The organism is Pseudomonas sp. KB_15 (assembly GCF_052114525.1).
Classification (GTDB): Bacteria; Pseudomonadota; Gammaproteobacteria; order Pseudomonadales; family Pseudomonadaceae; genus Aquipseudomonas.
On the sequence record NZ_JBFREX010000040.1, the window covers coordinates 1 to 57671 of the forward strand.

Consider the following 57671-nt stretch of genomic DNA (forward strand, 5'->3'; position numbering starts at 1 on the left):
GCCTGTCTGACGTACCGCAATGACTGATTTTACGACTGCTTCGCAGCCGAACGCAGCCTCGCGGGCTCGGCAGCTGCTACAGATTGCATTAGCGCTTAACTGATTGGCATCAGGCTGGTTGCCCGTCCTCCTGGCCTCGGTTTCTCCCCTTGAATCAACGGCGACAAGTTCGCCGTTGAGTTCAATCTCGTCGACAGCGTTAGTTTGCCGCTGTCTTCCCATGCAGGAGCAAAAGAAAATAATTCCCAGTAACCAGCTGATTACCCGCCCGCCCCCTCACTGCAAATTTTTCACATTCCTTTCACTGCTCCGACACCTGCGCAGATTTACTTTGTGCAGCAGTCAATTCGCTGAACTAAGCCTTGGCGGAAATTTTTTGTGTTGTTTCAGACTTTTTAACGGCACTTTCCCTGGCGCTCCAAATGGTGGACAAACTTGGTCAACTCCGTCTCGCGTAAACCGTCTTCGCGCCTCTTCAAATCGGTAGTGGCGGTGGGTGCCCTGACCGTCGCCGCAGTGGTCACCGGTTTTTTCCTGTGGCCGAGATCCCCGGCCAACCTGGCCCATGAAGGGGCGCAAGCCCGGGCACAACTGGTGCAACAATGGAGTGCCGGCGAGATCGCTGTGCTGGTTCGTCATGCCGAGCGTTGCGACCGTTCCAGCAATCCTTGCCTGGGCCCGGCCGACGGCATCACCCGTGTCGGCAGCGAAGCGGCTGCGGGCGTCGGGCAAGGCCTGGCACGCCTGGGTCTGACGCAAACCGACATCCTCACCAGCCCGGTGACGCGCACCGTGCAGACTGCCCATTACATGTTCAACAGCGACCCACGGACCCAGGAGTGGCTGGCGACCTGCGGCACGACCTTGCGTAACGATGTCGTGGCGCACAAGGTTGCCCATCGCAACCTTGTACTGGTGACCCACAGCGGTTGCATCGCGGACTTTGAAAAGCAGAGCGGCTTGAGGCATTCAGCGAAGGACGCCGAGTACGCCAGCTCGTTGTTTGTCCACATCGATGGTAATGGGCAACTGCAAGTGCTCGGTATTGTGAATGCCGAAGACTGGAACACTCTGTTACAAGAAAAAAACTGAAATTTTTACGGCTCGAAAACTTTGCTACTAAGTTATTTCAAGCCGGACTGAATGAAACCTGAACAAAACAGCGAGAAGTGTGATTCAACTTCTCGCCGTTCAATATCATTCCGACTTTCACTCTTACAAGTTGCAGATCACTCTTCAACCAGCCACCTCAGCGCCAAGGTCGAGACATGACGTCAAATCAGCCATTGCCAGATTTTGCTGGCCCTTCTTCCCGCCTGCACGCCCCAACGGCGCCTGCCAACGAACGCTGGATGCTATTCGCCCTGGTACTGGCGTTCTTCGCGTTCTACTTGCTACCGCTGATGAGCCACGGTCTGTGGATTCCCGATGAAACCCGTTATGCCCAGATCAGCCAGGAAATGCTGCAGAGCGGGAACTGGATCTCGCCGCACTTCATGGGCCTTCGTTACTTCGAGAAGCCGATTGCCGGGTACTGGATGATTGCCATCGGCCAGGCCGTGTTTGGCGACAACCTGTTCGGGGTGCGCATCGCGTCGGCACTGAGTACCGGACTGAGCGTGTGGCTAACCTACCTGATTGCCCGCCGGTTCTGGGGCGATCCGCGCAAAAGCTTTGCCTGCGCGCTGCTTTACATGAGCTTCGGGCTGATTGCCGGTCAGGCCGGGTACGCCAACCTCGACCCGCAATTCACCCTCTGGGTCAACCTGAGCCTGGTTTCCCTGTGGTTTGCCATCGACAGCCGCACCACGCGTGCCCGCCTGGGTGCCTGGGTGATCCTGGGCATCGCCTGCGGCATGGGCTTCATGACCAAGGGCTTTCTGGCCTGGCTGCTGCCGGCGGTGATCGCCCTGCCCTACCTGGTCTGGCAGCGTCGTTTTGGCGAGCTGTTGCGTTACGGGCCACTGGCTATTGTCGTCGCCGCAGCCGTCTGCTTGCCCTGGGCGCTGGCCGTTCATCATCAGGAACCGGATTTCTGGAATTTCTTTTTCTGGAACGAGCACGTCCGCCGCTTCGCCGCCGACAACGCGCAACACGCGCGTCCGTGGTGGTTCTACCTGCCGATGCTGGTGGTTTCTGTCCTGCCCTGGACCGCGTTGTTGCCAACCACATTCATCCAGGCCTGGAACAACAAGCGTCAGCCCGTCAGCGGTTTTCTCCTGCTCTGGTTGTTGTTGCCATTGGCGATTTTCAGCATAAGCAGCGGCAAGCTGCCGACCTACATCATGCCGTGCCTGTTGCCGCTGGCACTGCTGATGGGCGATGCACTGACCAACCTGTTGCAACAGGCACGGGGACGGACGATTCGCTTCAACGGATGGCTCAATGTCGTCATTGCCACGTCGGCCCTGATTGCCTTGCTGTACCTGCAATTGCGCAAAGAGATTTTCGAAAACACCGAGATGTTCAGCCTGTCCCTGGCGTTCATCGTGCTGTTGGGCTGGATCATCGCCAACGCCCTGCAAATCCTGCGGCCATTGACGTTATGGGCGATGCCGGCCCTTGGCATCTGGCTGCTGGTGGCGCTGCTACCCGCCGCCATGCCGAGCCAGATTGTCGACAGCAAGATGCCCGACCGGTTTATCGCCGAACACCTGGACAGTCTGAACCAGACCACCTCGCTACTGAGCAACGACCTGGGTGCTGCCTCGGCCTTGTCCTGGCTGACCAAGCGACCGGAGGTAGCGCTCTATAACGTCATCGGCGAATTGAAATACGGCCTCTCGGATCCCGCCGCGGCCTCGCGCAAGGTGACCCTGCAAGACGTCGGGCGATGGATGACCGAGGCGCGGAAAAAGGGCTCGGTCGGGGTGGTGATGAGGGTCAACAGCGTCGATGAGTTTCAGGAAGTCGAGGCGCTGCCCACCGACGGAAAACGCTATCAGCGCGGCAGCCTGCAGATCCTGATTTTCCCGCAAATCCAGCCCTGACAGCCAGGACTAAAAAAACCCGAGAAGTCGAACCGGCCTCTCGGGTTTTTTCGTTTGTCGAACCACAGTGGACGCAGCGCTGCTAATCTGAATGAAAATTACATGTATTAACGGTTTTTTTGACGTTATTTTCTCATTTGGATCTCTACATTCCGTGCCATTCAAAACATGCAAATCATTCGCATTGGTAAACAGGCGTTTAAATGCGTATGATTTTCATAAAAAATGCACCTGGAGCAGCCCGCAGAATGATTCCGAAAATCCCTTCGTTCTTGAAAAAAGCCCTGCTGGCCACCGCTTTGCTGAGCGCTGGCCAGGTTTATGCAGCTGACTCCGTCGGCATCGTGGTGTACAACGCGCAACACGAAGGCCTGACCAAGGCCTGGGTCGAGGGTTTTACCCAGGAGACGGGTATTCCGGTCACCTTGCGCAACGGCGATGACACCGAGATGGGCAACCAGATCGTGCAGGAAGGCGCGGCCTCTCCGGCTGACGTTTTCCTGACCGAAAACTCTCCGGCCATGGTCCTGGTCGACAACGCCGGGCTGTTTGCGCCAGTCGACAAAACCACCCTGGAACAGGTTGACTCCGCTTATCGCCCGGCCCACGGCAAATGGGTCGGGCTCGCCGCGCGCTCCACGGTGTTTGTGTACAACCCGAGCAAGCTCTCGGAAGCCAATCTGCCGAAATCGATCATGGACCTGGCCGATCCTTCCTGGAAAGGACGCTGGGCTGCGTCGCCAGGTGGTGCTGACTTCCAGGCCATTGTCGCGGCCATCCTGGAGCAAAAGGGTGAAGCGGCCACGCTGGAATGGCTGAAAGGGATGAAAACCAACTACGCCAACTATCGTGGCAACAGCTCGGTACTCAAAGCGGTGAATGCCGGGCAGATCGACAGCGGCGTGATCTACCACTATTACAGCCTGGTCGATCAGTCCAAGACGGGCGAAAACAGCAAGAACACCGCCCTGCACTACTTCAAGCACAAAGACCCGGGCGCTTTTGTTAGCATCTCCGGCGGCGGCGTCCTCGCCTCCAGCAAACACAAAGAACAAGCTCAGGCGTTTCTCAAATACATTACCGGCAAGGATGGCCAGGCCGTCCTGAAAAACGGCAAGTCGTTTGAGTACGCCGTGGGCAAAGGCGCTGAATCCAACCCTAAACTGGTGCCTCTGAATCAACTCGATGCGCCAACTGTCGATGCTTCGAAACTCGACAGCAAAAAAGCCGTGGAGCTGATGACACAGGCCGGACTGCTCTAATTGATACCTGAAACCCTGCCTGCGGATGTCGCCGAGGCGACACCCGCAAATTTGCGTCGACGTTCCCGTGGAGTCCTTGCGGGGCGTGGCGGTGCGTGGGTGATCGGTTTGTCGGTGCTGGTTTCATTACTGGCACTGCTACCGATCGCTTACGTTATTGGCGTGTCCCTGCAGACCGGCTGGTCAACCGTTGTGGCATTGGTGTTCCGGCCCCGGGTCGGGGAGCTGATGGTCAACACCGTGTTGCTGGTGCTGCTGACGATTCCGTTGTGCGTGGCCCTGGGGGTGACGCTGGCCTGGCTGACCGAACGCACGAATTTGCCCGGACGACGCTGGTGGTCGTTACTGGCAACCGCGCCTCTGGCGGTGCCCGCTTTCGTTCACAGCTACGCCTGGGTCAGCCTGGTGCCGCCCATTCACGGGTTGTTTGCCGGTGTCCTGGTCTCGGTCATCGCCTACTTCCCGTTCCTGTATTTGCCGGTGGCGGCCACCTTGCGCCGGCTCGACCCGGCCATTGAAGACGTCGCCGAGTCCATGGGGCTCAAGCCCTGGAAAGTGTTTTTCCGCGTAGTGTTGCCGCAATTGCGCCTGGCGATCTGCGGTGGCGCCTTGCTGGTCGGCCTGCACCTGCTGGCCGAATATGGCCTGTACGCCATGATCCGCTTCGACACTTTTACCACTGCGATCTTCGATCAGTTCAAATCGACCTTCAACGGCGCAGCGGCGCACATGCTGGCCAGTGTGCTGGCGCTGTGCTGCCTGGCGATGTTGACGGCCGAATCTGCCGCCCGCGGTTCCGCGCGCTACGCTCGCGTCGGTTCGGGAAGCGCCCGGGAGCAGCGGGTCGTCACCCTGAAAACGACTTCAACGCTGCTGTCGCTGACGCTGCAAATCGTCACCTGCGCCCTGGCCCTGGGCGTGCCCTTGATCACCCTGGGTAAATGGCTCATCGCCGGCGGTGTGGAAGTCTGGGATATGGCTGAATTGTTGCCCGCGCTGGAGCAAACCCTGTTGCTCGGTATCGCTGGCGCGGCGCTGACCACCTGCGCGGCGATCCCGATTGCCTGGCTGTCGATCCGCTACCCTGGCCGACTGCAACGGGTACTGGAAAGCTGCAACTACATCACCAGTTCCTTGCCCGGAATTATCGTTGCGCTGGCGCTGGTGACCGTCACGATCCATTTTGCCCGGCCGATTTACCAGACCACCTTCACCGTGCTGCTGGCATACCTGTTGATGTTCTTGCCCCGTGCCCTGGTGAGCCTGCGCGCAGGTATCGCCCAGGCCCCGGTGGAACTGGAAAACATCGCCCGCAGTCTTGGGCGCTCGCCAGCGCGGGCGCTGTGGCTGATCACCTTGCGCCTGGCCGCGCCGGGGGCGGCCGCCGGCGCGGCGCTGGTGTTCCTGGCGATCACCAACGAATTGACCGCGACCCTGTTGCTGGCCCCGAACGGCACGCGCACCCTGGCGACCGGATTCTGGGCCATGACCAGCGAAATCGATTATGCCGCTGCTGCGCCCTACGCCTTATTGATGGTTGTGCTGTCGCTTCCGTTGACCGGACTTCTTTATCACCAATCGAAAAAAACGGCTGGCCGATGAACACTCTTGAATTGAATGCCCTCTACAAGTCCTATGGCGCCCATTGTGCTCTGGACAACGTCAGCCTGTCGGTTCCCAGCGGCAGTCGTACGGTCATCGTCGGCCCTTCCGGCTCGGGTAAAACCACCTTGCTGCGGATGATTGCCGGGTTCGAATTCCCCGATTCCGGGCGTCTTTCGCTCAATGGCCAGACCCTGGTCGACGGCACCCACGAGGTGCCGGCGCATCAACGCCTGATCGGCTACGTGCCGCAGGACGGTGCGCTGTTCCCGCACATGACCGTGGCGGCGAACATCGGCTTCGGTTTGTCCACCAAGGGCAATGAAAAACAACAGCGAGTCGCCGAACTGATGGACAGCGTGGCGCTGGACGCGAAGATGGCCGAGCGCTGGCCTCACGAATTGTCCGGTGGCCAGCAACAACGAGTGGCCCTGGCCCGGGCGTTGGCGCAACAGCCACGGCTGATGTTGCTGGACGAGCCGTTCTCGGCGCTCGATACCGGATTGCGCGCCGCGATGCGCAAGATGGTTGCGCGGCTGCTGGAAGACGCGGGCGTCACCACCATTCTGGTCACCCATGACCAGAGTGAAGCCTTGTCGTTCGCCGACCAGTTGGCGGTGATGCGCCATGGCCGGCTGGTCCAGTCAGGGCACCCGCTGGACCTTTACCGCTATCCCGAAGACGAACAGACCGCGCTGTTTCTGGGGGATGCCGTGGTCATGCCCGCACGCATCGAGGCCGGCTGGGCCCATTGCGACCTGGGGCGTATCCCGGTCAACAACCACCGCAACAACAAGTCGGCGCAGATCATGCTGCGCCCCGAACAGCTGCAACTGGCCAGCATCCTCCCCAGTGAGCTGGAAGCCAGCGGTTGCCGGGCCGTGGTCACCGACCGGGATTTCAGCGGCAACACCTGCACGCTGACAGTGGAACTCCAGTCATTGACCCGCAGCGAGCAACCGGGCCGATCACTGCTGGTGCGCAGTTCAGGCATGTATGCACCACCCGCCGGCAGTGCGGTTCAGGTCTCGACCATCGGCCATGCCCATGTACTGAGCGAGATGTAATCGTTCACAGATCGAATCGATCCACCGCCCGACGCCGCTCGTTGTCATCGCGCACATCGTAGTTGGCCGTGGTCTGGATATTGCTGTGGTGCGCCAGCTTCTGCGCAATCGACAAGTCATGCTCTTCGATCACCCGGGTTATGAATGAACGCCGGAAGTCGTGGGGCATGATTTTCACCCCGACCTGCGCGCCCCGTTGCCGGGCGATGTAGTAGATCGCATGTTTGGTGATGCGCTCACGCGTGATGTGGCTGCCACGGCGGATGCGGTTGAACAGAAACGGGTCGTCCGATTCACCTTCCTTGAGCAATGAACGGCGCAGCTCAAGCCACGCCTCAAGTTTGGCGAACGCCCAGGCCGGGGCGTACTTGATCAATTGTTTGTTGCCCTTGGCGGTCACCCGAAGACTGCGCTCGGTGAAATCGACCTGGCTCAGCTCCAGGTTCACCGATTCGGACTTGCGCATCCCCGATCCGTACAGAATCCCGATGATCGCTGCATCCCGCAGGCCTTGCGGCCGCGGATCAGCCGCGCAGACCGCCATCAGTTCCTGGATCAGCGTCCGCCTGAGATTGCGCCCCTGGGACAGCCGTGTACCGGCAATACCCTTTACGGAACGCATCTTCAGCAGATGCTCCTGAGAGATCAGGCTCATGCGCCACGCTTCGTTCATCACCCCGCGCACGGCGTTGACATAGAGCGAAGACGTGTTGGGCGCGTAGCCGTCCGAACGCAAAGTGGCCACCAGCGCGATCACGTCCTCGGGCTGCAGGTTGTGCCAGGGTATCTCCTCGATATCGTGGTCTTCGAAGCCCAGGCGGTCGGCGGCATCCTGCAGCACATAGCGCATGGTCAGTTGACTGGATGGCGCCAGCCGCGCCAGATACAGGGTCAGCGGATTGGTGAGGGGTGTGCGTGTGTCAGTAACAGGTAAGTCAATCAAACGAAACGGCCTTGAATGAAAACAGTTCAATGAAACAACTAAGTAGTGAAATAACGATCATGTAAAAGACATTACTGCTGTAGGACTTTTCCTAAAAATCGCCATAAATGCAGGAAGTCTGAACAGCGGCTTAATGGCTTTCAGATAAACGATTCCCCAACCGTTTTTTCATGTTCCTTTCACAAAATCGGGCATAACCTTCCGTAAAGTCGGTGCAACCCAGATTGACGTCCAACCTGCCGGCCATGGCGAAAAAAGTCAACTGATGCAATTTTTTTACCTCCGCTCAGTAACTAGTTGATTTGATGCAGATTCTGATTTAGCGTCTATGCTGATTTTTGGATCCCTTTTAGCCTCAATGGCTATTTACGTTCTCAGCCCCTGAGGTGCCCATGAGTCAGGTGTTTCTCCCTTTTTCCCGCCCCAGTATCGGCGACGAAGAAATCGCTGCCGTAGAGCAAGTATTGCGCTCCGGGTGGATCACCACCGGACCGAAGAACCAGGCACTGGAAGAACACTTCGCCAACTACGTCGGTTGCCGGCATGCCGTGGCACTTTCCTCGGCCACCGGCGGGATGCATATCACCCTGCTGGCGTTGGGCGTCGGTCCCGGCGATGAAGTCATTACGCCGTCTCAGACCTGGGTTTCCACCGCCAACATGATCACCCTGCTGGGTGCCACGCCGGTGTTCGTCGACGTTGACCGCGACACGCTGATGACCGACGTGGCCACTATCGAAGCCGCGATCACGCCGCGCACCAAAGCCATCATCCCGGTGCATTACGCCGGTGCGGCATTCGATCTCGATCCGCTCTACGCCCTGGCCGACAAACACGGCATTGCCGTGATCGAGGACGCCGCCCACGCGGCAGGCACTTTCTACAAAGGTCGTCACGTTGGCTCCAAAGGCACGGCGATCTTTTCGTTCCATGCGATCAAGAACATGACCTGCGCCGAAGGCGCGATGTTCGTCAGCGACGATGAAGCCCTGGCCTCGCGGGTACGCATGCTCAAGTTTCACGGGCTGGGGGTTGATGCCTACGACCGCCTGACCCACGGCCGCAAGCCCCAGGCCCAAGTGGTCGAGCCCGGCTTCAAGTACAACCTGGCCGACATCAACGCGGCCATCGCACTGGTGCAACTGGAGCGTCTGGACGAAATCAACGCCAGGCGCACTCAACTGGCCCAGACCTACTTGCAGCGCCTGGAAGGCTTGCCGGTGCAACCGCTGGCCGTTCCAGCCTATTCGCAAAAGCACGCCTGGCACCTGTTCATCCTGCGTATCGATGCCGAACGCTGCGGGCTGGATCGCGAAGCGTTCATGAAAGCCCTCCAGGAGCAGAATGTCGGCACCGGCATTCACTTCATTGCAACGCACCTGCACACTTACTACCGCCAGCGTTACCCCAACCTGTACCTGCCCAACACCGAATGGAATTCGGCGCGGCTGTGTTCGATCCCGTTGTTCCCCGACATGACCACCGATGATGTCGAGCGCGTCGTCGCTGCCATCGAAAACTGTATGGACAGAAGCCTTTGAGACCTTACCCAATCAACTTCGTTTCGATCGTCATTCCGGTCTACAACGAACAGGACAGCCTGCCGGAGCTGCTTCGTCGCACCGAAGCGGCTTGCCAGCAATTGCACCAGGCCTACGAAATCGTGCTGGTCGACGACGGCAGCCGTGATGACTCCGCACAGATTCTCGAAGACGCCGCCTCCCGCGAAGGCAGCCCGGTGGTGGCGGTCATCCTCAACCGCAACTACGGCCAGCATGCGGCGATCATGGCCGGTTTCGAACAGTGCAAGGGCGATGTCGTCATCACCCTCGATGCCGACCTGCAAAACCCGCCCGAAGAAATCCCGCGGCTGGTGGCCCAGGCCGAGCTCGGCTATGACGTCGTCGCGACGGTACGCAACAACCGCCAGGACTCGGCCTTGCGCCGCTGGCCATCGAAGCTGATCAACCTCGCCGTGCAACGCTCCACCGGCGTGGCCATGAGCGACTACGGCTGCATGCTGCGCGCCTACCGACGCACCATCGTCGACGCCATGCTCGCCTGCCGTGAACGCAGCACCTTCATTCCGATCCTGGCCAACAGCTTTGCCCGCCATACCACGGAAATCCTCGTGACCCACGCCGAGCGTGAACACGGCGATTCCAAGTACAGCCCGATGCGCCTGATCAACCTGATGTTCGACCTGGTTACCTGCATGACCACCACGCCACTGCGACTGCTGAGCATCGTCGGTGTCGGCATGGCGGCCCTGGGCATGCTGTTCGCCATCGCGCTGGTCCTGTTGCGCCTGGTGTTCGGCGCCGGCTGGGCCGGTGGTGGTACCTTCGTACTGTTCGCCGTGCTGTTCGTCTTCACCGGTGGTCAATTCATCGGCATGGGCCTGTTGGGTGAATACCTGGGCCGCATGTACAGCGACGTGCGCGCACGTCCGCGCTTCTTCATTGAAAAGGTGCTGCGTAGCCAGCCCGCCTCCTCCGCTTCCGCTGTTACTGTCGACGGCCTTACTTCCACTTCTTCAGATCAGGTTCCTTCATGAGTGCAAAAGCTGTTGTCTTCGCCTACCACGATATTGGCTGTGCCGGCATCGAGTCCCTGCTCTCCTCCGGTTTTGAGATCGCTGCGGTGTTCACCCACGCCGACGACCCGAAGGAGAACGCGTTCTACGGCTCCGTTGCGCAGCTGTGCGCCCGCCACGGCATCGCCGTGCATGCACCGGAAGATGCCAACCATCCGTTGTGGATCGAGCGTATCGCCAAGCTCGATCCCGACTACATTTTCTCCTTCTACTACCGCAACCTGCTAAGCGAACCGCTGCTGGCCACAGCGCGCAAAGGCGCGTTCAACCTGCACGGTTCCCTGCTGCCACGCTACCGTGGTCGCGCACCGGCCAACTGGGTGCTGGTCAACGGCGAAACGGAAACCGGCGTGACCCTGCACCGCATGGTCAAGCGTGCCGATGCGGGCGCCATCGTTGCCCAGCAAAAGGTCGCGATCGAGCGCAGCGACACGGCGCTGAGCCTGCACGGCAAGCTGCGTGCGGCAGCCTCTGACCTGCTGCGCGACACCCTGCCGGCGCTGCTGCAAGGCAAAGTCAGCGAAACACCGCAAGACGAATCCAAAGCCACCGTATTCGGCCGTCGCACCCCGGCCGACGGCAAGCTGGTCTGGGCCAAACCGGCCGAAGAGCTGTTCAACCTGGTCCGCGCCGTGACCCAACCGTACCCGGGCGCCTTCTGCGCGGTGGGCGAGCACAAGCTGATTGTCTGGAGCGCCGAAGTTGCCAAGGGCAACGAAGGCCAGGCTCCGGGCCGTGTCATCAGCGTCGACCCGCTGCGCATCGCCTGCGGTGAAGATTCGCTGATCATCAACGCCGGCCAGCGCAACGACAACGGTCTGTACCTGAGCGGTCCGCAATTGGCCAACGAACTGGGCCTGGTGGATGGTTCCGTGCTGCGCGGTGCCGAATCCGGTCGTGCCCCGCGTCGCACCCGCGTGCTGATCCTCGGCGTCAACGGTTTCATCGGTAACCACTTGTCCGAGCGCCTGTTGCGCGACGACCGCTACGAAGTCTACGGTCTGGATATCGGTTCGGACGCCATCGAGCGCCTGCGCAGCCACCCGAACTTCCACTTCGTCGAAGGCGACATCAGCATCCACTCCGAGTGGATCGAGTACCACATCAAGAAGTGCGACGTGGTGCTGCCGCTGGTGGCCATCGCGACGCCAATCGAATACACCCGTAACCCGCTGCGCGTGTTCGAACTGGACTTCGAAGAGAACCTGAAACTGGTTCGCTACTGCGTCAAGTACAACAAGCGCGTGATCTTCCCGTCGACCTCGGAAGTCTATGGCATGTGCCAGGACAACAACTTCGACGAAGACAGCTCCAACCTGGTGGTCGGCCCGATCAACAAGCAGCGCTGGATCTACTCGGTCTCCAAGCAATTGCTCGACCGCGTGATCTGGGCTTACGGCCAGAAGGGCCTGAACTTCACCCTGTTCCGTCCGTTCAACTGGATGGGCCCACGTCTGGACCGCCTGGATTCGGCCCGTATCGGCAGCTCCCGCGCCATTACCCAGTTGATCCTGAACCTGGTGGAAGGCACACCGATTCGCCTGTTCGACGGTGGCGAGCAAAAACGCTGCTTCACCGACATCGCCGACGGCGTGGAAGCTCTGGCACGGATCATCGACAACGACAACGATGTCTGCAACGGCCAGATCATCAACATCGGCAACCCGGAAAACGAGGCCAGCATTCGCCAGTTGGGCGAAGAGCTGCTGCGTCAGTTCGAAGCTCACCCGCTGCGCGCCAACTTCCCTCCGTTCGCCGGTTTCCGCGATATCGAGAGCAAGGCGTTCTACGGCACCGGCTACCAGGATGTGTCCCATCGCAAGCCAAGCATCGCCAACGCCAAGCGTCTGCTGGACTGGACGCCAACCGTGGAGATGAGCGAAACCATCGGCAACACCCTGGACTTCTTCCTTCGTGAAGCCATGCTCGAAATCGCGGACAAGCGTTGATGCAGGCGGGACTGCGGATTGATGTCGACACCTACCGGGGTACCCGTGAAGGGGTGCCCCGGTTGCTGGAAATCCTTGATGAAGCTCAGGTCAAGGCGACGTTCTTCTTCAGTGTCGGGCCGGACAACATGGGGCGCCACTTGTGGCGCCTCATCCGTCCACAGTTTCTCTGGAAAATGCTCCGTTCCAACGCAGCCGGCCTGTATGGCTGGGACATTCTGCTGGCCGGCACCGCATGGCCTGGAAAACCGATCGGCCGCGACCTGGGGCACCTGATGCGCCAGGCCCGGGATGCCGGGCATGAAGTCGGCCTGCACGCCTGGGATCACCACGGCTGGCAAGCCAACGCCGGGCGCTGGAGCGACGCACAACTGGTCGAACAGATACGCCGCGGCGTGGACACGCTCAGCGACATTCTCGGGGAAAAGATCTCCTGCTCGGCGTCCGCCGGCTGGCGTGCCGACGAGCGTGTGATCGAAGCCAAGCAGGGTTTCGGCTTTCGCTATAACAGCGATTGTCGCGGCCAGGGCCTGTTCCAGCCGCTATTGGCCGATGGTCGCCTGGGTGCACCGCAAATCCCGGTGGACCTGCCGACGTTCGACGAAGTGGTCGGCCCGACGGTCGCCGCCAAGGACTTCAACACGTTCATCCTGGACCGGTTCACTCCGGAAAAACTCAACGTMTATACGATWCATGCSGAGGTAGAAGGGATTCTGATGGCCAATGATTTCCGTCAACTGCTGAGCGATGCGCATCAGCGTGACATCCATTTTCAACCCTTGGGCGACTTGCTGCCCGAGACCCCTGACAGTTTGCCGATAGGCCGTGTGGTACGTGGTGCACTCGAAGGTCGCGAAGGCTGGCTGGGAGTGCAAGGCGCATGAGCAAACGCTGGGCTGTGCCGTTATTGCTGGCCATGGTGGCGCTGGCGTACCTGCTGCCGCTGGGCAGTCATGGCTTATGGATTCCTGACGAAACCCGCTACGCCCAGATCGGCCAGAGCATGCTCCTGAGCGGTAACTGGGTGTCGCCACATTTCATGGACGTACGCTACTTCGAAAAACCGGCGGCCGGCTACTGGATGATTGCCATCGGTCAGGCGCTGTTCGGCCAGAACCTCTTCGGGGTGCGCTTCGCCTCGGCACTGAGCACCGGCTTGAGCGTGCTGCTGTGCTACCTGATCGCCCGCCGGATGTGGAACGATGCGCGCAAGAGCTTTGCCTGCGCCCTCCTGTACATGAGCTTCACGGTCATCGCCGGTCAGGCGGGTTACGCCAACCTCGATCCGCAATTCACGTTCTGGGTTAACCTGAGCCTGGTGGCCTTGTGGTTTGCGCTGGACAGCGTCGGTCGTGGCCAACGCCTGGTGGCGTGGGCGGTGCTGGGCCTGGCCTGCGGCATGGGTTTCATGACCAAGGGCTTCCTGGCCTGGCTGTTGCCGGTGCTGATCGCCCTGCCCTGGATGATCTGGCAAAAACGCTGGGGTGAACTGTTGGCCTACGGCCCGGTGGCGGTGGTCGTGGCCATCGCCGTCAGCCTGCCGTGGGTCCTCGCGGTGCATGCCCAGGAGCCCGATTACTGGCGGTTCTTCTTCTGGCACGAGCACATCCGTCGCTTCGCCGGCRAGGACGCGCAGCATAGTGCGCCGTGGTGGTACTACTTGCCGTTGCTGGTAGCGTTCAGCCTGCCGTGGGTGGCGTTGCTGCCACCAGCGCTGAAACAGGCATGGCAGACCCGACGCCAGGCCAATATCGCATTCCTGCTGCTGTGGCTGTGGATGCCGCTGATCTTCTTCAGCCTGAGCAAAGGCAAACTGCCGTCCTACATTCTGCCATGCCTGCTGCCCCTGGCCCTGTTGCTCGGCCATGCACTGGCTGACCGCTTGAAACTGGAACAAGGCCGCGTCCTGGGCATCAATGGCCTGCTGAACCTGGCCCTGGGTGTCGTTACCCTGCTGGCCCTGGTTTATCTGCAACTGAAAAAGCCGATTTACGATCATGAACTGCACAACCTGGTGTTGGTGTTCATCGGGTTGATCGGCTGGATCATGGCCAACCTGCTGCAAGCCTTCCGCCCGCTGCAATGCTGGGCTGCCCCGGCTTTCGGCAGCCTGCTGTTCATCGGCGTGCTGCCAGCAGGGCTGCCCAACTCGGTGGTCGCCAACAAAACGCCCGACCAGTTCATCCTCGATCACGCCCAGGAGCTCGGCCAGAGTGCCAAGCTGTTGAGCAACGATCTGGGTGCCGCATCGGCATTGTCCTGGCGGGTGAAACGTCCCGAAGTGGCTTTTTTCAACACGATAGGTGAATTGAAATACGGCCTTGCCTATCCTGATTCGCTTAAGCAGCGCGTCGACCCTGATCAGGTGCAGCAGTGGATGCACGACGCTCGCCAGCAAGGTTCGGTCGGCGTGGTCATGCGGGTCAAGGGCGAAGAAGAGCTGCGTGAACTTGAACAGTTGCCCAAAGAGGGCAAGCGGTATGAACAAGGCAATCTGGTGATTTTGATCATCCCTCAGGCGACACTATGAGCCTGCTATTGCTACTGGTCGCCTGCCTGCTGACCTGCCTGGGCCAGATCGCCCAGAAGTACGCGGTAGAAAGCTGGCGTGGCAAACCTTCCGGGTGGATGGACAAACTGCGTTCACCCTGGCTTTGGCTGGCCCTGGCCTCTATGGGGCTGGGCCTGCTGGTGTGGCTGCTGGTGCTGCAACGTCTGGAAGTCGGGATTGCCTATCCGATGCTGAGCCTGAACTTCGTGCTGATCACCCTGGTTGCGCGTTTCGTGTTTCACGAAGCCATCGACCGCCGCCACTGGCTGGGCGTGGCGCTGGTGATCGGCGGCGTGGCTCTGCTGGGGCAGCACACATGAACCCGAGTCGCGGTATCACCTTCGCACTGGGCAGTGTGCTGCTGGTCAGCGCGGCCCAATTGGGTATGCGCTGGAGCATGAGTCACCTGCCACAACCCGAACAATGGCTCATCGCTCCTGTCGACCTGACAGCCGTTGCCGTGGTGCTCGTTGCCATCTTCGCCTACGCGTTGTCGATGCTCTGCTGGCTCGCCGCCCTGCGGGACCTGCCCCTGGGCCGTGCCTACGCATTGCTGAGCATCAGCTACGCGCTGGTGTACCTGCTGGCCGCCAGCCTGCCACTGTTCAACGAAGCGTTCAGCCTTACAAAAAGCCTTGGCGTGGCATTGGTCATCCTCGGCGTCATTACCATCAATTCTCGACCTGCTCGTGCGCCCGAATTAAGGAGTGCTCCATGAAAATCAGTGTATTTGGTAGCGGTTATGTTGGCCTGGTGCAGGCAGCTGTGTTGGCGGAAGTCGGCCACGACGTGGTCTGCATGGACGTTGACGAGAAAAAAGTCGAACTGCTCAAGCAGGGCCACGTGAGTATTTTTGAACCCGGGTTGGCCAGCCTCGTGCGCGAGGGTCTTGACGCCAAGCGGTTGCAGTTCACCAGCGACGAAAAGTTCGCGGTCCAGCACGGACAGGTGCTGTTCATCGCGGTCGGTACTCCGTCCCGGGACGACGGCTCGGCGGACTTGCGCTACGTGATGTCGGTGGGCGAAGCGGTGGCACGGCATCGCGAACAACCGGCGATCCTGGTGGAAAAGTCCACCGTACCGGTCGGCACCGGCGACGCCTTGCGTGCACACATCGACAAATGCCTGCTCAACGCCGGGCGTGCATTGCAGTTCGATATCGTCTCCAACCCGGAGTTCTTGAAAGAAGGTTCGGCCGTGGCCGACTGCCGACGTCCGGACCGTATCGTCGTCGGCTGTGAACGCGACGAAGTGCGTGACGTGATGCGCGACCTGTACTCGCCATTCAACCGCAACCATGAACGCATCATGTTCATGGACCTGCGCAGCGCCGAGCTGACCAAGTACGCCGCCAACTGCATGCTGGCGACCAAGATCAGCTTCATCAACCAGATCGCCGAGCTGGCCGAACACCTGGGAGCCGACATCGAATCGGTACGCCTGGGCATCGGCGCCGACTCGCGTATCGGCTACCACTTCATCTACCCCGGCTGCGGCTACGGCGGCTCATGCTTCCCCAAGGACATGCGCGCCCTGATCCACAGTGCCGAGGAGGCCCATTGCTCCAGCGACCTGCTGCAAGCGGTGGAAGCCATCAACGAGCGGCAGAAACACAAGCTGTTCGAGCGCATCAATGCGTTCTACAAGGGCGACTTGCGTGGCAGGACCTTTGCCGTGTGGGGCCTGGCGTTCAAGCCAAACACCGACGACATGCGTGATGCACCGAGCCGGGTGTTGCTGGAGTCGTTGTGGGCCGCCGGGGCGAATGTCCGTGCGTTCGATCCGGAAGCCATGCAGGAAACCCAGAAGCTGTATCCCGATGAATCGAAACTGATGCTCATGGGTACGCCTGAGTCGGTCTTGTCCGGTGCCGACGCACTGATCATCTGTACCGAATGGCAACAGTTCAAGGCTCCGGACTTCGAGCTGATCCAGCAGCGGCTCAATGCACCGGTGATCTTCGACGGCCGCAACCTGTATGACGCAGACCGTCTGGCACGCATCGGTTTCACCTACTTCCCGATCGGCCGTGGCGAATCGCGCAATTTGCCGATTCCTTACCAGCAATGGTCAACCGAATCAGTGGTCGCCTGAACCTCATGATCCCTCACATCCGTCAACAGTCCCTCGCGCTGGGTCTGTTGGCGCTGTTGTTGTTCTGCGCCGGGATGTACCAGCAGGCGGCCATCGGTTTCGATTCGCGCTTCGTGCTGTTCGCCCAGGAGATGCTGCGCAATGGGCCGTCGTTTTTTCCGACGACCTATGGCCAGCCCTACGCAGACTATTCGGGACTTTCAACGATATTCATCTGGCTGCTTTCGCTGCCGTTCGGCCAGGTCACCAGCCTGACCGCATGGCTGCCGAGCGCCATCGCCGCAGCGGTCATCGTCACCTTGATGTACCGCTTGCTGGCGCCCTATTCCACGCGTTGGGCGCTGCTGAGCATCGCCCTGATGCTGTTGACCAACACCTTCATCACTGAAACCCGCGCCGTTTCCCTCGACCTGATGCTTGCGGCCGTCGCGTTCAGCGTGTTCTACCTGGGTTACGCCGCCGATCACTTCTCGGCGCCGCGCCGCTGGGGCCTGGTCTTTGCCTTGCTGATGCTGGGCTTCTGGATTCGTGGGCCAATCGGTCTGGTCATTCCTGCGGGGATGCTCTGCAGCTATTTTCTGGTTGGTCGCCAATGGCGGCGGCTGATCGCCTTCGGGTCGCTGGCAGCATTGCTGCTGGCGGTGTGCATCGGTCTGTTGTTGTGGCTGGCAGATGTCAGTGGCGGCCCGGCGTTTTTGCAAGATGTGATTCGCATGCAGTTCATGGGTCGCATGGACGGCACCGAGGGTTCCAACGATTTGCTGTATTACTTCACCAGTTCGCTGGGTAATTACGCACTGGCGTGGCCCTTGGCAGTGCTGGCGCTGATGGCGGTCGGAATCTCCGACCGCCGGGAAACCGGCCCGGTATTGCGCCTGTTGCAATACTGCGTCGCCGCCGGACTGATCGTGATGATTGGCCTCTCGATCCCCCAGGCGAAAAAAGCCCGCTACCTGCTGCCGATGCTGCCCATGGCGGCCATTGTGGCGGCGTATCCGTTCTACGCCACACAGGGTCGATTGTTTGGTTGGCTGCGGGGGTTGATGCAGGGCCTGTGGCTGCTGATCCCGGGCCTGCTGATCGTTGCATTGCTGGTAGTCCGGCGAAAATTCCCCGAGGAAGTGGCTCACCTCACTTCGTTGTTCATCATTCTCGGCGTGCTGCAAGTGATCGCCCTGGCAGTGCTCAAGCGCGCCCGCTGGCGAGCGCAAACACTGGCTCTTTGCGCGGTCCTGGCAATTTGGTCGTTCTACATCCTGCAATTCGAGCCTGTCCAACGACAACTCTACGACACCCGGACCTTCAGCCGCGCCACTGTCGACCTGATGCAAAAAGACCCCGCGCCGCTGGTGATGCACGCGATGGGCAAGGATGCCAAGGCCATCAAGTTCATGGTCAACATCAAACAGGACCTGCAACCGGTTTTCACCGAGTCGCCCCTGGAACTGGAAAACCTCAAAGGGTCTGCGTGGTTGATGATGGACCTGAACGCCTATAAAGCATTGCAAGGTACGGCTATTGGCGCCTTGCCACCCGTGCTGAGCGGGCGGTTCGACAAGAATGATTTTGTGTTGCTGCACCGCCAGTAAATCCTGTAGCAACGACCCAGTGTCCGACTGCTAGAGTAGCGTCCACGATTGGGCTGATGCCGGCCCAATCGAATAAGGACATTCACCCCGTGACCACCTACTCCCCCCTTATCCGCCGCCTGCTGATCTGCTCGCTGACCATCGTCGTCAGCCGTGCCATCACCAGTCCGCTGCTCACACTGTTCGTCAGCGACAAGCTTGGCCTCAATCAACAGGACGTTGGTCTGCTGCTCGGCATCGCCGTATTCGTCGCCACCCTGCTCTCCCTCTACGGTGGCTACATCATCGATCGCTTCGAAAAACGCCGATTGCTTGTTCTGTCGATGGCGTCCAGCGCTATCGGCCTGGTGTTGCTGACCTTTGCTGAAAACCTCTACCTGACCACGATCACCCTGATCGTCACCGAAACCGCCTCATCGCTGTTCCTGATCGGTTCGAAAGCGATTCTCAGCGACAACCTTGCGGTGGGCCAGCGCGCCAAGGCATTTTCCCTGAGCTATACGCTGACCAACATTGGCTACGCTGTCGGGCCGATGCTCGGCGTGCTGATTGCCGGTGCCTTTGCCAGCGCGCCATTCCTGATTGCGGCAGCCATCGCCTTTTTCAGTATTTTCCTGATGACCGGGATCGCGAAGGACCCGGCGCGCTCGTCTGTCACCGGTCAGACTCAGAGTTTTCTCAAAACCCTGATCACCCTGAAAAACGACCGCACCCTGATCCTGTTTACCGCTGGCTGCCTGCTCAGCACCGTGGTGCACGGGCGCTTCACGTTTTACCTGTCGCAATACCTGCTGGTGACCAGTAACCCCCAACACACCATGGAAATCATGGCCGCCCTGCTCGCGTGCAACGCCATCAGTGTGATCCTGTTGCAGTACCAGATCGGGCGCTTCCTCAAACGCGAGCAACTGCGCCAGTGGATTGTTGCCGGTACCTGCCTGTTCATCCTCGGGCTGATCGGCTTCAGCCTGGCAGACAGTCTGGTGAGCTGGTGCGTGGCAATGTTTATCTTCACCCTCGGTGAAATCATTATTTATCCGGCCGAATTTCTCTTCGTCGACACCCTGGCTCCGGAAGAGCTGCGCGGCAGCTACTATGGCGCGCAAAACCTTGCTGCGCTTGGCGGTGCGTTGAGCCCGGTGATTTGCGGCTTCATGTTGATGCACACCCCGGCACCGACGATGTTTTATGCCTTGAGTGCACTGGCTGCGTTGGGCGGTTTGCTGTGCTACATAAGCGGCCGACGGGGCAACTTAAAGCAAAATTAATGCACTGAAAGCTCATTAATATGAATTTGTCAGTGCCTTGATTGAACGGCACACTGTACCTGTTCCTCCCCCAATAGTTGGAACACCTTCAAGGGCTTTCTGGGTTTCCCAGCTAAGCCCTTTTTTTGCCTCAATTTTTTTTGCCGGAGTTTTTGTCAAAATGCTTGCTCGCTGGTTGCCCGCCGCCATCAATACCCGTCCCACCGAATGGAGCCGCGCCGCCATCGGCATGGCCTTGGGGACGCTGCTCAGCGTGTGGTGCTGTGGTCAGGTGTTCGGCATCGAAGTGGCCCAGCACCTGATCGGCCCACTGGGGGCGTCGGCGGTGCTGTTGTTTGCCGTGTCTTCCGGCGCGCTCGCCCAACCCTGGTCGATTCTCGGCGGTTACTTGAGCGCCGGGGTGATTGCGCTGCTGGTGGCCCATGTATTGGGCCGAACCCTCGGTAGCGCTTGTCTGGCGGCGGGCATGGCGTTGATCCTGATGTGCTGGTTGCGGTGCCTGCATCCACCGGCCGGTGCATTGGCCCTGACCCTGGTATTGGCCGATCCGGCGACCATTGCCATGGACTGGAAAGCCATTGAGCCGGTGATGCTCGGCGCTGCGACGCTGCTGCTCAGCGCCCTGGCCTACAACAACCTGACCCGCATTCGCTACCCCAAGGGTGCCAGCGAACCAGTGGTCACGATTCCTGCCGATCACCCGCCGGTGGACCGTCAGGCCATCACCGTCGAAGACCTGAAACTGGCGCTGGCTGACATGGAAGCGTTCTATGACGTCACGCCCGAGGACCTGGAACAGTTGATCCAGGCCAGCCAATTGCACGCTAAACGCCGCAGCGTCGGCGAGGTGTTGGCGCCACGACTGTAAGCCACTGATTTGGAGGTTCTTTTGCCGTGGCCCGGCGGTTCTGGCATCCTGCGCCTCCATTTTCTGACCCGGCCCGCCTTCTGGCACGCAAACCACCATGACCGCCTCCGAAAAAGCCCCTGCTCCACGCCACAGCGACCTGATTTACGGCCTCGATGACCGCCCGCATCTGACTGCCACCGTCTTCGCCGCCCTGCAACATGTGCTGGCGAGTTTCGTCGGCATCATCACCCCGACGCTGATCATGGGCAGCGCCCTGGGCCTGCAAAGCGAAATTCCTTATCTGATCAGCATGGCGCTGTTCGTCTCCGGCCTGGGCACCTTCGTCCAGGCGCGGCGCTTCGGCCCGGTGGGCTCCGGCCTGCTGTGCCTGCAAGGCACCAGTTTCTCGTTCATCAGTGTGATTCTCAGTGCCGGCTTCATGGTCAAGGCCCGGGGCGGCGGCACCGATGAGATTCTCTCGACCATCTTCGGTGTGTGCTTTTTTGCCGCGTTCATTGAAGTGGTATTGAGCCAGTTCATCGGCAAACTGCGCATGCTGATCACCCCGGTGGTGACCGGGACCATCATCACGCTGATGGGCTTGTCGCTGATCAAGGTCGCCATGACCGACATCGCCGGAGGCTTCGGTGCAACGGACCTGGGTGCTGCCAGTCACCTGGCCCTGGCGGCGCTGGTGCTGGGAACCATCGTGGTGTTGAACCGGGTGGACGTGCCGTTTCTGCGCCTGGGGGCGATTGTCATCGGTCTGACCCTGGGCTACGTGGTGGCATGGCTCATGGGCCAGGTGAATTTCAACAGCCTGCCCGAAGTCCCGCTGATGAGCGTACCGGTGCCGTTCAAGTACGGATTCTCCTTCGATTGGGTGGCGTTCATTCCGGTCGCGGTGATTTTCCTGGTGTCGCCGCTGGAGGCCGCCGGCGACCTCACGGCCAACTCGATGATCTCCCGGCAACCGGTCAAAGGCCCAGTGTACATTCGCCGGATCAAGTCCGGCCTGCTCGCCGATGGCCTCAACTCGGCCATGGCCGCGGTGTTCAACAGCATGCCGATGGTGACCTTCGCCCAGAACAACGGGGTGATCCAGCTCACGGGCGTGGCCAGTCGCTACGTAGCGTTTTTCATTGCCGGCCTGCTGGTGGTGCTTGGCTTGTTCCCGATGATCGGCGCGGTACTGCAACTGATGCCAAAACCGGTACTGGGCGGCGCGGAACTGGTGATGTTCGGCACCGTCGCCGTGGCCGGGATCAAGATTCTCGCCGAGGCCGGCCTGCATCGGCGCAACATGCTGATCGTGGCGATTTCTGTCGGCATGGGCCTGGGTGTAGCCGCCGTGCCGGAAGTCTTGCGTGAACTGCCCAAGGCACTGTACAACATTTTCGAATCGCCCATCACCGTCGGCGCACTGTGCGCTATCGTTCTTAATATCTTCCTGCCCGAGGAATTCATCGAACTGGAAGAGGACGAATTCGATCCGGAGGCCTCCGTGCTTCAGGTGATGCAGAACCCCGATGTGACCGCCAGGGATGAACCCGCAGCGGCTGCGAGGGTCCCACAATCAAACCGCTAGACGGGCTCCAGGGCTGAGCCGCTGGCGGTTCAGCCTTTTTCCAGATGAGAGCACGTCCATGCGCAGCGTCCACGCAGTCCTGATTTCCCTCCTGCTCTGCCTGAGCGCCTGTTCCTCTCTGCCCAATCGAGACCCGTTGAAAATCAACGTCGTGGGCATCGAGCCCCTGCAAGGCCAGGGCATGGAAGTGCGCTTTGCCGTGAAAATCCGTGTGCAGAACCCCAATGACACCACCATCACCTACAACGGCGTCGCGCTGGACCTGGACATCAACGGCCAGCCATTCGCCTCCGGCGTCAGCGATGAGAGTGGTTCGATCGGGCGTTTTTCCGACACCGTCGTGAGCGTACCGGTCAGCGTTTCGGCGTTTTCGGTGGTCCGCCAGACCTATGGCATCAGCCAAATGAAAAGGCTCAACAACATGCCTTATGTCCTGCGCGGCAAGCTCTCGGGTGGGGTGTTCAACACGATGCGCTTCGTGGACAGTGGTACGCTCAATTTGCCTGGATCGTCCACTGGCAACCGTTAACAGCCTGACTCAAGGAGCTACACCCCCATGGACGACACCCCCACGCTCTACACCGAGCGCCTGATCCTGCGCCCGCTGGAACTGGCGGACGCCGATGCCATCCAGCAACATTTCCCGCACTGGGAAGTGGTGCGCTACCTCAACGCCTTGGTGCCTTGGCCTTATCCGGCCGACGGTGCATTAACGTACCTGCGCGACAACGCCCTGCCAGCCATCGCCCGTGGCGAGGAATGGCACTGGTCGATCCGCCTGAAATCGGCCCCGGAGCAGTTGATCGGTAACATCAGCCTGATGAGCGAACAGGACAACAATCGCGGTTTCTGGCTCGGCCCGAAGTGGCAGGGTCAGGGATTGATGACAGAAGCCAGCGCTGCAGTCACCGAGTACTGGTTCAACACGCTGGGGCGCATCGTACTGCGGGTGCCAAAAGCGGTACCTAACATCGGCTCACGCAGACTCTCCGAGCGCACGGGAATGCGCTTGATCCGCACAGATGACGGCCGGTTTGTCGGCGGGTATTTCCCGTTGGAAATCTGGGAAATCACCCGCGAAGAATGGTCATTGCGCCGCTGAACTCACTCGGTGTCATTGAGAATCAGGCTGCGGTAGTGCCCCGGATTTGACCCCGACCATTTGCGAAACGCCTTGTAGAACGAACTGACGTCAGCGAACCCCAGCCGCGTGGCGATATCGCTGAAGCTGATCGCTGGCTCCGCCAGCCAGACAATCGCCAGTTCCTTGCGCACGCTGTCCTTGAGGCCTTGATAGGTTTGCCCTTCTTCGGCCAGCCGGCGGCGCAAGGTTGAAGCCGACATGCACAGGCGTTGCGCCAGGGCTTCGGTTTCCGGCCAGTGTTCTGCCGGCAGGTGGCGTAGATCGTGTTTGATGCGACTGGCCAGGCTCTGCGGGTCGCGGTATTTGACCAGGATGTTCGCCGGCGCATGAGCCAGGAATCGCTTGAGTTCCTCAGGGCTGCGCTTGATGGGCAGGTCCAGGCAATCGGCGGAGAAAATCATCCGCGTGCGCGGGCGGTTGAAGCGCAGGTTCTCGGAAAACATCACCTGATAGTCATCGCAGAAATCCGGCTTCGAACAGCGCAGTTCGATGGCAAGGATCGGAATCCGTCGTCCTGCCAGCCAGCAGGCAACGCCGTGCACGATCATCCAGTAGGTGAAATAGGTGAAGGCCYGGCGCGGGTATTTGTCGTCTTCCAGCAGGACAATTTCCGCCAGGCTTTGCTGGCGCACCAACTGCGCCGGCAAGTGTTCGAGGATCAACGACAGAAACGCCAGGCCGGCGACCAGTCCCGCTGCCACGTTGGGCTGGACCATGGCGCTGCGGCACAGAAACGCAAAGCTGCCGGATTTCAGTTTGCGTGGGTCCATGCCAAAAAACTCATCATCCCCGCGCCGTGCCAACAATCGCCACAGACGTGCATAAGCAGTGGCCGGAACGCGGGCATCGGTGCTATCCAACAACTGCGGATCGATGCCAACCTTGATCAACACCTCTTGCGTGGCAATTCCTGGCGCGCAGCTTTGCAACAGTGCTTCACGCACCAGTTGAATGGAGATGGTGTCTTTTTCCGACATGGATCGCGGCAAGCCCTGTTCTTGTTCGAGTGGGGGGCATATTAGCTGAAACCGCCCGTTCAACGCAGATCCCCTGTGGGAGCGAGCTTGCTCCGGGCGGCGTTCCGACGAAAGCAGTGTGTCAGTCGTTGATGTACTGAAAGTGAAAACGCCTTCGCGAGCAAGCCCGCTCCCACAGGTTTCTGAGTCGAAGCACAATTGCGTGATCGACATAAAACCTTGTGGGAGCGGGCTTGCCCGCGAAGGCGTCAGTCGCCGCAGGCTGCGATCTTTTTCAGAGGATGCGGTAGAGCAACCGCTCGATCCGCACCCGACTCACGCGTTTGAGGAACTTGGCCACGCCCATAGGGTATTCGGCCAGGGTTTCCAGGTTCTGGAAGTGCTCGATTCGCCGGGTGTGCTGGAAAATCTCTGCCAGCTCATTGCGACGCGGCTCCAGCAGTTCGCCATGGGGATCATCGATCAACAAGGCGTTTTCCAGATCGAGTCGAAACGCTCGCGGGTTGAGGTTGTTGCCGGTCAGCAAGGTATAGCGCTGATCGATCCACATGCCCTTGAGGTGATAGGTGTTGTCGCCATCACGCCACAGATGCAGGTTCAACTGGCCGCTGTCGATGTCGCGCTGATGACGCTTGGCAAATCGGCGCAGGCTGATTTCGTACAGGTACGGCAGCGCCGAAATGACCCGGAACGGTTCGCTCGGCGGAATGTAGAAGTCGTTGGCGGTCTTGTCGCCGACCACGATGTCGATCTTCACCCCGCGGGCCAGCGCGCGGTTGATCTCGCGGATGATCGCCAGCGGCAGGTTGAAGTACGGTGTGCATATGGTCAGTTGCTGCTGGGCGCTGGCGATCAGTTCGCAGATCACTCGGTTCAGCGGATTGTTCTTGCCGACGCCGAGCAACGGGCTGACGGACAAACCGGTCCTGTCAGTGGTGCCACGCGTGGTGTCGTACGCCGCGTGCTTGAGGCGGCTGCGCAAGTCACCGATGTCATTGCGCAGGCTGCGGGTGGTCGGCAGGTTCGGCAGATCGAGGCGGTGCACCGCTTTGGAGGGCAGTAGACCGTGCTGCACCAGGTGGTGCATCGAATCGGCCAGTTCGCGATTGTGCAGCAGGTGATAGCGGTCGTAGCGGTACTTGTCGAACTTGTGCAGATAGACGTTGTTCAGGCTCGCGCCGCTGTAGATCACGCAGTCATCGATCACGAAGCCTTTAAGGTGCAACACACCGAACAGTTCTCGGGTTTGCACCGGGACGCCGTAGACCGGCACAACACTTTCATGGGTGCGGGTCATTTCCTGATACCAGGCGGAGTTGCCCGCCTGCTTGCCGGCACCGATCAACCCGCGCTGGGCGCGCAGCCAGTCGACGACCACCACCACGTCCAGTTCCGGACGCGCCAGTTTGGCCGCGTGCAAGGCATCGAGAATTTCCTGGCCGGCTTCATCCTGTTGCAGGTACAGCGCAACGATGTAAATGCGCCGGGTCGCGCTGGCGATTTTCTCCAGCAGGCAACGACGGAATTCGGCAGCGCCGGAGAGGATGCCGACGGCATCGGCCGTCAGCGGAAAACTGCGCAGCTTGGGCAGCAGGGAGCGTTTGAAAAGCGACGGCATAGGGCTCGCAATGGGTCGAATCCGAAGAACCCGTGAGCTTACACCATGCAAAGGTTCGGGTCTTGTTACTGTCTGTAATGACGCCATCGTCGGAACGCCGCCCGGAGCAAGCTCGCTCCCACAGGGGAACGCATTCCAAATGTAGGAGCGAGCCTGCTCGCGAAGACCATTTATCAGGCACTACAAAAATATCGATTGACCAAGGAGAACGATCATTCTACTGTTAGCCACATGAACGAAATCACTAGCAATGACACACGCGACATCATTCTGGATGTCACCGAAAAGTTGATCTACAAGAGTGGCATCGCTGCTACTGGCATGGATCTCCTGGTGAAGACCGCCGGCGTCTCCAGAAAAAGCATTTACCGCTACTTTGCCAACAAGGACGAACTGGTCGTGGCCGCCCTGCAACGCCGCGATCAACGCTGGATGCACTGGTACCGAAGCGAAGTCAACCAGGCACAAACCCCGGCCGGGCGGCTGCTCAACCTGTTTACCGTACTTGAAACGTGGTTCGCCTCCGAAGGCTTCCGCGGCTGCGCCTTCATCAACACCAGTGGCGAAACCGGCGACCCGCAAGACCCGGTGCGCCTGGTCGCCAAGGAGCATAAACAGAAGCTGCTCGACTACGTGTGCGAGCTGTGTACCGAACATGGTGCCGAGGATCCGCAGATGCTGGCCAGACAGCTGCTGATCCTGATCGATGGTGCCATTACCGTGGCGCTTGTAACGGGTGATCACAGTGCCGCCGATAATGCGCAATGCATGGCGCGAAAGTTATTGGACCTGTAGCAATTCAATCAAGCTCGACAATATGTTTTAACATCAACTTGATACGGAGACTTTAAATGTCTAATGCCGAAATTCGTCCGCCATTGCCCCCATTCACCCGTGAATCGGCCATCGAGAAAGTTCGCCTGGCTGAAGACGGCTGGAACTCCCGCGACCCGGAGCGCGTGTCCCTGGCCTACACCCTGGACACCCAATGGCGCAATCGTGCCGAGTTCGCCCACAACCGCGAAGAAGCCAAAGGTTTCCTGACCCGCAAATGGGCCAGGGAGCTGGATTATCGGCTGATCAAGGAACTCTGGGCATTCACCGACAACCGCATCGCCGTGCGTTATGCCTATGAATGGCACGACGACTCGGGTAACTGGTTCCGCTCCTATGGCAACGAAAACTGGGAGTTCAACGAGGACGGCCTGATGGCCCGCCGCTTTGCTTGCATCAATGACATGCCGATCAAGGAAAGCGAGCGCAAGTTCCACTGGCCGCTGGGGCGTCGTCCTGACGATCATCCGAGCCTGTCGGATCTAGGCCTGTAATTTAAATCCACACTTATCCCTGTGGGAGCGACGGTGCGGCGATCCGACTTGCTCGCGATAGCAATCTATCATTCAACATCAATGTTGAATTTGAGGACGCCATCGCGAGCAAGTCGGATCGCCGCACCGTCGCTCCCACAGGTTTTTGTGTTGTTCACAAAGCATCATGCAAAGGTTACAGGTAACATACCGCCCCTTCCCCGCAGCCTCTTTCTGCTCCCGCCGAATAAGCCGATCCCATGCCTTTCGAACTCAGCGTTGACCCCTCCACCCTGGCCATCCTGGCCCTTGTCGCTTTTGTTGCCGGTTTCATCGATGCCATCGCCGGTGGCGGTGGTCTGTTGACCACCCCGGCCTTGTTGACTGCCGGCCTGCCGCCGCACCTGGTGCTGGGCACCAACAAACTCAGTTCGACCTTCGGTTCGGCCGTCGCCAGTTTCACCTTCTACCGACGCAAGCTGTTCCATCCAGCACAATGGATTCATGCCATCGTCGGCACCCTGGTCGGTGCACTGACCGGCGCCGTGGTCGCGCATTACCTGCCGGCGGAATGGCTGAACAAAATGCTGCCGGTGATCGTCTTCGCCTGCGGCGTTTATCTGTTGTTTGGCGGCACGCCGAAAGCGCCACTGGACAGCAACGCACCGATCAAGAAAACGTGGCAGTCGACCCAAGGCTTCAGCCTCGGCTTCTATGACGGCGTGGCCGGTCCCGGTACGGGCGCGTTCTGGACCGTGAGCAGCCTGCTGCTCTACCCCATCGACCTGGTGAAGGCCAGCGGTGTGGCGCGCAGCATGAACTTCGTCAGCAACGCAGCGGCGCTGTCGATCTTCATCTTTTCCGGTCAGGTGGACTGGATCATCGGCCTGTGCATGGGCTCGTCGTTGATGGTCGGCGCCTTCTTCGGCGCCCGCACCGCCATCAGCGGCGGCGCGAAATTCATTCGTCCGGTGTTCATCACCGTGGTGCTGGGCCTGACCGTGCGCCTAGCCTGGCAGCACTGGTTCAGCGTGGCCTAAACGCCGCGCCACATAGACGTCGATCAGGTAACGGGCAATCGAGCGTGACGCCGGCAACGGCGGCAAGTCGCGAACGTTGAACCACTGGGCGTCCTCGATCTCGTCCTCCTGGCAGATGATCTCGCCACTGGCGTATTCGGCATGAAAACCAAGCATCATCGAATGCGGGAACGGCCAGCACTGGCTGCCCAGGTACTGGATGTTCCTGACCTCGATGCTCACCTCTTCACGGACCTCGCGAATCAGGCAGTCCTCGGCCGATTCGCCCGGCTCGGCAAACCCGGCCAGGGTGCTGTAGACGCCGCTGACAAAACGCGGTGAGCGTGCCAACAGCACTTCATCACCTCGAGTCACCAGTACGATCATGCTCGGCGAAATCCGTGGRTAGCTGCGCAGATCGCACGGCTGGCAATACATCGCCCGTTCGCGTGGCACCTGGGTCATGGCCTGACCGCAGTTACCGCAAAAGCGGTGCTCGCGGGCCCAGGTGCCGATCTGCGCGGCGTAACCGAGTACCTTGTAGATCGTGTGATCGCCTTCCAGCATGAACGCCCGCAGGCCTTTCCAGTTGCAACCCGGCACTTCGCTGTGATTGCGCAGCTCCAGCAGGTAGACCGGCTCACCGTCCAGATGACCGATGCCATGTTCGGCGAGGATCGCCAGGTCCTGGCGCTTGAGCCATTCGCGCGGAAACAGAGCGCCATTGTCATCGAACAGAAAGCCTTCGGGGCTGCGCGCGATGGCCCAGCCGCCGGGTTGATCGGTGTCCAGTACTGCGGTGGTCCAGCGAGGAATCATGGTTAATCAATCCAGAAATTCGGGTTTCTGTTTGCTCATATGGGCGGCCATGGCCACGCGCAGATCGGTGGATTGCAGCATGGCGGCGTTCCAGGTAGCGACGTATTCAAGGCCGTCATCGATGCGATGGTCACGCATGTAGCTGATCATCTCTTTGGTGCCGGTGACGGCGATCGGCGACTTGCTGGCGATTTCACGGGCAATGCCCATGACGCCGTCGAGCAGGCTGGCGTTGTCGCTGTAGACGCGATTGACCAGCCCCATGCCCCGCGCTTCGTCGGCGCCGAACGTGCGACCAGTGTAAGCCAGTTCGCGCAGCATGCCGTCACCGATGATCCGCGGCAAGCGTTGCAACGTGCCGACGTCGGCGGCCATGCCGATGTCGATTTCCTTGATCGAAAATTGTGCATCCCCGGCGGCATAACGCATGTCGCACGCGGCAATCAGGTCGATGGCGCCACCCAGGCAGTAACCCTGTATGGCCGCAAGTACCGGTTTGCGGCAGTTATCGACCGCGTTGAACGACGCTTGCAAGGTAAGGATCTTGCGCCGCAACAGGCGCGCATTGCGCCCCACGTCCTTGCCCAATTCATTGGCCACACCGGCCAGCATCATCAGGTCGATACCCGAGGAAAAATGCTTGCCTGCCCCGCTGAGGACCACCACGCGCACTTCATCGGTGTCGTCGACCCACTGGAAGATCTCGACGATCTCACTCCAGAACGCAGCGTTCATCGAGTTGATCTTCTCCGGGCGGTTGATCTGCACGTGGGCGATTTTATCGACCAGTTCGACGTTGAACGCGCTGTACTGAGACATGCCAGTGATCCTTTTGCGGGCAAAAATGAGGCCCGAACTATAACAAGGCACCAAGGTGGGCAGTAAGGCAGTGGTTCGGCCAAATGCGGGACTTGCCAGCACGCACCATAACAGTGCAAAGCCCTCAAAGCGCGTCGCACATTTATGTGACTGCCCAGTGAATTTTTGAGGCCAAAACGCAAAAAAACATGCACTTCGTCGGGGCGTTTGCACCTCGATCAGGCACGTCCGTACCGCTACAAACCGATTGTCGAACAATTTTGCCATCTGGCCTTTACCGCTCTAAGTTCTGGCCTAGACTCATTTTCTCAAGACGAAACCGGTTGGTCACAAAGTGGAAAAATAGTCGAAACTTTTTCCAATCCCGATYGGTCCTCTGAAAAGAAGGTGCGTTGCGACTGGTGCAATCTTTGCAACGGCTCATTCACCCCTTTTGCTTCGACGCATTGGGCAGCGCTTGCTCACTGATGCGTAGCGCGTTTGCGCCCGGCCACGGGAATTGGCCATGAAACACCGTTTGCCAGACCTAAGAATTAGATCAACAACACGGGAGATTCATATGATCAGTACGGCTTTGGAAATACAGGGAGAGCGTGCTCGTCAGGTCGGCGAGTCGAGCGCCGTAACTGCCGCAAACACCCAACCCGTCAGCGTTCCTGGCACCAGGACGCCGGCCCCGGTAGCCAAGCAGAATCCGAACCGTAAAAAAGTGTTGTTCGTCACCTCGGAAATTGCCGACCTGGTGAAAACCGGTGGCCTGGGCGACGTTTCCGCGGCGCTGCCACGGGCCATGGCCCACCTGCACGATGTGCGGGTGCTGATCCCGGGTTACCCGCAGGTACTGCACAGCGAGAACCCCATTCATATCATCGGTGAGCTCGGCGGTCATGCGGCGTTGCCACCGTGCAAGATCGGGCGCATGGACATGCCCGACGGTCTGGTCATTTACGTGTTGATCTGCCCCGAACTCTACGAGCGCGAAGGTTCGCCCTACGGCGCCAACAACGGCCGCGACTGGCCGGACAACCATATCCGTTTCGCCCGCCTCGGCCTGGCAGCTGCCGATATTGCCGCCAACCTCGCGCAAATCCACTGGTGCCCGGACCTGGTGCACGCCCACGACTGGCCGGCTGGCCTGGCCCCGGCCTACATGCACTGGCGTGGGCAGCGCACGCCGACGCTATTCACCATTCACAACCTGGCCTATCAAGGCGTGATCAGCCTGGGTTCGTGCCCCGAACTGGGCATTCCCCATCACGCGCTGCAACAGGAAGGCATGGAGTTCTACGGCAAGATGTCGTTCCTCAAGGCCGGCATGGCCTATTCGAGCCACATCACCACGGTCAGCGCGACCTACGCCCAGGAAATCACCACCCCGGACTTCGGCTGCGGTCTCGACGGTTTTCTCGCCGCCAAGACCCAGCAAGGCCTGCTCAGCGGAATTCCCAACGGCATCGATGAAAGCTGGGATGCGGCGACCGACCCGCACCTGTTCTGCCCGTTCGAAATCGGCGACTGGGACGGCAAGGCCGTGAACGCTGCCCATGTACGCGAGCTGTTCGGCCTGCAAGACTCCGAAGGGCCGCTGTTCGCGGTGGTTTCGCGTCTGGTCTACCAGAAAGGCCTGGACCTCACCGAAGCGGTCTCCGAGTACATCGTCAAAAACGGCGGGCAGATCGCGATCATCGGCCGTGGCGAGCCGGAAGAAGAACAGTCGATGCGCGAACTGGCTTTGCGCTTCCCGGGGCAAATCGGCGTGCGCATCGGCTTCAACGAAACCGACGCCAGGCGCATGTTCGCCGGCAGCGATTTCCTGCTGATGCCTTCGCGTTACGAGCCGTGCGGCCTGAGCCAGATGTACGCCCAGCGCTTCGGCTCATTGCCGGTAGCGCGCAATACCGGTGGCCTGGCCGACACCATCGAAAACGGCGTGACCGGTTTCCTGTTCGATGAATCCACGGTGCAGAGCTACCAGGAAGCCCTGAGCCGCGCGTTCAAGGTGTTCGCCTTCCCCGACCTGCTGCATGCCATGCGCTGCCGGGCCATGGCAGCGCCGTTCAACTGGTGCAAGGCGGTCGAACCCTACGCCGAGCTCTATGAACAGCTTGTGGCTAAGGCATTGGGGAAATCGAACAAACAGTAAGAGGCTTTCAAGATGCCGTTACGGACCCTTGAGACCTGGCCCCACGGCGCAATCATGCTGGATGCCGAGCACACGCGATTCGCGTTGTGGGCGCCAGATGCGTTCTACGTCAGTGTCGAACTGGAAAATGGACAGTCCTTGCCGTTGCTGCCCCAGGCCGACGGCTGGTTCGTGAGCAACACCCGCTGCCCGGCAGGCACGCGTTACCGCTACAGCATCGACGGTGAGCTGGAGGTGCCTGACCCTGCCTCCCGCGCTCAGGCCGGCGATATCGACCGGCACAGTGTGGTGGTCGATCCGTTGGCCTATGYGTGGCAACACAGTGCATGGCCGGGACGCCCGTGGAACGAGGCGGTGATCTACGAGCTGCACGTCGGTGCGCTCGGCGGCTTCAGTGCCGTCGAGACGCATCTGGCGCGGCTGGTCGAACTGGGCGTCACCGCGATCGAACTGATGCCCATCGCGCAGTTTCCCGGTGAGCGTAATTGGGGTTATGACGGCGTCCTGCCCTACGCACCCCAGGCTTCATACGGCTCACCCGAGCAACTCAAGCACTTGATCGACACCGCCCACGGCCACGGCCTGGCGGTGATTCTCGACGTGGTCTACAACCACTTCGGCCCGGACGGTAATTACCTGCATCGTTATGCCAAGGGTTTCTTCCGCGAAGACCAACACACTCCGTGGGGTGCGGCCATCGATTTCCGCTGCCGCGAAGTGCGGGACTTCTTCATCGAAAACGCCTTGATGTGGCTGCTGGAATACCGCTTCGACGGTTTGCGCCTGGATGCGGTACACGCCATCGAAGACCCGGATTTCCTTCAGGAACTGGCGCGACGGGTGCGCGAGCAGACGGGACCGGCACGGCATGTCTGGCTGATGGTGGAGAACGAACACAATCAGGCCAGCCTGCTCGAACAGGGTTACGACGGGCAATGGAATGACGACGGCCACAACGCCTTGCATGTCTTGCTGACCGGCGAAACCGATGCCTATTACGCCGACTTCGCGCAAAAGCCCACCGAACAACTGGCGCGCTGCCTGAACCAGGGTTTCGCGTTCCAGGGCCATCTCAACCGCCATGGTGTGGTGCGGGGTGAACCCAGCGGGCATTTGCCGCCCGGCGCATTCATTTTGTTTTTGCAAAATCATGATCAGATCGGCAATCGCGCCTTCGGCGAGCGCCTGCATCAACTCGCCCACCCGCAAGCGCTGCGGGCCGCCACGGTGTTGCTGCTGTTGTCGCCGATGATTCCGCTGCTGTTCATGGGCGACGAGTTTGCCGTCGAACAACCCTTCCTGTTCTTCACCAGCCATCATGGTGAACTGGCGAAGCGGGTACGCGACGGCCGGCGCAACGAGTTCGCTGCGCTTAGCGCGTTTGCGGACCCTGACCTGCGCGAGCACATTCCGGACCCGAATGATCCGCAGACGTTTGCAGCGTCCCGCCCTGTCCTGCCATCGACCGGCCATTGCGAGATGCACGACCTGTATTGCCGACTGTTGCAGATCCGTCACCGGCTGATCATCCCGCGCCTGCCCGGCGCCCAGGCACTGGGCAGCGACGTGCTGGGCGAAGGCGCGGTCAGCGCAGCCTGGCGTTTGGGCGATGGCAGCCAACTGCGCATTGACCTGAACCTCAACGACAGGCCTGTAGTCCACACCTCACAGACCGGTGCCACGCGGTTGTTCGAATACCCGCCACAAAGCGCCGACCTGCTGGACCAAGGCACCCTTGCCCCGTATTGCGCGCTCGTCAGCCTCGCCGCCGCAGCCCCCTTGCTACCTCGTATGGAGAGCGACCATGAGTGATGCGCAACTGGAAATTCTGGCCAGCCGTGCCGGCCTCGCGGTCGACTGGATCGACGCCAACGGCCGCCCGCAAAAAGTCGCGCCTTCGGTGTTGCGCAACGTGCTGACCGGCCTTGGCCACCCGGCCGGCAGTGCCCAGGAAATCGACGCCAGCCTGCTGGAATTGCAGACGGCGCAACAGACCAGTCACTTGCCGCCATTGATGACCGCCGATATCGGGGTGGGCCTGGACCTGGCGCGTTATTTCGAGCCTGGAACCCCTTGCGAAATCCACCTCGAAGACGGTTCGCGACTCAACCTGAAACTGGACGCCAACGCGGTATTGCCGGGATTGGTACCGGTCGGCTATCAACAAGTCAGCATCGACGGACAAACCTTCACCCTGGCCGTGGCCCCGTCCCGTTGCTACAGCGTGGCCGATGCCGTGGACAATCCGATCCCGCGTGCCTGGGGCCTGAGCGTGCAGCTGTATGGATTGCGCCGCCCCGGCGATGGCGGGTTTGGTGACACCCAGGCACTGGAAGACCTCGCCCGGGTGGCCGGTGAGCGTGGCGCCGAGGCGTTGGCGATCAGCCCGTTGCATGCGATGTTTTCCAGTGACACCCAACGCTACAGCCCGTATTCGCCGTCCAGCCGTTTGTTTCTCAACAGCCTTTACTGCGCTCCCGGCACCATTCTCGGCGAACGCGCACTGCGTACCGCCATTGATGCAACCGGACTGGCAAAAGAACTCAAGGACCTGGAAGAGCGTCCGTTGATCGACTGGCCGGCCGCCGCCGAAGCCAAGCATCGGGTGTTGCAGTCGCTGTACGAAGGCTTCGTCCTCGGCGAACACCCGTTGCACGAAGACTTCAGCAGCTTTCGTCACGCCGCTGGCGAAGCCCTGGAAAACCACTGCCGCTTCGAGGCGATCCAGGAGGCTCGCGCCGCCCGCGGTGAACACCTCGACTGGCGGCAATGGCCCGAACCCTGGCGTAACCCGCGCAGCGCCGAACTGGCGGCGTTTGCCGAAGAAAATGCCGGGCGCATCGGCTTCTTCGCTTTCTGTCAGTGGCTGATCACTCGCTGCCTGGAGCGCGCGCAGACCGCCGCCCGCGCCAGCGGCATGAGTATCGGCCTGATCGCCGACCTGGCCGTCGGCGCCGATGGCGGCGGCAGCCAGGCCTGGAGCCGTCAGGACGAACTGCTTGCCTCCCTCACCGTCGGTGCGCCGCCGGACATTCTCAACCGCAGCGGCCAGGGCTGGGGGATTTCCGCGTTCTCCCCTGAAGGCCTGGTGCGTAATGGTTTCCGGGCCTTCATCGAAATGTTGCGGGCCAATTTCGCCCATTCCGGTGGCTTGCGCATCGACCACGTCATGGGCTTGCAGCGTTTGTGGGTGATCCCCAACGGCTCGCCGCCCGCCGACGGTGCTTATCTGTATTACCCGGTGGACGATTTGCTGCGTCTGCTGACCCTGGAATCCCATCGCCATCAAGCCATCGTCCTCGGCGAAGACCTCGGCACCGTGCCGGACGGCCTGCGGGAAAAACTCATCGCCCGTTCGATGCTTGGCATGCGGGTATTGCTGTTCGAACAGGACAACACGCACTTCAAACCCATCCTCGACTGGCCGGACAACGCCCTGGCGACCACCAGCACCCATGACCTGCCCACCCTCAACGGCTGGTGGCATGGCCGCGATATCGACTGGAACGCCCGGCTCGGCATGGTCGATGCCAGCGCTGAAATCGAATGGCGCCAGCACCGTGAACGTGAGCGCGAAGGCCTGCGCCGGGCGTTGAGCCAGGACCCGCAAAACTTTCGCGAAGAGTCCCACGAAACCGACCAAGTGCTCGATGCCAGCGTGCGCTTTCTCGGTCATACCCGGTCGCCGTTGGTGCTGTTGCCACTGGAAGATGCCCTTGGCGTGGAACAACAGGCCAATCTGCCCGGCACGATCGATACACACCCCAACTGGTCGCGGCGCTTGCCCGGATATAGCGAAGCCCTGCTCGATGGACCGGATGCGGCGCGGCGCCTGGAACTGCTCGCCTGCGCGCGGCTACAGGCGGCCGAGCGTGATCGATGACTCAAGTGCTGACCCGCCCGCTGCGCGCCACTTTGCGGCTGCAATTTCATAAAGGCTTCACGCTGGAAGATGCGGTGCCACTGGTGCCGTATTTCGCCCGCCTCGGCATCAGCCATGTCTATGCCTCCCCGCTGTTGCGCGCCCGCGCCGGGTCCACGCATGGCTATGACGTGGTGGACCCGACCAGGGTCAACCCGGAACTGGGTGGTGAGGCGGCGCTGCGCAGCCTGGTCAGTGCCTTGCACGGGCAGAACATGGGCTTGATCCTCGATATCGTCTCCAATCACATGGCGGTCGGCGGCAGTGATAATCCCTGGTGGCTGGATTTGTTGGAGTGGGGGCGCCTGAGCCCCTACGGCGAGTTTTTCGATATCCAGTGGCACTCCCCCGATCCGTTGATGGAAGGTCAGTTGCTCCTGCCGTTTCTGGGCAGCGACTACGGCGTCGCGTTGCAGGACGGCACCCTGCCCTTGCGATTCGATGCCTGGCACGGCACGTTCCATGTCGAGCACTACGAACACCGCTTTCCGATTTGCCCCAGCGATTACGGCGAATTGCTCAGGGTCGATGCACCGCTTGATGCGCAACAGGCCGAACAACTCAAGACCCTGGCCGATCGCTTCAGCACCCTGAGCTACCAGACCGACGCCCGCAGCCTGGCCATGCCGCTCAAAGCAGAGCTTCGCGATCTGGTCAGCGATCCGCTCATTGCTCAAGCCATCGAGCAACACTTGAAAAACTACGACTCACTCACCGGCGAAGGCTTCCAGCGCCTGCACAACCTGCTGGAACGCCAGAGTTATCGCCTCGCCAGCTGGCGCACGGCCGCCGATGACATCAACTGGCGGCGCTTCTTTGATATCAATGAACTCGGCGGACTGCGCGTCGAACGTCCCGCCGTGTTCGAAGCCACCCACGCGAAGATCTTCCAGCTGGTGGCTGAAGGGCTGATCGACGGGTTGCGCATCGACCACATCGACGGCCTCGCCGACCCGCGAGGCTACTGCCGAAAACTGCGCCGCCGGGTGGACAGTCTGTCGGCGGGCCGCCACTTGCCGATTTATGTCGAAAAGATCCTCGGCGAAGGCGAAACCCTGCATCGCGACTGGTCGGTGGACGGCACCACCGGCTACGAATTCATGAACCAATTGTCACTGCTGCAAACCGACCCACAGGGTGCACAGGTGCTGACCGAACGCTGGAAGCGCCACAGCGAGCGGTCCGCCGACTTCTCCCAGGAAGCACAACTGGCCCGTCAGCAAATCCTCAACGGTTCCCTCGCCGGGGATTTCGAAAGCGTCGCCCAGGCCTTGCTGCAAGTGGCCCGGGACAACCTCATGACCCGCGACCTGACCCTCGGTGCCATCCGCCGGGCCTTGCAGGCGCTGATCGTGCATTTTCCGGTGTACCGCACCTACATCGGCCCCCTTGGTCGCTCGGCCCGGGACGAGGTGTTTTTCCAGCAGGCCATGGACGGCGCCCGTCAAACCCTGGGCGAAGCGGACTGGCCGGTGCTCGACTGCCTGGCCGGCTGGCTTGGCGGTGAGCCCTGGCGGCAGCGCCCGGCCGGTCGCCCGCGCAAACGCCTCAAGCACGCCTGCGTACGTTTCCAGCAACTGACCTCGCCGGCCGCAGCGAAAGCGGTGGAAGACACCGCGCTCTATCGTTCGGCAGTCCTGCTCTCGCGCAATGACGTTGGCTTCAACACCGAACAGTTCGGCGCAGCGGTCGCCGACTTTCATCAGGCCTGCATCGAGCGCCTTGAGACCTTCCCGGACAATCTGCTGGCCAGCGCCACCCACGACCACAAGCGCGGCGAAGATTCACGGGCGCGGCTGGCGGTCTTGAGCGAACGCAGCAGGTGGTATGCCGACCAGATCGGCCTGTGGCGCGCCCTCGCCCGGCCATTGCGCGATGACGATCAAGTGCCGTCGGCGGGCGATGAGTTGATTCTGTACCAGACGATCCTCGGCAGCTGGCCGCTGGAGTTGGGTATCGATGATCCGCCGGCGCTCGAGGACTACGCAAAACGCCTCTGGCAGTGGCAACGCAAAGCCCTGCGTGAAGCCAAGCTGCAAAGCAGCTGGAGCGCACCCAATGACACTTACGAGCAAGCGAGCGAGGACTTCATCCGGCGCCTGTTGCTCAGCCCCGAAGGTGAGCTGTTGCGTGCCGCCCTCGCCAAGTCTGCCCGGTCGATCGCCGTCCCCGGTGCGCTCAACGGTTTGGCGCAAACCTTGCTGCGCATGACCGTGCCCGGCGTGCCGGATCTTTATCAAGGCAACGATTTCTGGGACTTCAGCCTGGTCGATCCGGACAACCGTCGACCGGTGGATTACACCCGCCGCCAGCAGGCGATGCAGCAAACGGTTGATCCACCTGACCTGCTGGCGAACTGGCGTGACGGGCGCATCAAACAAGCCTTGATTGCGCGCACCTTGAACCTGCGTGCCGAGCATGCCGAGCTGTTTCGGCGTGGCACTTACCAGGCCCTGGAAGTGGTGGGCAGCGAGGCCCATCGAGTGCTGGGTTTTGTCCGTGAACGGGAGGGAAAACGCGCCATCGTGATTGTGCCGATACGTTGTGCCGAACTGCTGGAAAACAGTGCCGAACCGCAGGTCCACGCGCCGCTGTGGGGCGATACCCGGGTCAAACTGCCGTTCACCGTCCCTGACGAACATCTGCAGGGACTTTTTTCCGGCATCACAGTCACAAAACACAGAGAGCTGCTGATCAGCGCCGCGCTGGGGGATTTCCCGGTCAATCTCATTATTCAAACTACCTACACTTGAGTTCAGTTCAGGAGCATTGCGATGAGTACCGACGATAAACGCATCCGCGAATTCGCCTATCAGATCTGGGAGTCCGAAGGAAAACCCGAAGGTCAGGAAGCCCGTCACTGGGAGATGGCGTGCAAACTGGCAGAAGCCGAAGCCCTGGCTCCGAGCAAACCACGCAAGACCGCCGCCAGCAAAGCGGCGCCGAAGAAAACCGGCGACGCAAAACTTGGCCCGGACAAGACACTCAATGGCAAGACCGCCGCACCGAAGACCAAGGCCAAACCGGCGGCGGCTTCAAAAGTGATCCCGCCGGGAGAAAAGGCCGTCGAGAAAAAGCCCCGGGCGGCGCGAAAACCGCCGGCGGTCTGAGGCGTTCGCGCTGCCAACAACATACCTGTGGGAGCGGGCTTGCTCGCGAAGGCGTCGTCTCAGGCGAATCAATTGCGACTGTCACTACGCCTTCGCGAGCCCGCGCCAGCCCCTCGTGCCGAAACCACACGAATCCGCGAAGGCCTGCCCTTTCCGCTGGGCGCCACCTGGGATGGACTGGGAGTCAACTTCGCCCTGTTTTCCGCCCACGCCACCAAGGTTGAACTGTGCCTGTTCGACGACACCGGCGAGGTGGAACTCGAACGCATCGAACTGCCCGAATACACCGACGAGATCTATCACGGCTACCTGCCCGACGCCCATCCGGGGCTGATCTACGGCTATCGCGTGTACGGTCCGTACGACCCGGCCAACGGCCATCGTTTCAACCCCAACAAACTGCTGATCGACCCCTACGCCAAACAACTGGTCGGCAAGCTGAAATGGTCCGAAGCGCTGTTCGGCTACACCATCGGCCACCCCGACGCCGACCTCAGCTTCGATGAGCGGGACAGCGCGCCCTTCGTGCCCAAATGCAAGGTCATCGACCCGGCGCACACCTGGGGCCACGATCATCGTGTCAGCGTGCCGTGGGACAAGACCATCATTTATGAAACCCATGTGCGCGGCTTCAGCATGCGTCACCCTGCCGTCCCCGAAAACGTGCGCGGCACGTTTGCCGGGTTGATGGTCGATGATGTGGTGGAACACATCCGCAAGCTCGGCGTGTCGACCGTGGAGCTGCTGCCGATCCACGCGTTCGTCAACGACCAGCATTTGCTGCACAAGGGCATGACCAATTACTGGGGCTACAACAGCATTGCCTTCTTCGCCCCCGACCCGCGTTACCTGGCCAGTGGCAAGATTGCCGAATTCAAGGAGATGGTCGCGCACCTGCACGAAGCCAATCTGGAGGTGATCCTCGACGTGGTCTACAACCACACCGCCGAGGGCAACGAACAAGGCCCGACCCTGTCCATGCGCGGCATCGACAATGCGTCCTACTACCGCCTCAAGCCCGATGACAAGCGCTTCTATATCAACGATTCCGGCACTGGCAACACCCTGGACCTGAGCCACCCGTGCGTACTGCAAATGGTCACCGATTCCCTGCGCTACTGGGCCTCGGAAATGCACGTGGACGGCTTCCGCTTCGACCTGGCGACCATCCTCGGGCGCTATCACGACGGTTTCGACGAACGCCACAGTTTCCTCGTGGCCTGCCGCCAGGACCCGGTACTGCGCCAGGTCAAACTGATTGCCGAACCCTGGGACTGCGGTCCCGGCGGTTACCAGGTCGGCCGCTTTCCGCCGGGGTGGGTCGAATGGAACGACAAATTCCGCGACACCGTGCGTGGGTTCTGGAAAGGCGATGACGGGCAACTGGCGGACTTTGCCAGCCGCCTGACCGCTTCGGGCGAGATGTTCAACCAACGGGGTCGACGGCCCTATTCATCGGTCAATTTCGTCACCGCCCACGACGGTTTCACCCTCAACGACCTGGTGTCGTACAACGACAAACACAACGAAGCCAACGACGAAGACAATCAGGACGGCAGCAACAACAACCTGTCGTGGAACCACGGCGTCGAAGGCCCCACCGACGATCCCGAAATCAACGCGCTGCGGCATCGGCAGATGCGCAATTTCTTCGCCACCCTGTTGCTGGCCCAGGGCACGCCGATGCTGGTGGCCGGCGACGAATTCGCCCGCACCCAGGACGGCAACAACAATGCGTACTGCCAGGACAGCGAGATCGGCTGGGTCAACTGGGACCTCAGCGAAGACGGCAAGGCCCTGCTCAAGTTCGTCAAACGCCTGATCAAGTTGCGCCTGACGTACCCGGTCCTGCGACGCGGGCGATTTCTGGTGGGTAATTACAACGAGGACATCGGCGTCAAGGACGTGACCTGGCTGGCACCGGACGGCACGGAAATGACCACCAAGCATTGGCACGATGCACACAATCGTTGCCTGGGCATGCTGCTCGATGGCCGCGCCCAGGAAACCGGTATTCGCCGCAAAGGCGCTGATGCGACGTTGATGCTGGTGGTCAATGCCCATCACGACATCGTCAATTTCCGGCTGCCGGAAGTGCCTGACGGCGGTTTCTGGACGTGCATGATCGACACTAACCAGCCGTCGATCCGCGGCCAGGAACGCTTTGAGTTTGGCCACGAGTATTCGGTCACCGGCCGCTCGTTGCTGCTGTTCGAGTTGCAGCATGAGGAAGAAGAGTAACGGCGAGGTTCAGGAATTCACGACGCCACTGCCGTAGAGCGGAAAAATCACATTGGTTAAGTTCGCGATGCGACGAATAGCGCGACATGAGCAATACTCGATGCGCGACCATCCAGGGTTGGACTTGTCGCACATTGCTATCAACGAGCCTTCACGGGTCTGCCGGGCCTGGATCGCCCACGACTGAAGGCGAAGCAGAACAAGGACGTACTACCGATGAAATTCGTTTCCGTCAGCGAAGCCAGCCTGCCATCACAAATCTGGAACAGCGCCCCGCAACTGGACAGCATTCCGGTTATCAGCACCCAAACCCTGGTACCCACYGGTGCACGCGCGGTGCTCATTGCCCCGCACCCAGGCGATGAAGTCGTGATCTGCGGCGGTCTCCTGCAATTGCTCAGCAACCTGGGCCACCCGCTGCAATTGATCTCGATCACCGACGGTAGCGCCAGCCATCCGGGCTCTTTGCAGTGGTCGGAAAAACGCCTCAGCGTATTTCGCCCCCAGGAAAGCGTGGAAGCCATCCGCCGACTCGGGTTGCCGATGCACAGCCTGAAGTGGATTCGTGGCGGGTTTACCGATAACGCGCTGGTGGAGCACGAAGAACAGATCGCCCAATTCATCACACGCTACCTGCGCCCCGGTGATGTGGTGTTCAGCACCTGGCGCGAGGACGGCAACGTCGACCACGACACCGTTGGCCGCGCCAGCTCCAGGGCGGCAGCCAGCGCCGGGGCAACCTACAACGATGTACCGCTCTGGGCCTGGCACTGGCCGGCACGGGACCGGGAGCTGATTCCCTGGCATCGTGCCCGCAAGGTGCGCCTCGATACATGGACCGTCGCCCGCAAGAGCCACGCCACCCACGCCTACGCCAGCCAACTCGACGGCGAACCGGCCATCGGCATCGCACCGTTGCTGCCCCGGGCGCTGCTGGAACGCATCCGTTTGCCTTATGAAATCGTCTTCGTCTAAGCCCACTGCGCTTTTCTGTAGGAGCGAGCTTTCTCGCGAAAAGTCTGAGAGCGCCGCAGAGTGTCGAATTTGGCGTGTTGGCGTTAAAGGCAAACTGAACTGCCCGTCCATGCGTCAGTCGCATGCATAGGCAGCCCCCGAATCAGAGGAGTGAAAGTGGCCAGTAATTCCAAGCGGCAAACAACTGAATCGGTGCCGTTGAGTACTCCCACGGACATCCACCGACTGCGCGTGCTGACGGTCAACACCCACAAGGGGTTTACCGCACTCAACCGGCGTTTCATCCTCCCTGAATTGCGTGAAGCGGTGCGCAGTACGTCGGCAGACCTGGTGTTTCTGCAAGAAGTCGTCGGCGAGCACGACCGCCACTCTTCCCGCTACAACGATTGGCCACAAACTTCGCAATATGAGTTCCTTGCCGACAGCATGTGGAGCGACTTCGCCTATGGACGCAATGCCGTCTATCCCGACGGTCATCATGGCAATGCCCTGCTGTCGAAATACCCCATCCGCGAGTACCGAAACCTGGACGTTTCCATTACCGGCCCGGAACGTCGCGGCTTGCTGCACTGCGTGCTGGACGTGCCGGGGCATAGCGAAGTTCATGCCATCTGCGTGCACCTCAGCCTGCTGGAAAGTCACCGTCAACTGCAATTGCAATTGCTCTGCCAGCTCCTTGAGTCCCTGCCTGAGCAGGCGCCGGTGATCATTGCCGGCGACTTCAACGACTGGCAGATGCAGGGCAACGCCGCCCTGGCCCGCCGCGATGACTTGCACGAAGCCTTCGAACGCCACCATGGCCGCCCGGCCAAAACCTACCCCGCGCGGTTTCCCTTGCTGCGTCTGGACCGCGTCTACCTGCGCAACGCCAGCAGCCACGAGCCGCAAATACTCGGGAACAAGCCGTGGACGCACCTTTCTGATCATTTGCCGTTGGCGGTGGAAGTGCATCTCTGAATCACGGCCATTCAGTGCGAACTGCCCTGCAGTGGCCGGTAGCTGGAGACTCACTTGCGGGCCAACATCTGGCACACCTTCACCGGTACCGATACGGTCACCTTTGACCATGTCGATCAGATCGAAACCCGACAACGAACCTCGTCCGCCGACCTCGGTATCGGCATGGTGCTGAGCGTTGCGGCCTCGGTCAGCGTGTACGCCGGACTCGACTACGCCAGCAATATCGACAGCAACCAACAACGGGGAACGTTCGGTAGCATGGGAGTTCGGGTGAAGTGGTGAGGGTTGAAAACCGCTCTGAACCGAGGTTTTTTTGACGATTTTTCGAACAAACAAGAACTTAGAGATACGTCATAAATCAGTCACTTAAACCATTACCACTGATCGGCGATTCTCTTGACTCGACCGTTTCGGTCTTCTTGACTTCACGTTACTACCCCCGGAACTACCACCAGGACCAGCCGCAGGCTCCCGTAAAAACGGGCAGCCCGTGACACGTCCTAATCCATTCGGTCGCCCCTCATTCGGGGTAGGAGAGACGCCAGAGCGAGATTACGCATGCGACTACAAGGCAGACCTCCATGAAAATTTCACTCACCCCACAAGAGATCAAAATCACTTTTTGCACGGTGTCGAGTTCACTCCTGCTGTGTTCCTCCCTGGAATTGCAAGCCGCCACTGACGAGCAAGAAACAACCCCATGGTATCGCCAGGACATCCCGACGCTCAGTTTGCCTACCCTTGCAACAACCTATCCCGGTCAATTCAGCACCCATCCCGATCTACGCAGTTCCAGCCTGACCACCGAAGACGCCGCGCCCACGGCCTGGGACCAACTCTACGGCCAGCCCTCTCGCCAGGCACAAACCGATTACCTATCCCCGGCGCTGACCGTCCCCGGCACCAACCAACTCAAAGGCCCGGCGATCCTCACCCTGCAAAGCGCCAGTGGCCATACGCACCGGGTTGGCCTGGTCGGTGGCACGAGCCAGTTCCAGCTCAATCACAACGGCGCGCAAGTCACCCCGGCATTGTCCGAGCCCAACAGCGACACGCTCAACCTCCAGGGGCAAAGCCTCGGCGCCTATTGGAGCCTGACCGGGTCGCAAGGCTGGCACGTCGACCTGACCGCCAGCGGTGGCCGGGTCAGCGGCTTCAGCCGCAACGAGCAAGGGACCCGAAGAGCCACCGAGGGCCGCGCGATGACGCTGTCGGTGGAAGGTGGCTTCCCCATCGGCCTGGGCGAAAACTGGGTAATTGAGCCCCAGGCACAGTTGATCAATCAGCGCATCACCCTCGACACCCCGTATGCCGGGTCAGGCAATGCCTCGTCCACTGACCTGACCTCGTGGAGCGGCCGGGTCGGCGCGCACTTGAAAGGCAGTTACGCCATCAACGGCCTGCCCGTCGAACCCTACGTGCGGACAAACTTGTGGCACACGGTGTACAGCGGCAACACCATAACCCTCGATCAGGTCGACAAGATCAGTAGTAGCCGCAGTTCCTCAACCGTCGAACTGGGTCTGGGCCTGGTCGCCAGGGTCACCCCGACCGTGAGCCTGTACGTCAGCGCCGATTACAGCAGCGACGTTGACGACAACGATCTGAACGGGTTGATTGGCAGCCTGGGTGTGCGGATGCGCTGGTGAGGGAATACTTAAAAGATCTTTTGGCGAGACTGGCCCCTTCGCGAGCAAGCCCGCTCCCACATTCATCCAATGTGGGAGCGGGCTTGCTCGCGAATAGCAGCGGCGCCGACTCTGGATCAGCCCTCCGGCCGCAACATCAACACCGCCAACGGCGGCAAATTCAGCATCAACGACAACGCCTGCCCATGGCTCGGCGTTTCCTCGGCAACCACCCCGCCACTGTTGCCGTAGTTGGAACCGGCATAGATAGACGAGTCGCTGTTGAGCACCTCGCTCCACTGCCCGGCAAACGGAACCCCGACGCGATAAGCCTCGCGCGGCACCGGCGTGAAGTTGGCCACCACCAGCACGGGCTTGCCGTCCTTGCTCCAGCGCAGCCACGCATAGACGCTATTGATCGCATCATCGCCGATCAACCACTGGAAACCCTGCGGCACGTCGTCCTGCTCGTGCAGCGCCGGCTCTTCGCGGTACAGGCGGTTGAGGTCGCCCACCAGTTTTTGCACGCCTTTGTGTTCGGGGTACTGCAACAGGTACCAGTCCAGTTGCTGGTCGTGGTTCCACTCGCGCCAYTGGSCGAAYTCGCMGCCCATGAACARYAGYTTCTTGCCSGGATGCGCCCACATGAAACTCAGGTAGGCCCGCAGGTTGGCGAATTTCTGCCAGCGGTCGCCGGGCATTTTGTCGATCAGCGAATGTTTGCCGTGCACCACTTCGTCGTGGGAGATCGGCAGGATGAAGCGTTCGGACCAGGCATACACCAGGCCGAAGCTCAGTTCGTTGTGGTGATGGGCGCGGTAGACCGGGTCTTGCTGGATGTAATGCAGCGAATCGTGCATCCAGCCCATGTTCCATTTGTAGGCAAAGCCCAGGCCGCCCTGTTGCGTGCCCTGGCTGACGCCCGGCCATGCGGTGGACTCTTCGGCGATCACCAGAGCGCCCGGCGCTTCCAGTGCCACGACGTCGTTGAGGTGGCGCAGGAAGTCGATAGCCTCCAGGTTCTCCCGCCCGCCATGGCGGTTCGGTACCCATTCGCCGGCCTTGCGCGAGTAGTCGCGGTACAGCATCGACGCCACCGCATCGACGCGCAGGCCGTCGACGTGGAAATGCTTGAGCCAGTGCAGTGCCGACGCCAGCATGTAGCCGTGCACTTCGGTGCGGCCGAGGTTGTAGATCAGCGTGTCCCAATCCTGGTGGAAACCTTCCTGCGGATTGCCGTACTCGTACAGCGCCGTGCCGTCGAACTGGGCCAGGCCGTGGGTATCGGTGGGGAAATGCGCCGGCACCCAATCGAGAATCACCCCGATTTCAGCCTGGTGGCAGGCGTTGACGAACGCGGCGAACTCGTCCGGGGTGCCATAACGCGCACTCGGGGCGAATTGCGACAGCAACTGATAACCCCACGAACCGCCGAAGGSGTGCTCCATGATCGGCATCAGTTCGATGTGGGTGAAACCGAGGTCTTTCACATAGGGAATCAGTCGCTCGGCCAATTCGGGCCAGGTGTATTGCCGGGCCACTTCACCAAGATCATCCAGTTCGCATTGCCATGAGCCGGCGTGCAACTCGTAGATCGACAGCGCGGTGGTCGGGCGCTGGCGTTCGCCACGGGACAGCATCCAGTCGTGGTCCTGCCAGTCGACCTTCAGCGGCGAAGCGACTTTCGACGCGGTGTCCGGTGGCAGGCTGGTGGCCAGCGCCACGGGATCAGCCTTCAACGGCAGGATGCCGTGGGCGCCGAGAATCTCGTATTTGTAGGCATCCCCCGCTTGCAGGCGCGGAATGAACAACTCCCAGACTCCGGTGGGATGACGCAGGCGCATTGGATGCCGGCGCCCGTCCCAGACGTTGAAATCACCGACCACCGACACCCGCCGGGCATTCGGCGCCCACACGGCGAAACGCACACCGTCGACACCGTCCACGGTCTTGAGTTGCGCGCCCAGGCAGGCACTGAGGTCGCGGTGATTGCCTTCGGCAAACAGGTACAAGTCCATTTCGCCCAGCAACGGGCCGAAGCTGTAGGGGTCTTCGGCCGTTTGCTCGCCGCCGGCCCAACGGGTGCGCAACAGATACGCTTGCGCATGGTCGAAATGCCCGACAAACAACCCCGGTGTCGCTGTGGCTTGAAGATGACCGAGCTCTTCGCCGGACGCTCTGGCCAGTACCTGCACACTCAGGGCGCCCGGCAGATAAGCGCGAATGAACTGCCCGCCAGCGCCATCGGCGTGAGGGCCGAGAATCGCAAACGGATCGATATGCTCGGCACGCACCAATGCATCGATATCCCGCGCGTTGGGCAGCAGCGCTTCTTTGTGATGACCCTGTTCCTTGTTCGAGACACTCATGACTACTCTCCACCCAGATCGGAAAAGGGTTTAAGCCCACTTAATAATCCATATAAACCGTGCAACGGCACGGGCAACCAGGTAGGGCGATTTTCCGCCTCATAGGCTACTTCATACGCCGCCTTCTCCAGACCGTACAACGCCAGCGCGGCATCCTCGCCTTCGGGATCTTGCCATGCATGGGCAAGACTAGCTGCCACCAGCCGATAAGCGTCGACAAATGCTTGTCGTGCCTCGCTCAAGTAGCGATCGCTCACCCGCAAACGCGCAGCATCGGCCGCCGCGGTGTTATCGACGTTTTGCACATTGATCGCCATCGCCGCCGCATAATCGAAGGAACGCAGCACGCCGCTGACATCCTTGAACGGGCTGTGTTTGCCCCGTCGTTCATGCAATGGCCGCGCCGGTTCGCCTTCAAAGTCGATCAGGTACGCATCGCCCTTGATCACCAGCACTTGCCCCAGATGCAGGTCGCCGTGCACACGAATGCGCAAGCCGCCCGCGGTCTTTTTCCCCAACGCTTGCACATGACCGAGAATGGCTTTTTTGTTGTCCAGTAAACGGCCGACCAGGGTCTGGTCCGCCGGGTTCAGTTGATTTTTATGCTGCTTGAGCAAGTTCAGTGCATGCTCGATTTGCGCCGCTATATCCTTGGCCGAGGCCAGTGCCTCCTGCTGCGTGGTGACCTGCGGCAAGAAGTCCGGGTTGGCGCTCGGCGCTGCCAGCACCTGGTGCATTTCCCCCAGTCGCCGGCCCAGCATAGCGGCGAAATCTTTCAATTCGGCGAGCGCGTTGTAATGCTGTTCCTGCTCGGACACCGCGTCAGCCAGCTCATCGCGCAGCGCCCGCTCGAGGTTGTTCCGGGTCCACTCCCAGGCGTCGCCCTGATTGCTCAGATAACCTTGGGCGATCATCAGCAGGTTGTCTTCACCCGCTGCATCCCGACGCACCACGGCCCCCAGCAATGGCGAAATATTGCCGAAGCCGGCGTCGGTCAGGAACGCGCTCATTTCCAGTTCCGGATGCACCCCGCAGGCAACCTTGCGGATCAGCTTCAGTACCAGGCTGTTGCCGATCACCACCGAGCTGTTGGACTGTTCGGCGGACAGGTAGCGCACCGGGGACTCAGCGTTCAGGCCGAGTTTTTCCAGCTCGGCGGTGGACTCGAAGCGAATGTCGCCATCGCCAGAGGCCAATACGCTGCCGGCCTGAATGCCTTGCAATACGGCATGCACAAAGGTTTCCAGGCTGAAGGCATCGGTGATCAGGCCGACCTGGCGTCCGCGCCGTACCCGCGACAACGCCAATTGCTGCGGCAACGGCGTACCGACCTGGTCCTCGGAGATAAAGCCGAACGGCAACTGGTAGCGACTGCTCTGGCCACCGCTGGTGACGTTGATCTCACTGAACAGCACCGGATGCTGCGGATCGCCGAACCGCACGCCATAGGCCAGATCGACCTGCTCGATGGCGGCGTCCTTGCCGGCGAACCAGCGGCGGTTCTGCAACCAGTTCGGCAGGATGTTTTGCTCCAGCGTGGTCCGTGATGGCGCTTCCAGCAGTTCTTCCATGCGTTTTTTCAGCACCAGCGTGGTGAAGTCCGGCAGGCTCTGTGCGGGTTCCACGTGCCAGCTCGGCATCTGGTTTTCCGCGGCGAGGCCGAACCAATAGAAGCCATAAGGCGCCAGCGTCAGGAGGAAATTCAACTGGCCGATGGGCGGGAACGCGTTACCCCCGAGCATCTCCACCGGCACCATGCCGACGTAGGCTGACAAATCGAGCTCGGCGGCCTGGGCACTGCGCGACACGTTGGCCACGCACAGAATGACTTCGTGTTTACCGTCCGCCCCGGTGAATTCGCGGGTGTAGGCCAGAATCCGCCGGTTGCTGGGCGACAGCATCTTCAACGTGCCACGGCCGAAGGCCTTGGATTGCTTGCGCACCGCAAGCAGACGGCGGGTCCAGTTCAACAGCGAATGCGGGTCGCCAGCCTGGGTTTCGACGTTGACCGACTGATAACCGTATTGCGGATCCATGATGGGCGGCAACACCAGGCTGGCCGGGTCGGCGCGGGAGAAACCGCCGTTGCGGTCGATGGACCATTGCATCGGCGTACGCACGCCGTCGCGATCGCCGAGGTAGATGTTGTCGCCCATGCCGATCTCATCGCCGTAATACAGGGTCGGCGTGCCGGGCATCGACAGCAACAGGCTGTTGAGCAGTTCGACACGGCGTCGATCACGCTCCATCAGCGGCGCGAGGCGACGACGAATCCCCAGGTTGATCCGCGCCCGGCGGTCGGCGGCGTAGTAATTCCACAGGTAATCGCGCTCCTTGTCAGTGACCATTTCCAGGGTCAGCTCATCGTGGTTGCGCAGGAAAATCGCCCACTGGCAGTTGGCGGGAATGTCCGGGGTCTGGCGCAGAATGTCGGTGATCGGGAAGCGATCTTCCTGGGCCAGGGCCATGTACATGCGCGGCATCARCGGAAAATGAAAGGCCATGTGGCATTCGTCGCCGTTCAAGCCTTTCTTGTCGGTGTCGCCGAAATACAGTTGGGTGTCCTCCGGCCATTGATTCGCCTCGGCCAGCAGCATGCGATCGGGGTAGTTGGCGTCGATTTCCGCGCGGATCTTTTTCAGGACGTCATGGGTTTCCGGCAGGTTCTCGTTGTTGGTGCCGTCGCGTTCGATCAGGTAGGGAATCGCGTCCAGACGCAAGCCGTCGATGCCCATGTCGAGCCAGTACCGCATCACCGACAGCACCGCTTTCATGACTTGCGGGTTATCGAAGTTCAGGTCCGGCTGGTGGGAGTAGAAACGGTGCCAGAAGTACTGACCGGCGACCGGGTCCCAGGTCCAGTTGGACTTTTCGGTGTCGAGGAAAATGATGCGGGTGCCATCGTATTTCTGATCGTCGTCGGACCATACGTAGAAATCCCGCGCCGCCGAACCGGGCTTGGCCTTGCGCGCACGCTGGAACCACGGGTGCTGGTCGGAGGTGTGGTTGATGACCAGTTCGGTGATCACCCGCAGGCCGCGTTTGTGCGCCTCGGCAATGAAATGCCTGGCATCGGCCATGGTGCCGTAGTCGCTGTGCACGCCACGGTACTCGGCGATGTCATAGCCATCGTCGCGCCGTGGCGAGGGATAGAACGGCAGTAGCCAGATGGTGTTGACGCCAAGGTCGGCGATGTAATCGAGCTTGGCGATTAGGCCCGGAAAGTCGCCAATCCCGTCGTTGTTGGAATCGAAATAAGATTTGACGTGAACTTGATAGATCACCGCATCCTTGTACCAGAGCGGGTCCTTGATGAACGTGGCTGCCTTGGGTTTCTTCGCCATGTGAAACTCCTGGTGAATTCGAAAGTTCCGCCGGGCTGATCACTCGAGTCAAACGCAAAACCTGTGGGAGCGAGCTTGCTCCCACAGGTTTTGCGTTTAAACAGTTATCCTCCAGATCCCGAACGGCTGGTATGCCGGGTCGATCCGCATGAATTGCTGCTTGCCGTGCCACGTCCAGCGATGGCCATTCATCAAGTCTTCGCCCTGGGTGCTGGCGTTGTCGGGCAAGCCCATTTCCCACAATGGCAACTCGAAGTTCGCTTCCTGCACGTTGTGCGGATCGAGGCTGACCGCCACCAGAATGAAGTTGCTGCCGTCGGCGCTGCGTTTACCGAAGTACAGGATGTTATCGTTCCAGGCGCTGTAGACCTTCAGGCCCAGATGCGTGTGCAGCGCCGGATTTTGCCGGCGAATGCGGTTGAGCTGGGCGATCTCGGCAATGATGTTGCCCGGCGCATTGAAGTCCCGCGGGCGGATCTCGTACTTCTCGGAATCGAGGTATTCCTCTTTGCCCGGCACCGGCGCCGACTCGCACAACTCGAAACCCGAGTACATGCCCCACAGGCCCGAGCCCATGGTCGCCAGCACGGCGCGGATGAGAAACCCGGGACGCCCGGAGTCGTGGAGGAACGCCGGGTTGATGTCCGGCGTATTGACGAAAAAATTTGGCCGGTAGCATTCGCGCCATGGCGATTCGTTGAGTTCGGTGAAATAACTCGCCAGTTCGGCCTTGGTGTTGCGCCAGGTGAAATAGGTGTAGCTCTGGGAATAACCGACCTTGCCCAGGCGCGCCATCATGGCCGGGGTGGTAAAGGCTTCGGCGAGGAAGATCACCTCGGGGTACAACGCCCGTACATCGGCGATCAGCCATTGCCAGAACGGCAGCGGCTTGGTGTGCGGGTTATCGACACGAAAGATCTTCACGCCCTCCTCGACCCAGCCCACTACGATGTCGCGCAGTTCCAGCCACAGGCTCGGAATCGCYTCGGGGGTATAGAAGTCGACGTTGACGATGTCCTGATATTTCTTTGGCGGGTTCTCCGCGTATTTGATCGTGCCGTCCGGCCGCCAGTTGAACCAGCCGGGGTGCTGCTTAAGCCACGGATGGTCCTGGGAACACTGGATGGCAAAATCCAGGGCGATTTCCAGGCCATGGGCCGCAGCGGCCGCTACCAGTCGGCGGAAGTCTTCGCGGGTACCCAGCTGCGAGTGAATCGCCTCGTGCCCGCCCTCTTCGCTACCAATCGCATAGGGACTGCCCGGATCATCGGGACCCGCCGTCAGGGAATTGTTCGGGCCTTTGCGGTAGCTGCGCCCGATCGGGTGGATCGGCGGGAAATACAACACGTCGAAACCCATGTCCTGGATCATCGCCAGCCGTGAATGCACGTCATTGAAGGTGCCATGGCGCGCCGGACTGTCGGTGATCGAACGTGGAAACAATTCATACCAACTGGCGAACTGCGCCAGCTCGCGCTCCACATCCACCGGGTACTCCGGGCTCAGGCTCAGGTAGGCGCGATGATTGACGCGGGACATGAGGTCGGCGCTACGCTGGTGCAGAAACAGTGCGATCTGCTCGGTTTCGAGCAGTCCTGACAGTTCATGGTGCAAGGCCGCCAGTTGCTCGCTGAGTTGCCCTTCGCTGCGTTCGGCGGCCTGCTGGACATGAATCCGGCCTTCCTGTAACTCCAGGCTGACAGGCACGGCAGCCGCATGCTTCTTTTCCAGCTCGTAGCGAAAACTGGCGAACTGATCGATCCAGGCTTCGATACAGAACAGATAACGGCCCTGGCTGTCGACACGGAACTGCCCTTGCCAGCCATTGTTGCCCAGATCATTCATGACCGCGCCTTGCCAGACGTCCTCGTCTTCAGCCCGCCAGCGCACCCGCACCGCCAGTTTGTCATGCCCGTCGGCGAAGACCTTGGCCGTCACCACCACGTCCTGCCCCACCACGGCCTTGACCGCGAACTGTCCGCCTTCGAGGGTCGGCATGCAGTTTTCTATGACGATACGCGGCAGCAACAACGCCTGCGACAGCGGCATGTGCGGGTTGTAGCTCAACTCAGTCGGTTTTTCAGCCGTCATCGAGCCTCTCTCCTTACGCCCCATGGACGCGCTTGTATCGGGTCGAAGTGCCCGTCGGGCCGTTCGCGCCGGAATGCACTCACTTAGATTCCGAGCGACAGCCGTCGGGAAAGTTTCATCAGCAATTTCCGGAATCAAGTCCTTCGCGCAGTGGTCAACCAACCAGTCCACCTACTTAAGCACGACTCACGCCATGTGCCACTGTAGGCTTGAACGATGAACAATACATTCCCGGCCGTGATGCCGATGGCGGCGGTCATCCACAGGCAGGCGACGCTGCCAGGGCCATGCCGGCAGTGGACATCGAAGGCCGGCGTATCTACTTCACCGAAGCAGATGCCGACGCATTAACCGTCGCAGGCGCAGTGGATTGACGCCAGCACTTGAAGGCCACCGACAGTGATTCGGTGAATTGACTGACATTGATCAACATCCGCTACAGCTGTTCCGGATAGGTGTTTGTGCGTAACTACGGCGGGTGCTTCAAGTTGTCGCAGACCGCGCGAACAGCGCCATCTGATCCGCTTTTTAATGCAATACCTGAGTCTGTTATGCAAACAGATCGGCGCTCATAGTGCTCATGCCTGATGGAGGCTGATGAGCGAAAGACCATGAGCGAGAGAATCCCCGTCCGAACCGTTGAAACATTCGAGCCTGCGCGTTTAAAGACGAAGGCCAAGTCCAGCGACAACCTGATCCACACCCGCAGCTTCACCGGGCTGTTCCGCAATCTGCGGATCAGTGGCGCGGGTTTTCTGTTTTTGCTGTTTTTCGGCACCGTGTGGCTGAACTGGGGCGGCCGCCAGGCAGTGCTCTGGGATCTTTCCGAGAGCAAATTCCATATCTTCGGTGCGACCTTCTGGCCGCAGGATTTCATCCTGCTCTCGGCGCTGTTGATCATTGCCGCGTTCGGCCTGTTTGCGATCACCGTGTTCGCGGGCCGGGTCTGGTGCGGTTACACCTGCCCACAGAGTTCGTGGACGTGGATCTTCATGTGGTGCGAGAAGATCACCGAAGGCGAACGCAACCAGCGGATCAAGTTGCAAGCCGCGCCGTGGGGCCTGAACAAACTGATGCGGCGCGCGGCCAAGCACACCTTGTGGCTGGCCATCAGCCTGCTGACCGGCCTGACCTTCGTTGGCTACTTCACGCCGATCCGGCCGTTGGCCGAAGAGCTGCTGACCTTACAAATGAGCGGCGTCAGCCTGTTCTGGGTGCTGTTTTTTACCGGTGCCACGTACATCAATGCCGGCTGGCTGCGTGAAGCGGTGTGCATGCACATGTGCCCCTATGCGCGGTTCCAGAGCGTGATGTTCGATAAAGACACCCTGACCATTTCCTACGACGTGGCCCGAGGCGAAAACCGTGGCCCGCGCAAACGCGAAGTCAAACCCGCCGAAGTCGGCCTGGGCGATTGCATCGATTGCCAGCTCTGCGTACAGGTCTGCCCGACCGGCATCGACATCCGCGATGGCTTGCAGATGGAATGCATCGGTTGCGCCGCGTGCATCGACGCCTGTGACTCGATCATGGACAAAATGGGCTACGCCCGGGGACTGATCAGCTACACCTCTGAACACCAGTTGCAAGGTGGCAAGACTCACCTGCTGCGTCCGCGCCTGATCGGCTACACCGCCGTATTGCTGGTGATGATCGCCGCGCTGGTGGTGGCGCTGATGGAACGACCGATGGTGTCGCTCGACGTCAGCAAGGACCGGGGCCTGTTCCGCGAGAACAGCCAGGGGCAGATCGAAAACATCTACAGTCTGAAGGTGATCAACAAGACCCAGCAGCGTCAGGACTATCAATTGAGCCTGGTCGATGCCGATGATTTCGAGTTGCAGGGCAAGACCGGCTTGAGTCTGGCACCGGGCGAGATCGTCGATGTGCCGGTGTCGGTGGTGATGCACACGGAGCGTCCGGCCAGCAGTTCGCAGAGCATCAGCTTCAAGGTGGTCGACAGCGATGAGCCTGGCGTCTACAGCGTGGCGAAGAGCCGTTTTGTCGCGCCGATGAATCGCTGATCCCTTAGACTGCGGTGCTTCCATCGCGGGCAAGCCCGCTCCCACAGGTATTGCATCGTCCATGTGGGAGCGAGCCTGCTCGCGATGAAGTCACCTCGATTTTCTGAATGACCTCAATCGGGCTTTTGATGAAACGCTACGAAAAATTCGCCGACGACATCGCAGAACTGATCCGCTCCGGCGTCCTCGGCCCGGGCCAGCGTGTGCCGTCGGTGCGCTACGCCAGCCAGACCTACGGGGTCAGCCCGTCGACAGTGTTCCAGGCCTACTACCTGCTGGAACGACGCGGGCTGATCCGCGCCCGTCCGCGCTCCGGCTACTTCGTCAACGCCCATGCGCCACGGCCGTTTTCCGAGCCGGTCATCAGCAGCCAGGTCAACGAGTCCACCGAAGTCGACGTCAGCGAACTGGTGTTCTCGGTGCTCGACTCGATCAAGGACCCGAACACCGTGCCCTTCGGCTCGGCGTTCCCCAGCCCGACGCTGTTTCCGCTACAACGTTTATCCCGCTCCCTGGCCAGCGCCACCCGCGAGATGGACCCGCGCATGGTCGTCACCGACATGTCCCCCGGCAACCCGCAGCTGCGCCGCCAGATCGCTCTGCGCTACATGGTCGGCGGGCTGATGCTGCCCATGGAGGAATTGCTGATCACCAACGGCGCCCTGGAAGCGCTGAACCTGTGCCTGCAAGCGGTCACTGAACCGGGCGATCTGGTGGCCATCGAAGCCCCGGCGTTCTACGCCTGCCTGCAAGTGCTCGAACGGCTGAAACTCAAAGCCGTGGAGATCCCGGTGCACCCGCGCGATGGCATCGACCTCGGCGTGCTCGAACAAACCCTGGAGCGGTATCCGATCAAGGCCTGCTGGTGCATGACCAGCTTCCAGAACCCCATGGGCGCGACCCTGCCCGAGGCAAAGAAACAGCAGCTCGTGGAACTGCTGCGCCGCCATCAAGTGCCGCTGATCGAAGACGATGTCTACGCCGAACTGTATTACGGTCAACAGGCACCGAAACCGGCCAAGGCATTCGATACCGAAGGCCTGGTGATGCATTGCGGCTCGTTCGCCAAAAGCCTGGCCCCCGGTTACCGCATCGGCTGGGTGGCTGCCGGTCGCTATGCGCAGAAAATCGAACGGCTGAAACTCATGACCTCGCTGTGCGCGTCGATGCCGGCCCAGGCGGCTATCGCCGATTACCTGCAACACGGGGGGTACGACCGGCATTTGCGTAAATTGCGCCACGCGCTGGAAGACCAGCAAAGCGCCATGCTCGCCGCCATCGCCCGGTATTTCCCGGCACAGACGCGGGTCAGCCAACCGGCAGGCGGGTACTTCTTGTGGCTGGAGTTGCCGGAGCAGATGGATTCATTGAAGTTGTTTCAGATGGCGTTGGCGCAGGGGATCAGCATTGCGCCGGGGCCGATATTTTCGCCGGCGCAGCGGTTCAGGAATTGTATTCGCTTGAATTATGGCAGCCCGTGGGATGAGGCTGCGGAGAAGGCGATGGAGACGTTGGGGCGGATTGTGCGGTCGTTCTGATAAACAGGCGTCGCCCGGTCAAATGCCTTCGCGGGCAAGCCCGCTCCCATAGGGTTACCTGGTGTACGCAAAGTCTGTGAACACCCGAGATTCCTTGTGGGAGCGGGCTTGCTCCGGGCGGCGTTCCGACGAAGAGGCCAGCACTGACAACGCAAACCTCAGATCAACGTCCACCACCGAGATCGACAAAAGTCCCCGTCGCATAAGACGCCTTGTCCGACAACAACCAGACAATCGCCTCCGCCACTTCATCCGGCCGCCCGCCCCGGGCCATCGGGATCGCCGACTCCAGCTTGCTGACCCGATCCGGGTCGCCGCTCAGGGCATGGAAATCGGTGTAGATGTAGCCGGGACGCACGGCGTTGACGCGAATCCCCTCGCCCGCCACTTCCTTGGACAGGCCGATGGTGAAGGTGTCGAGCGCGCCCTTGGAGGCGGCGTAGTCGACGTACTCGTTGGGCGCGCCCAGACGCGCGGCCACCGAGGACACGTTGACGATGCTGCCGCCCTGCCCGCCGTGCTTGGGCGACATGCGCAGGATCGCGTGCTTGGCGCAGAGGATCGGCGCCAGGACGTTGGTTTTCATGATTTTGAGAATGCGGAATTCGGACATTTCGTCGACCCGGGACTTTTGCCCGACAGTGCCGGCGTTGTTCACCAGCGCGGTGACCCGGCCCAGTTCACTGTCTACGCGATTGAACAGCGCGATGACTTCGTCTTCGATGCTGACGTCGGCCCGTACCGCAATGGCCTGCGCACCGATCGCACGGACTTGCTCCAGCACGCGCAGTGCGGCCTGTTCGTCCGCCTGGTAGTTGATGCAGATCCGATAGCCCTGCGCAGCGGCCAACAGAGCGGTGGCGGCACCGATGCCGCGGCTGCCGCCGGTGATGACGATGACTTTGTCCATGCGAGCTTTCCCCCAATCAAAGCTTAAGCGGTCGGGGCCAAGAATAACCGCCATTGATGGTTTTTGCATGGCTTCACATCGCCTGTCATGTCATCGACATCTCGCGCTCCGAACGGGCTTTCAACTGCTCGACCAATTGCTCCCCGCGATGAATTTCCACCATGAAACCTTCGGGCGGCAGCGGATGCCCCAGCAGGTAACCCTGCAACGAATCGCATCCGAGTTGAGTCAGGAAGTCCTGCTGCACCCCCGTCTCCACACCCTCGGCAACGATGCGCAACCCCAGCGCCTGGCCGAGGGCGACGATGGCCGATACGATGGCGGCGTCATCGCTGTCACGCTCCAGGTCCCGGACAAAACCGCG

The 57671-nt window shown here is 60.6% G+C and carries 45 protein-coding genes (1 of these 45 running past the window's edge); 35 read left to right on the forward strand and 10 right to left on the reverse strand.

The window, feature by feature from the left end; translation table 11 throughout:
- Positions 1–435: 435 nt before the first annotated feature.
- The 5 genes from AB4Z35_RS23480 to AB4Z35_RS23500 all read left to right on the forward strand — a co-directional run bounded on the left by AB4Z35_RS23480 (position 436) and on the right by AB4Z35_RS23500 (position 6921).
- Positions 436–1092 (forward strand): histidine phosphatase family protein, encoded by a 657-nt coding sequence (locus AB4Z35_RS23480; protein WP_442099694.1) that lies wholly within the window; start codon positions 436–438, stop codon positions 1090–1092.
- A 176-nt stretch (positions 1093–1268) separates the two neighbouring features.
- Positions 1269–2990 (forward strand): lipid IV(A) 4-amino-4-deoxy-L-arabinosyltransferase, encoded by a 1722-nt coding sequence (arnT, locus tag AB4Z35_RS23485; protein ID WP_442099695.1) that lies wholly within the window; start codon positions 1269–1271, stop codon positions 2988–2990.
- 248 nt (positions 2991–3238) lie between these two features.
- The gene (locus AB4Z35_RS23490; RefSeq protein WP_442099696.1) at positions 3239–4252 is read left to right on the forward strand and encodes an iron ABC transporter substrate-binding protein; all 1014 of its coding nucleotides are present in this window, start codon (positions 3239–3241) and stop codon (positions 4250–4252) included.
- A 3-nt stretch (positions 4253–4255) separates the two neighbouring features.
- The gene (locus tag AB4Z35_RS23495) at positions 4256–5854 is read left to right on the forward strand and encodes an ABC transporter permease (protein WP_442099747.1); all 1599 of its coding nucleotides are present in this window, start codon (positions 4256–4258) and stop codon (positions 5852–5854) included.
- Positions 5851–6921: an ABC transporter ATP-binding protein gene (locus tag AB4Z35_RS23500; RefSeq protein WP_442099697.1), complete on the forward strand. Its 1071-nt coding sequence runs from the start codon at positions 5851–5853 to the stop codon at positions 6919–6921. Before AB4Z35_RS23495 ends, AB4Z35_RS23500 begins: the two co-directional genes overlap by 4 nt.
- Before the next feature lie 4 nt (positions 6922–6925).
- On the opposite strand, the gene AB4Z35_RS23505 is transcribed toward AB4Z35_RS23500, so the two are convergent.
- A complete protein-coding gene (locus tag AB4Z35_RS23505) occupies positions 6926–7864 on the reverse strand; it encodes a site-specific integrase (protein WP_007994614.1) in 939 nt (312 codons plus the stop codon).
- A 392-nt stretch (positions 7865–8256) separates the two neighbouring features.
- Here AB4Z35_RS23505 and arnB point away from each other — a divergent pair, with 392 nt between their 5' ends.
- From arnB to AB4Z35_RS23575, 14 genes are all read left to right on the forward strand, one after another.
- On the forward strand, positions 8257–9405 hold the full coding sequence (arnB, locus tag AB4Z35_RS23510; RefSeq protein WP_442099698.1) for a UDP-4-amino-4-deoxy-L-arabinose aminotransferase: 1149 nt from the start codon (positions 8257–8259) through the stop codon (positions 9403–9405).
- Positions 9402–10421 (forward strand): undecaprenyl-phosphate 4-deoxy-4-formamido-L-arabinose transferase, encoded by a 1020-nt coding sequence (arnC, locus tag AB4Z35_RS23515; protein ID WP_442099699.1) that lies wholly within the window; start codon positions 9402–9404, stop codon positions 10419–10421. Before arnB ends, arnC begins: the two co-directional genes overlap by 4 nt.
- On the forward strand, positions 10418–12409 hold the full coding sequence (arnA, locus tag AB4Z35_RS23520) for a bifunctional UDP-4-amino-4-deoxy-L-arabinose formyltransferase/UDP-glucuronic acid oxidase ArnA (protein ID WP_442099700.1): 1992 nt from the start codon (positions 10418–10420) through the stop codon (positions 12407–12409). The genes arnC and arnA overlap by 4 nt, the downstream gene beginning before the upstream one ends.
- Complete coding sequence (gene arnD / locus AB4Z35_RS23525; protein WP_442099701.1) at positions 12409–13293, forward strand: 4-deoxy-4-formamido-L-arabinose-phosphoundecaprenol deformylase; 885 nt, start codon at positions 12409–12411, stop codon at positions 13291–13293. The genes arnA and arnD overlap by 1 nt, the downstream gene beginning before the upstream one ends.
- Positions 13290–14939: a lipid IV(A) 4-amino-4-deoxy-L-arabinosyltransferase gene (gene arnT, locus AB4Z35_RS23530; RefSeq protein WP_442099702.1), complete on the forward strand. Its 1650-nt coding sequence runs from the start codon at positions 13290–13292 to the stop codon at positions 14937–14939. Before arnD ends, arnT (AB4Z35_RS23530) begins: the two co-directional genes overlap by 4 nt.
- Complete coding sequence (gene arnE / locus AB4Z35_RS23535; RefSeq protein WP_442099703.1) at positions 14936–15280, forward strand: 4-amino-4-deoxy-L-arabinose-phosphoundecaprenol flippase subunit ArnE; 345 nt, start codon at positions 14936–14938, stop codon at positions 15278–15280. The genes arnT (AB4Z35_RS23530) and arnE overlap by 4 nt, the downstream gene beginning before the upstream one ends.
- A complete protein-coding gene (gene arnF, locus AB4Z35_RS23540) occupies positions 15277–15678 on the forward strand; it encodes a 4-amino-4-deoxy-L-arabinose-phosphoundecaprenol flippase subunit ArnF (RefSeq protein WP_008000370.1) in 402 nt (133 codons plus the stop codon). Before arnE ends, arnF begins: the two co-directional genes overlap by 4 nt.
- A complete protein-coding gene (locus AB4Z35_RS23545; RefSeq protein WP_442099705.1) occupies positions 15675–17054 on the forward strand; it encodes a UDP-glucose dehydrogenase family protein in 1380 nt (459 codons plus the stop codon). Before arnF ends, AB4Z35_RS23545 begins: the two co-directional genes overlap by 4 nt.
- A 5-nt stretch (positions 17055–17059) precedes the next feature.
- Positions 17060–18643, forward strand: coding sequence for an ArnT family glycosyltransferase (locus tag AB4Z35_RS23550; protein ID WP_442099706.1), 1584 nt, complete (start codon positions 17060–17062; stop codon positions 18641–18643).
- Positions 18644–18732: 89 nt separating this feature from the next.
- Positions 18733–19911, forward strand: a complete 1179-nt coding sequence (locus tag AB4Z35_RS23555; protein ID WP_442099707.1) for an MFS transporter — start codon at positions 18733–18735, stop codon at positions 19909–19911.
- A gap of 160 nt (positions 19912–20071) precedes the next feature.
- Positions 20072–20779, forward strand: a complete 708-nt coding sequence (locus tag AB4Z35_RS23560; protein ID WP_116261293.1) for an HPP family protein — start codon at positions 20072–20074, stop codon at positions 20777–20779.
- Positions 20780–20876: 97 nt separating this feature from the next.
- Positions 20877–22349, forward strand: a complete 1473-nt coding sequence (locus AB4Z35_RS23565; RefSeq protein ID WP_442099710.1) for a nucleobase:cation symporter-2 family protein — start codon at positions 20877–20879, stop codon at positions 22347–22349.
- Between the two features lie 58 nt (positions 22350–22407).
- On the forward strand, positions 22408–22878 hold the full coding sequence (locus AB4Z35_RS23570) for an LEA type 2 family protein (RefSeq protein ID WP_442099712.1): 471 nt from the start codon (positions 22408–22410) through the stop codon (positions 22876–22878).
- Between the two features lie 27 nt (positions 22879–22905).
- Positions 22906–23451, forward strand: coding sequence for a GNAT family N-acetyltransferase (locus AB4Z35_RS23575; protein ID WP_442099714.1), 546 nt, complete (start codon positions 22906–22908; stop codon positions 23449–23451).
- A 2-nt stretch (positions 23452–23453) separates the two neighbouring features.
- On the opposite strand, the gene AB4Z35_RS23580 is transcribed toward AB4Z35_RS23575, so the two are convergent.
- Positions 23454–24470 (reverse strand): AraC family transcriptional regulator, encoded by a 1017-nt coding sequence (locus AB4Z35_RS23580; RefSeq protein ID WP_442099749.1) that lies wholly within the window; start codon positions 24468–24470, stop codon positions 23454–23456.
- A 274-nt stretch (positions 24471–24744) separates the two neighbouring features.
- Positions 24745–26088, reverse strand: a complete 1344-nt coding sequence (gene pssA, locus AB4Z35_RS23585; protein ID WP_442099715.1) for a CDP-diacylglycerol--serine O-phosphatidyltransferase — start codon at positions 26086–26088, stop codon at positions 24745–24747.
- A 231-nt stretch (positions 26089–26319) separates the two neighbouring features.
- Between pssA and AB4Z35_RS23590 the strand changes: the two genes are divergently transcribed.
- The 3 genes from AB4Z35_RS23590 (at position 26320) to AB4Z35_RS23600 (ending at position 28435) form a co-directional block, all read left to right on the forward strand.
- Entirely contained in the window at positions 26320–26883 is a 564-nt protein-coding gene (locus AB4Z35_RS23590) for a TetR/AcrR family transcriptional regulator (RefSeq protein ID WP_442099717.1), read from the forward strand.
- Positions 26884–26939: 56 nt separating this feature from the next.
- A complete protein-coding gene (locus tag AB4Z35_RS23595) occupies positions 26940–27416 on the forward strand; it encodes a nuclear transport factor 2 family protein (protein ID WP_442099718.1) in 477 nt (158 codons plus the stop codon).
- A gap of 239 nt (positions 27417–27655) precedes the next feature.
- Complete coding sequence (locus AB4Z35_RS23600; RefSeq protein WP_108229502.1) at positions 27656–28435, forward strand: TSUP family transporter; 780 nt, start codon at positions 27656–27658, stop codon at positions 28433–28435.
- On the opposite strand, the gene nudC is transcribed toward AB4Z35_RS23600, so the two are convergent.
- On the reverse strand, positions 28403–29233 hold the full coding sequence (gene nudC, locus AB4Z35_RS23605; protein WP_442099719.1) for an NAD(+) diphosphatase: 831 nt from the start codon (positions 29231–29233) through the stop codon (positions 28403–28405). The genes AB4Z35_RS23600 and nudC overlap by 33 nt on opposite strands.
- Positions 29234–29239: 6 nt before the next feature.
- Positions 29240–30052 carry a crotonase/enoyl-CoA hydratase family protein gene (locus AB4Z35_RS23610; protein WP_442099720.1) on the reverse strand — a complete coding sequence of 271 codons (813 nt, stop codon included), beginning with the start codon at positions 30050–30052 and terminating at the stop codon, positions 29240–29242.
- A 559-nt stretch (positions 30053–30611) separates the two neighbouring features.
- Here AB4Z35_RS23610 and glgA point away from each other — a divergent pair.
- The 10 genes from glgA (at position 30612) to AB4Z35_RS23660 (ending at position 45052) form a co-directional block, all read left to right on the forward strand.
- Positions 30612–32195, forward strand: coding sequence for a glycogen synthase GlgA (glgA, locus tag AB4Z35_RS23615; protein ID WP_442099722.1), 1584 nt, complete (start codon positions 30612–30614; stop codon positions 32193–32195).
- A 12-nt stretch (positions 32196–32207) separates the two neighbouring features.
- Positions 32208–34007, forward strand: a complete 1800-nt coding sequence (treZ, locus tag AB4Z35_RS23620) for a malto-oligosyltrehalose trehalohydrolase (protein ID WP_442099723.1) — start codon at positions 32208–32210, stop codon at positions 34005–34007.
- Complete coding sequence (gene malQ / locus AB4Z35_RS23625) at positions 34000–36078, forward strand: 4-alpha-glucanotransferase (protein WP_442099724.1); 2079 nt, start codon at positions 34000–34002, stop codon at positions 36076–36078. Before treZ ends, malQ begins: the two co-directional genes overlap by 8 nt.
- Entirely contained in the window at positions 36075–38870 is a 2796-nt protein-coding gene (locus tag AB4Z35_RS23630) for a malto-oligosyltrehalose synthase (protein WP_442099725.1), read from the forward strand. The genes malQ and AB4Z35_RS23630 overlap by 4 nt, the downstream gene beginning before the upstream one ends.
- A 21-nt stretch (positions 38871–38891) precedes the next feature.
- Positions 38892–39227, forward strand: a complete 336-nt coding sequence (locus AB4Z35_RS23635) for a DUF2934 domain-containing protein (protein ID WP_442099726.1) — start codon at positions 38892–38894, stop codon at positions 39225–39227.
- A gap of 78 nt (positions 39228–39305) precedes the next feature.
- The gene (gene glgX / locus AB4Z35_RS23640) at positions 39306–41468 is read left to right on the forward strand and encodes a glycogen debranching protein GlgX (RefSeq protein WP_442099751.1); all 2163 of its coding nucleotides are present in this window, start codon (positions 39306–39308) and stop codon (positions 41466–41468) included.
- Between the two features lie 216 nt (positions 41469–41684).
- Complete coding sequence (locus AB4Z35_RS23645; protein ID WP_442099728.1) at positions 41685–42443, forward strand: PIG-L deacetylase family protein; 759 nt, start codon at positions 41685–41687, stop codon at positions 42441–42443.
- Positions 42444–42599: 156 nt separating this feature from the next.
- Complete coding sequence (locus AB4Z35_RS23650) at positions 42600–43400, forward strand: endonuclease/exonuclease/phosphatase family protein (protein ID WP_007999256.1); 801 nt, start codon at positions 42600–42602, stop codon at positions 43398–43400.
- Between the two features lie 54 nt (positions 43401–43454).
- On the forward strand, positions 43455–43685 hold the full coding sequence (locus AB4Z35_RS23655; protein WP_442099730.1) for an autotransporter outer membrane beta-barrel domain-containing protein: 231 nt from the start codon (positions 43455–43457) through the stop codon (positions 43683–43685).
- A 299-nt stretch (positions 43686–43984) separates the two neighbouring features.
- A complete protein-coding gene (locus AB4Z35_RS23660; RefSeq protein WP_442099731.1) occupies positions 43985–45052 on the forward strand; it encodes an autotransporter domain-containing protein in 1068 nt (355 codons plus the stop codon).
- 116 nt (positions 45053–45168) lie between these two features.
- On the opposite strand, the gene glgB is transcribed toward AB4Z35_RS23660, so the two are convergent.
- The 3 genes from glgB to AB4Z35_RS23675 form a co-directional block, all read right to left on the reverse strand.
- Positions 45169–47400 (reverse strand): 1,4-alpha-glucan branching protein GlgB, encoded by a 2232-nt coding sequence (gene glgB, locus AB4Z35_RS23665; protein WP_442099733.1) that lies wholly within the window; start codon positions 47398–47400, stop codon positions 45169–45171.
- A 2-nt stretch (positions 47401–47402) separates the two neighbouring features.
- Positions 47403–50744, reverse strand: a complete 3342-nt coding sequence (gene treS, locus AB4Z35_RS23670) for a maltose alpha-D-glucosyltransferase (RefSeq protein ID WP_442099734.1) — start codon at positions 50742–50744, stop codon at positions 47403–47405.
- A 96-nt stretch (positions 50745–50840) separates the two neighbouring features.
- Positions 50841–52835, reverse strand: a complete 1995-nt coding sequence (locus AB4Z35_RS23675) for an alpha-1,4-glucan--maltose-1-phosphate maltosyltransferase (protein ID WP_442099735.1) — start codon at positions 52833–52835, stop codon at positions 50841–50843.
- A 227-nt stretch (positions 52836–53062) separates the two neighbouring features.
- Here AB4Z35_RS23675 and AB4Z35_RS23680 point away from each other — a divergent pair, with 227 nt between their 5' ends.
- The 3 genes from AB4Z35_RS23680 to mapR all read left to right on the forward strand — a co-directional run bounded on the left by AB4Z35_RS23680 (position 53063) and on the right by mapR (position 56397).
- Positions 53063–53209 (forward strand): DUF3203 family protein, encoded by a 147-nt coding sequence (locus AB4Z35_RS23680; RefSeq protein ID WP_442099753.1) that lies wholly within the window; start codon positions 53063–53065, stop codon positions 53207–53209.
- A gap of 237 nt (positions 53210–53446) precedes the next feature.
- Positions 53447–54859, forward strand: a complete 1413-nt coding sequence (ccoG, locus tag AB4Z35_RS23685) for a cytochrome c oxidase accessory protein CcoG (RefSeq protein WP_442099737.1) — start codon at positions 53447–53449, stop codon at positions 54857–54859.
- Positions 54860–54987: 128 nt separating this feature from the next.
- On the forward strand, positions 54988–56397 hold the full coding sequence (gene mapR / locus AB4Z35_RS23690) for a GntR family transcriptional regulator MpaR (protein WP_007999240.1): 1410 nt from the start codon (positions 54988–54990) through the stop codon (positions 56395–56397).
- Between the two features lie 163 nt (positions 56398–56560).
- On the opposite strand, the gene AB4Z35_RS23695 is transcribed toward mapR, so the two are convergent.
- Positions 56561–57307: an SDR family oxidoreductase gene (locus AB4Z35_RS23695; protein WP_442099738.1), complete on the reverse strand. Its 747-nt coding sequence runs from the start codon at positions 57305–57307 to the stop codon at positions 56561–56563.
- Positions 57308–57392: 85 nt separating this feature from the next.
- Positions 57393–57671, reverse strand: the 3' end of a protein-coding gene (locus tag AB4Z35_RS23700) for a putative bifunctional diguanylate cyclase/phosphodiesterase (protein ID WP_442099739.1). 1839 nt of this gene lie beyond the right edge of the window; only the last 279 of its 2118 coding nucleotides appear in the window; its start codon lies beyond the right edge, outside the window; it ends in the stop codon at positions 57393–57395.

Bases quoted from the DNA above. Each gene is read 5' to 3' on its own strand.
- AB4Z35_RS23600 (WP_108229502.1), top strand. From the start codon at position 27,656: ATGCCTTTCGAACTCAGCGTTGACCCCTCCACCCTGGCCATCCTGGCC.
- AB4Z35_RS23575 (WP_442099714.1), top strand. From the start codon at position 22,906: ATGGACGACACCCCCACGCTCTACACCGAGCGCCTGATCCTGCGCCCG.
- AB4Z35_RS23695 (WP_442099738.1), bottom strand. From the start codon at position 57,307: ATGGACAAAGTCATCGTCATCACCGGCGGCAGCCGCGGCATCGGTGCC.
- AB4Z35_RS23565 (WP_442099710.1), top strand. From the start codon at position 20,877: ATGACCGCCTCCGAAAAAGCCCCTGCTCCACGCCACAGCGACCTGATT.
- AB4Z35_RS23630 (WP_442099725.1), top strand. From the start codon at position 36,075: ATGACTCAAGTGCTGACCCGCCCGCTGCGCGCCACTTTGCGGCTGCAA.
- AB4Z35_RS23635 (WP_442099726.1), top strand. From the start codon at position 38,892: ATGAGTACCGACGATAAACGCATCCGCGAATTCGCCTATCAGATCTGG.
- arnA (WP_442099700.1), top strand. From the start codon at position 10,418: ATGAGTGCAAAAGCTGTTGTCTTCGCCTACCACGATATTGGCTGTGCC.
- arnE (WP_442099703.1), top strand. From the start codon at position 14,936: ATGAGCCTGCTATTGCTACTGGTCGCCTGCCTGCTGACCTGCCTGGGC.
- AB4Z35_RS23590 (WP_442099717.1), top strand. From the start codon at position 26,320: ATGAACGAAATCACTAGCAATGACACACGCGACATCATTCTGGATGTC.
- glgA (WP_442099722.1), top strand. From the start codon at position 30,612: ATGATCAGTACGGCTTTGGAAATACAGGGAGAGCGTGCTCGTCAGGTC.
- arnT (WP_442099695.1), top strand. From the start codon at position 1,269: ATGACGTCAAATCAGCCATTGCCAGATTTTGCTGGCCCTTCTTCCCGC.
- AB4Z35_RS23660 (WP_442099731.1), top strand. From the start codon at position 43,985: ATGAAAATTTCACTCACCCCACAAGAGATCAAAATCACTTTTTGCACG.
- AB4Z35_RS23570 (WP_442099712.1), top strand. From the start codon at position 22,408: ATGCGCAGCGTCCACGCAGTCCTGATTTCCCTCCTGCTCTGCCTGAGC.
- malQ (WP_442099724.1), top strand. From the start codon at position 34,000: ATGAGTGATGCGCAACTGGAAATTCTGGCCAGCCGTGCCGGCCTCGCG.
- arnF (WP_008000370.1), top strand. From the start codon at position 15,277: ATGAACCCGAGTCGCGGTATCACCTTCGCACTGGGCAGTGTGCTGCTG.
- pssA (WP_442099715.1), bottom strand. From the start codon at position 26,088: ATGCCGTCGCTTTTCAAACGCTCCCTGCTGCCCAAGCTGCGCAGTTTT.
- AB4Z35_RS23550 (WP_442099706.1), top strand. From the start codon at position 17,060: ATGATCCCTCACATCCGTCAACAGTCCCTCGCGCTGGGTCTGTTGGCG.
- AB4Z35_RS23610 (WP_442099720.1), bottom strand. From the start codon at position 30,052: ATGTCTCAGTACAGCGCGTTCAACGTCGAACTGGTCGATAAAATCGCC.
- ccoG (WP_442099737.1), top strand. From the start codon at position 53,447: ATGAGCGAGAGAATCCCCGTCCGAACCGTTGAAACATTCGAGCCTGCG.
- AB4Z35_RS23500 (WP_442099697.1), top strand. From the start codon at position 5,851: ATGAACACTCTTGAATTGAATGCCCTCTACAAGTCCTATGGCGCCCAT.
- AB4Z35_RS23545 (WP_442099705.1), top strand. From the start codon at position 15,675: ATGAAAATCAGTGTATTTGGTAGCGGTTATGTTGGCCTGGTGCAGGCA.
- AB4Z35_RS23560 (WP_116261293.1), top strand. From the start codon at position 20,072: ATGCTTGCTCGCTGGTTGCCCGCCGCCATCAATACCCGTCCCACCGAA.
- AB4Z35_RS23595 (WP_442099718.1), top strand. From the start codon at position 26,940: ATGTCTAATGCCGAAATTCGTCCGCCATTGCCCCCATTCACCCGTGAA.
- mapR (WP_007999240.1), top strand. From the start codon at position 54,988: ATGAAACGCTACGAAAAATTCGCCGACGACATCGCAGAACTGATCCGC.
- arnB (WP_442099698.1), top strand. From the start codon at position 8,257: ATGAGTCAGGTGTTTCTCCCTTTTTCCCGCCCCAGTATCGGCGACGAA.
- AB4Z35_RS23490 (WP_442099696.1), top strand. From the start codon at position 3,239: ATGATTCCGAAAATCCCTTCGTTCTTGAAAAAAGCCCTGCTGGCCACC.